Here is a 56,499-nt window from a genome sequence, read left to right as displayed (position 1 = left end):
CTTCGCGCCTTCGTGAAAATCCCCCACGAGTCAGAAATTCATCCGGCTGGTATGAAACGGCGCCGCCGAACGCCGCCGGGTCCGCCGCGGTCGGCGATCGCGTCACGTCTGCGCTTCGGCGGCGTTCCAGGCGGCGAGATCGGCGCGGGCGCGGGCGGCCATGGCGCGCTTCTTTTCCACCGTCTTCTCGGAGCCGCGCAGGCGGCGGCCGTCCTTGGTCTTCGGCGCCTCGATCGGCGGAAAGAGGCCGAAGTTGACGTTCATCGGCTGGAAGGCGCGCGGCCGGCCGCCGGCGGCTTCCTCGCCGCTCTCGGCGAGGTGGCCGCCGGTGATGTGGCCGAGCAGCGCGCCCATGGCGGTCGTCGTCGGCGGCGGCAGGGGGGCGCGGCCGAGACGGTCGGCGGCGGCGAAGCGCCCGGCGAGATGGCCGATGGCGGCGCTCTCGACATAACCCTCGCAGCCGGTGATCTGGCCGGCGAAGCGCAGCCGCGGCTCGGACTTCAGCCGCAGAGACGCATCGAGCAGCTTCGGCGAGTTCAGGTAGGTGTTGCGGTGGAGGCCGCCGAGCCGGGCGAACTCGGCGTTCTCGAGCCCGGGGATCATGCGGAACACCCGAACCTGCTCGCCGTGCTTCAGCTTGGTCTGGAAGCCGACGAGGTTCCACAGCGTGCCGAAGGCGTTGTCCTGGCGCAGTTGGACGATGGCGTGGGGCTTGACCGTCGGGTTGCGCGGGTCGGTGAGGCCGACCGGCTTCATCGGGCCGTGGCGGAGCGTCTCGCGGCCGCGCTCGGCCATCACCTCGACCGGCAGGCAACCGTCGAAATAGGGCGTCGTCGCCTCCCAGTCCTTGAAGGAGACCTTGTCGCCGGTGATGAGCGCGTCGACGAAGGCTTCGTATTCCTCGCGGTTCATCGGGCAGTTGAGGTAGTCGGCGCCGGTGCCGCCGGGGCCGGCCTTGTCGTAGCGCGACTGCATCCACGCCTTGCCCATGTCGATACTGTCGAAATGGACGATCGGGGCGATGGCGTCGAAGAAGGCCAGCTCCTTCTCGCCGGTGAGGGCGGCGACGGCCGCGGCGAGCGCCGGCGAGGTGAGGGGGCCGGTGGCGACGACGACGCTGTCCCAGGCGGCGTCGGGCAGGCCGGCGATCTCCTCGCGGCGGATCTCGATCAGCGGATGGCGCTCGAGCGCCTCGGTGATCGCGGCGGCGAAGGCCTCGCGATCGACGGCGAGCGCGCCGCCGGCCGGCACCTGATGGGCGTCGGCGGCGGCCATGACGATCGAGCCGCAGGCTCGCAACTCGGCATGGAGGACGCCGACCGCGTTGGTCTCGGCGTCGTCGGAGCGCAGCGAGTTGGAGCAGACGAGTTCGCCCAGCCGATCGGTCCGGTGCGCTTCGGTGCCACGCACCGGGCGCATCTCGTGGAGGACGACGGGGACGCCGCGGCCGGCGAGCGCCCAGGCGGCTTCCGAGCCGGCGAGGCCGCCGCCGACGACGTGGACGGGCGAGGGGGACTTGGAGGTGTCGATCATGCCGCTCCGGTTAGCATCCGCGGGCGCGGGAGCGAAGCGGATTTTCGCGTCCGCCCGCGCCGACCGCGGCCGTGGACGGCGGCGCGGATCGGTCCGTGCGGCCGTCTCGCCGCCCCACGGGCGAGGCGCGAACCGCGGCGGTTTTCCGCCGCCACTGGGCAGATATTGCCTGTGGAACGACTGTGGAGAAGCTATTTAATGGGAAGCCGTGATCGACCGATTCGCTCCAGTCCGAGAGGTATCCATGCGCGCGGCATTCCTGGCGATCCTGGTGGCCGGCTTCGGGCTCGCCGGGTGTAAGTCCGACGGCAAGGAGGAGAAGCCCAAGGTGGCGCTGACCTCCGAGGTCGATCCGATCGCGACCGGCTCGGTGCGCGGGGGCGGTCGGGACGATGTGCGCAGCGGCATTTCGGACGAGGCCAAGAGTTGGGCGCGGGAGCGCGGCATCGCCCTGCCGGCGAGCGACCATCTGCCCTACTGTCACGGCTTCGGCTGCGAGTTCAAGACGACCATTCCGTTCGGTGAGGCGGACATCGCCCATCTGAAGAAGATCTTCGACGGGCACAAGGCGTCGCCGGCGGACGAGCGCGTGGCGATCAATCTCGCCGATCAGTGGTGGGAGAAGAAGGCGGACAGCGTCATCGGCGCGCCGCCCGACCATCGCGGCTCCGAATTGAAGGACGCCCACAAGCCGGGGCAGACCGACTGCATCGACGAGGCGACCAACACCACGACGCTGCTCACCTGGCTCGAGGGGAACGGACTTCTGCGGCATCACCGCGTCCGGCGGCCGGAATCACGCGGCGCCTTCCTCTATGCCCACGCCACGGCGGTGATGACCGACAAGACCACCGACATCGACTGGGTCGCCGACAGCTGGATGCGCGACAGCGGCGATCGCATCGACATCATGCCGCTGGAGAAGTGGTTCTCGCTCGCCTACGTCGATCCGACCGACTGAACCCGGGCGGAAAGCGCGCGACGCCGCTACGGCGCTCCGTCGACGGGCCGCCATTCGGTCTCGGTCCGGGACCTCCCGCCTCTGGTGTGAATCGAAACGCCCGCCGGCGGGAGGAGCCGGCGGGCGTTCGAAAAACCGGGACGAACCGGGAGGAGGCTCGTCCGGGTCGCTCGGGCGCGGGGGAGGAGATACGCGCTCCGAGCCGCCATCCGCAGAGCGGATGGGCGAACGGCCGATCGGGGAGGGTATCCCCGGTCCGATCGACGGGTCCGTTTCAAGATCCGGTCGCGTCGGGAGGGATCACGCGGCCAGCGAAACGTTCGAACCGTTCCATGTCTCCAGATAGGACAAGTTCGCTGTCCTACACAGCAGCTCGACCGCATGTCGAGCATGCAAAAAGAAGCGGTCTGTGATCACGAGACTTCTCCGGACGCATGGCCGGCACCGATCCGTGGAGGCCGGTCCTGGCGTGGCGTCGCCCGGCGCCGACATCAGCCGATCGACTGCGGGCGGCGGGCCAACAGTTCGGCGAGGAAGCGGCCGGTGTGGCTGCGCGGCTCCTTCACCACGTCCTCGGGACGGCCGGCCGCGACGATCTCGCCGCCGCCGTCGCCGCCCTCGGGGCCGAGATCGAGGATCCAATCGGCGGTCTTGATCACCTCGAGATTGTGCTCGATCACCACCACGGTGTTGCCCTGGTCGACCAATTCGTGCAGCACCTCGAGCAGTTTGGCGACGTCGTGGAAGTGCAGGCCGGTGGTCGGCTCGTCGAGGATGTAGAGCGTCTTGCCGGTCGAGCGGCGGGCCAGTTCCTTCGACAGTTTGACGCGCTGCGCCTCGCCGCCGGACAGCGTCGTCGCCTGTTGGCCGATGTGGATGTAGCCGAGGCCGACCTGGGAGAGGGTGACGAGCTTGTCGCGGATCGCCGGCACGGCGGCGAAGAAGTCGACGCCCTCGTCCACCGTCATGTCGAGCACGTCGGCGATCGAGCGACCCTTGAACAGCACCTCGAGGGTCTCGCGATTGTAGCGTTTGCCCTTGCAGGTGTCGCAGGTGACGTAGACGTCGGGCAGGAAGTGCATCTCGATCTTGATGACGCCGTCGCCCTGACATGCCTCGCAGCGCCCGCCCTTGACGTTGAAGGAGAAGCGGCCCGGCTCGTAGCCGCGCGCCTTGGCCTCCGGCAGGCCGGCGAACCACTCGCGGATCGGGGTGAAGGCGCCGGTGTAGGTCGCGGGGTTGGATCGCGGCGTGCGGCCGATCGGCGACTGGTCGATGTCGATCACCTTGTCGATGAACTCGAGCCCTTCGATGCGCTCGTGCGGCGCCGGATTCTCCTTGGAATTGTTGAGCTTGCGCGACACGGCGCGGAACAGCGTGTCGATCAGGAAGGTCGACTTGCCGCCGCCGGAGACGCCGGTGACGCAGGTGAAGACGCCGAGCGGGATCTCGGCGGTGACGGACTTCAGATTGTTGCCGCGGGCGCCGACGACCTTCAACGCCCGGCCCTTGTCGATGCGCCGGCGCTTCTTCGGCACCGCCACGGCGAGGGCGCCGGAGAGATATTTCCCGGTGAGCGAATCCGGGTTCGCCATGACCTCGGCGGGAGTTCCTCGAGCGACGACGTGGCCGCCGTGGATGCCGGCGCCGGGGCCGACGTCGACGACGTAATCCGCCGTGAGGATGGCGTCCTCGTCATGTTCGACGACGATCACCGTGTTGCCGAGGTCGCGCAGGTGTTTCAGCGTGTCGAGGAGGCGGGCGTTGTCGCGCTGATGCAGGCCGATCGACGGTTCGTCGAGGACGTAGAGCACACCGGTGAGGCCCGAGCCGATCTGGCTCGCCAGGCGGATGCGCTGGCTCTCGCCGCCGGAGAGCGTGCCGGAGTTACGGGCGAGCGTCAGGTATTCGAGGCCGACGTCGTCGAGGAACTGCAAGCGCTCGCGGATCTCCTTGAGGATGCGCACCGCGATTTCGTTCTGCTTTCCCGTCAGGCGGTCGGGGAGCCCGCTGAACCACGGCAGCGCCTTGCGGATCGACATCTCGGCGACTTCGCCGATGTGGAGGGTGTCGATCTTCACCGCCAGCGCCTCGGGCTTGAGGCGATGGCCGGCGCAATCACGGCACGGCGTGGTGGCGAAATAGCGCTCGATCTCCTCGCGCGACCATTCGCTCTCGGTCTCGCGCCAGCGCCGCTCGAAGTTCGGGATCAGGCCCTCGAAGGTCTTGCGCGTCTTGTGATGCCGGAGACCGTCGTCGTAGGCGAATTCGATCGCGGTGCGGCCGGTGCCGTAGAGGATGGCGTCGCGCCCCTCCTGCGGAAGGTCCTTCCACGGCTTGGTCATCGAGAAGCCGTAGTGGGCGGCGAGCGCCTCGAGCGTCTGCATGTAGAAGGGCGAGGTCGACTTCGCCCAGGGCGCGACGGCGCCCTTCTTCAGCGACAGCGACGGATCGGGGACGACCAGCTCCGGGTCGATCTTCTGTTCCGAGCCGAGGCCGCCGCAGGTCGGACAGGCGCCGAAGGGGTTGTTGAAGGAGAAGAGCCGCGGCTCGATCTCGGCGATGGTGAAGCCGGAGACCGGGCAGGCGAATTTTTCCGAAAAGACGATGCGCTTCGGCGAGCCGTCGGCCTCCGTCTCGTCGGCGTATTCGATGAAGGCGATGCCGTCGGCGAGCTTCAGCGCGGTCTCGAAACTATCGGCGAGGCGGGTGCCGAGGTCGGGGCGGACGGCGATGCGGTCGACCACCACTTCGATGTCGTGCTTCAGCTTCTTGTCGAGCGCCGGGGCGTCGGCGATCTCGTAGAAGGTGCCGTCGACCTTGACGCGCTGGAAGCCCTTCTTCTGGAACTCCATGAGTTCCTTGCGATATTCGCCCTTTCGGCCGCGCACCACGGGGGCGAGCAGGAAGAGGCGGGTGCGCTCGGGCAGGGCCAGCACCTTGTCGACCATCAGGGAGACGGTCTGGCTCTCGATCGGCAGGCCGGTCGCCGGCGAATAGGGTACACCGATGCGGGCGAAGAGCAGGCGCATGTAGTCGTAGATCTCGGTCACCGTGCCGACGGTGGAGCGCGGGTTCTTCGACGTCGTCTTCTGCTCGATCGAGATCGCCGGCGAGAGGCCGTCGATCTGGTCGACGTCGGGCTTCTGCATCATCTCGAGGAACTGGCGGGCGTAGGCCGAGAGGCTCTCGACGTAGCGGCGCTGGCCCTCGGCGTAGATGGTGTCGAAGGCGAGCGACGATTTGCCCGAGCCGGAGAGGCCGGTCATGACGACGAGACTGTCGCGCGGCAGGTCGAGGTCGACGTTCTTGAGATTGTGCTCGCGCGCGCCGCGGATCGAGATCGTCTTCTGGGCGTGCTCGAACAGCCGCCGGGTGGCGATCGCCGCCGCTTCGCGTTCGGAGGCGGAGATCTTCGCCTCGCTCGACCGGTCCGTCATTTCGTCTCCGCGATCCTCGCGATCGGTCGCCGCGCTGGTGCGCTTCGGCCTCGCGTCGTTCCGCGCCGGGCTCCCGAATCCGGGCTTGCGCCGTCGTGGTTCATCGAATAGAACATAAGAGGAACAAAGGCAAGCGGTCCCGGCCGCCTTCGCGCCGGCGGCATGTTAGCTCGAGGAGCTTCGCGGTGGGCGCGGGGAAGCGTTGCGGGCCGGGGCTGTGGACAAGCCTGTGGAGAACGTCTCGCGGCGGCGTTTCGGACCGCCGGTCGCGTCGCCGCCGACGGAGGGAGGGTCTAGAGCTTGTGGGAAGATCGGCGATTCCGTGCCTCTCGGCCACGAGGGGTAGGGGCGTCGGGAGACAGGAAGGCGGCCGCCGGGTGGGGTGGCCGGATGACGGACCCGCCGGTGGGCGCGGTCGGGAGGACGACATGTCGGGCAGCGTGAACAAGGTCATTCTCGTCGGCAATCTCGGCGCCGATCCGGAGATCCGCCGGACCCAGGACGGCCGGCCGATCGTCAACCTGCGCATCGCCACCTCCGAGAGCTGGCGCGACCGCAACTCCGGCGAACGGCGCGAGAAGACCGAGTGGCACCGGGTGGTGATCTTCAACGAGGGTCTCGCCAAGGTCTGCGAGCAGTATCTGAAGAAGGGCATGAAGGTCTACATCGAGGGCGCGCTGCAGACCCGCGAGTGGGAGGACCAGCAGGGCCAGAAGCGCTATTCGACCGAGGTGGTGCTGCAGGGCTTCAACTCGACGCTGACCATGCTCGACAGCCCCGGCGGCGGCCGCGGCGGCGCCGGTGGTGGCGACGACTTCGGTGGTGGCGGCGACGACTTCGGTGGCGGCTACGGCCGGGGCGGCGGCGGCGGTCGCGGCGGCTACGGTGGTGGCGGCGGGTCGCAGGCGCGCTCGGGCGGCGGCGGGGGCGGGCAGCGCTCCGGCGGTTTCAACAATCCGCCGCCGTCCGCCGACATGGACGACGAGATCCCGTTCTGAGGGGGGACGGAGCGGTCGGACGAGAGGCGGCTCGAGACGTTCGGGGCCGCAGGGATCGGCAAACCGCGAGACGTGAGAGCCGCATCGGCCGTCGCGCCTCTCGGTGCCGCGGCGCCGTGCGCGGCGGGCGGGAGGCCGGCGTTCGTACCGCGTGTCACGTGGTCATGATCGCCTTGACGCCGTCGGCGACGAACTGGACGGCGAGGGCGGCGAGGAGCAGGCCGAGCAGGCGGCCGATGACGACGCGCCCGGTTTCGCCGATGCGCCGGTCGATCGGATCGGCCAGCAGGAAGACCATCAGGCTGATCGCCAGCACCGCGGCGACGAGGCCGAGGAAGCCGGCGAGATGCATCCAGGTCGGCGCCTTGGTGGCGGCGAGGATGGTGGCGGAGATGGCGCCGGGGCCGGCGAGCAGCGGGATCGCCAGCGGGAAGGCGGCGATGTCGCGGACGTGATCGACGCCGACGGCGCGATCGGCGTCCGACTTGTCGCGCGGCTCCTTCTGCGAGAACACCATCTGGAAGGCGGTGGAGAACAGCAGCAGGCCGCCGGCGATGCGGAAGGCGGCGAGCGAGATCCCCATCAGCGACAGAAGCTTGCCGCCGGCGAAGGCGAAGAACAGCAGGATCACCGCGGCGATCGAGGTGGCGCGCACCGCGATCCGGCGCCTGTCGGCGGCGCTCAACCCGGCGGTCAGGCCGATGAACAGCGGCGCCAGCCCGAGCGGGTCGACGGTGACGAAGAGCGTGACGAAGGCTTCCAGAAGATAGTCGAGCATGGCTCACCCGCGGTGTCCGCCGCCCACAGTGCCCGCTCCCGCGCCGGAATGCCAGTGCGCTGCGATGCGGGTGTGGGGAACGGCGCGGAACGAGGCGGCGCGATCCGGGCGCGAACCGCCCGACAGCGCGAAAAACCTCGGAAAATCTACCCGCTGATCGCCGTGGCGAGGGCATCGCGATTGGCTTTCGCGGGCGGAATCGTCTATTGAGACGGATCGCCCGAGGGCGCCCGAATCCGCGAAAGAGAGACCGCATTTGTCCGGCCGCGACGACACGACCCACGGCGGGGATCACCCCTCCGACATCAAGCCGATCTCCATCGCCGACGAGATGAAGCGCAGCTATCTCGATTACGCCATGAGTGTGATCGTCTCCCGCGCGCTTCCCGACGTGCGCGACGGCCTGAAGCCGGTGCACCGGCGCATCCTCTTCTCGATGCACGAGAACGGCTACGACTGGAACAAGGCCTATCGCAAGTCGGCCCGCGTCGTCGGCGACGTCATCGGTAAGTATCATCCGCACGGCGATCAGGCGGTCTACGACGCGCTCGTCCGCATGGCGCAGGACTTCTCGATGCGCCTCACCCTGGTCGACGGCCAGGGCAACTTCGGCTCGGTCGACGGCGATGCCGCGGCGGCGATGCGATATACCGAGGTGCGCCTCGCCAAGCCGGCTCACAAGCTGCTCGAGAACATCGACGAGGACACCGTCGACTTCCAGGCGAACTACGACAACACCGAGAAGGAACCCTCGGTGCTGCCGGCGCGCTTCCCCAATCTGCTCGCCAACGGCGCCGGCGGCATCGCCGTCGGCATGGCGACCAACATCCCGCCGCACAATCTCGGCGAAGTGATCGACGCCACCGTGGCGCTGATCGAACGGCCGGAGATGTCGGTCGAGGACCTGACCGAGATCGTGCCGGGGCCGGACTTCCCGACCGGGGCGATCATCCTCGGCCGCTCCGGCATCCGTTCGGCCTATGCCACCGGGCGCGGCTCGATCACCATGCGCGGGCGGGTCAAGACCGAGACCATCCGCGGCCGCGAGGCGATCGTCATCACCGAGATCCCGTATCAGGTGAACAAGGCGTCGATGGTCGAGCGCATCGGCGAACTGGTCCGCGAGAAGAAGGTCGAGGGCATCGCCGAGGTGCGCGACGAGTCCGATCGCGAGGGCTATCGCGTCGTCATCGAGCTGAAGCGCGACGCCATGAGCGACGTGGTGCTGAACCAGCTCTATCGCTTCACCCAGCTGCAATCGACCTTCGGCTGCAACATGGTCGCCCTCAACGGCGGCCGGCCGATGTTGATGAATCTGAAGGACATGCTCGTCGCCTTCGTCGCCTTCCGCGAGGAGGTGATCGGCCGGCGCACGCGCTTCCTGCTCGGCAAGGCGCGCGATCGCGCCCACGTGTTGGTCGGCCTCGCCATCGCGGTCGCCAACATCGACGAGGTCATCCGCCTGATCCGCGCCGCTCCCGATCCGGCGACGGCGCGTGCCCAGTTGATGGAGCGCGACTGGCCGGCGAAGGACATGGCGCCGCTGATCGCGCTGATCGCCGATCCGCGCCACGTGGTCGCCGAGGACGGCACCTATCGCCTGTCGGAAGAGCAGGCCCGCGCCATCCTCGATCTGCGTCTGCAGCGCCTGACCGCGCTCGGCCGCGACGAGATCGCCGAGGAGCTGAACAAGCTCGCCGCCGAGATCGCCGACTATCTCGAGATCCTCGCCTCGCGCGAGCGCATCCTCGGCATCGTCAAGGCGGAGCTGATGGAGGTCCGGGCCGAATTCGCGACGGCGCGCAAGACCGAGATCCTCGACGTCGAGGGCGACGTCGACGACGAGGACCTGATCGCCCGCGAGGACATGGTGGTCACCGTCACCCACGCCGGCTGGATCAAGCGGGTGCCGTTGTCGATGTATCGGGCACAGCGGCGCGGCGGCAAGGGCCGCTCGGGCATGGCGACCAAGGACGAGGATTTCGTCGTCCGTCTGTTCGTCGCCTCGACTCATGCGCCGATCCTGTTCTTCTCGTCGCGCGGTCAGGTCTACAAGACCAAGGTGTGGCGTCTGCAGCAGGCGACGCCGCAGGCGCGCGGCAAGGCGTTGGTCAACATGTTCCCGCTGGAGCCGGGCGAGCGCATCACCTCGATCCTGCCGCTGCCGGAGGACGAGGAGAGTTGGGGCGCTCTCGACGTGATGTTCGCGACGACCCGCGGCACCGTCCGGCGCAACAAGCTCTCCGACTTCGTCCAGGTGAATCGCAACGGCAAGATCGCCATGAAGCTCGACGAGGGCGAGGGCATCGTCGGCGTCGACACCTGCACCGAGGGCGACGATGTGTTGCTGACGACAGCCGGCGGGCAGTGCATCCGCTTCGCGGTGCCGGACGTGCGCGTCTTCAAGGGCCGCGACTCGATGGGCGTGCGCGGTATCACCCTGGCCGACGACGACACCGTCATCTCGATGGCGATCCTGCACCACTTCGAGGCCAAGCCCGACGAACGCACCCTCTATCTCAAGCAGGCGCGTCTGATGCGCGGCGAGACGGAAGCCGAGGCGGGGAGCGAGGCCGAGGAGGAGGTCGCGGGCGGCCAGCTCGACACGGCGCGTTACGCCGAGATGGGAGGCGCCGAGCAGTTCGTCCTCACCGTGTCGGAGAACGGCTACGGCAAGCGCACGTCGTCGTTCGAGTACCGGATCACCGGGCGCGGCGGTAAAGGCATCGTCGCCATGTCGACGGGGCCGCGCAACGGCCGCCTCGTCGCCTCCTTCCCGGTCGAGCACGCCGACCAGATCATGCTGGTCACCGACGGCGGTCAGCTGATCCGCTGCCCGGTCGACGGTATCCGCCTCGCCGGCCGCTCGACGCAGGGCGTCATCGTCTTCGACACGGCGGAGAGCGAGAAGGTCGTCTCGGTCGAGCGCATCCGTGAGGAAGAGGACGAGGAGGAGGCGGCCGAGGGCTGAGGCCGTCTTCGCCCACGATCACGTAGAACACGGAAACGCCGGCGCCCATCGCGTCGGCGTTTCGCGTTTCGTCGGGACGAGGCCGCGGCCGATCGGGGGAGGCGGCGCGGGTCGCCTGAAAAAGGGAGAGGGCGGCCGGTGAAGGCTCGCCCTCTCGAGGTGGCGGCCGGATGGCGGGCCGCTGACCGGTCTGCGGACGTCCGGGGGGAACGACGGCCCGCGAAGAAACGGAGGGCGTCGACGCTCGGGAGACGGAGCGTCGACGCCGGATGCGAACCGGAGGCCGCATCGAGAGGAAAGTCCGAGCGAGAGGGAGTCCCGGATCGGGAGAGATCCGGAACTCCCCACGACACCGATCGATGGCGGTCGATCGACGCCGTGTCCCGTTCGAACCGTGTGCAACCTACCCTTGGGGCATGTCGCCGGTTTTTCGTGGCGGCGAAATCGGGTTACGTCGATGTTTCGTCGCGACGGCGAGACGCAACAATTCGCCGTGGCGAGGCGTTCGAGGTTCGCGGTCGGGTGGGGCGGCTTGCGGCAGCCGGCGCGGAGCGCTAATGCGGAACGCGACGGAGGCGCGTCACCTGCGCCGACGAGCGATTCGAGAACGGCGTTCGGATGGGGGAGCGATGACGCGCACGGTGCTCTATTCGGGCTCTTTCGACCCGGTCACCAACGGCCATGTCGACGTCCTCGCCCAGTCGCTCGACATCGCCGATCGCGTCGTCGTCGCCATCGGCGTCCATCCGGCGAAGAAGCCGCTGTTCGACTTCGACGAGCGCGTGGCGATGATCCGCGAGGTCGTGACCGACCTCGGCGTCGACCAGTCGCGGGTCGAGGTCGTCGCCTTCTCCGATCTGGTGGTCGAAGCGGCGCGCCGCGCCGGGGCGGCAGCGATCGTGCGGGGCCTGCGCGACGGCACCGATCTCGATTACGAGATGCAGATGGCCGGCATGAACGGCGCGATGGCGCCGACGGTGCGCACCCTGTTCTTCCCGGCGTCGCCGGGGGTGCGCCACATCACCGCCACGCTGGTCCGGCAGATCGCGGCAATGGGCGGCGACGTCTCGAGCTTCGTGCCGGAGAAGGTCGCAGCCCGCCTGAAGGCTCGCTTCGCCGATCGCGGCTGATCGCCGGATCGTCCGATTTCACCCGAGGCGACGCCTCGACAACCACGGGAGACCGATCCCTTGCTGCGCAGAACGCTCCTCTCCGCCATCGCCGGCGCCACTTTCCTCGCCGCCGGGGCGGCCTTCGCCGCGGGTCCCGCCGCCAACGATCCGGAGAACACGCTGATCCTGACCTTGAAGGACGGCAAGGTGGTGATCCGCCTGCGTCCCGACATCGCGCCCAAGCACGTCGAGCGGCTGAAGACGCTGGCGCGCAAGGGCTTCTACGACGGGCTCAAGTTCCATCGGGTGATCGACGGCTTCATGGCCCAGACCGGCGATCCGCGCGGCAACGGCACCGGCGGCTCGGACCTGCCGAACCTGCCGGCGGAGTTCAATCCGATGCCGTTCGAGCGCGGCACCCTCGGCATGGCGCGGTCTCAGAGCCCCGATTCCGCCAACTCGCAGTTCTTCATCATGTTCACCAACGGCTCGTTCCTGAACGGCAAGTACACCGCCTTCGGCGAGGTCGTGTCCGGCATGGAGTTCGTCGACATGATCAAGAAGGGCGACAAGGCGACCAACGGCACGGTCGTCGATCCCGACAAGATCCTCAAGCTGCAGGTCGCCGCCGACGTCAAGTGACGCGGCGAACCGATCGCGGTGCGACGCGGGTCGAGTTCGCGCGCGATCACGAAAGACGATGGGCTCGGAACCGGCCGGTTCCGAGCCCATCTCCGTTCCGAGGATCGACGGGTCACGCCACCTTGTGATCGAAGGCGCCGTCGTCCTTCTCGCTGATCACCATGTTGCGGCCGCCGCGCTTGGCGGCATAGAGGCAGACGTCGGCGCGCTCGACGATCGACTGGGCGGTGTCGCCGCGACGCCATTCGGCGACGCCGATCGAGATGGTGATGCGGCCGAGGTTCTCGCCGGTCGAGCGCTTGACCAGTTCCTTGGAGAACACCGCCTCGCGGATGTGTTCGGCGACGACCACCGACTGGGCGATGTCGGTGCGCGGCAGCAGGACGGCGAACTCCTCGCCGCCGAAGCGGCAGGCGATGTCCTGGCCCTTGATGTTCTGCTTCAGCGCCAGCGCCACGAGGCGCAGCACCTGGTCGCCGGTCTGATGACCGAAGGTGTCGTTGAACTTCTTGAAATGGTCGATGTCGGTGAACAGCAGCGAGAACGGCACGTTGGTCTGCTGCGCTTCGGCCATGAGGCGGTCGAGCGATTGCTCGAAGTGTTTGCGGTTGGCCAGCGTCGTCAGGTCGTCGACCAGACTCTCGTAACGGATCGCCTCCAGGCTCTCCTGCAACTCGGCGATCTGGCGGCGCGACTCGGCGAGTTGGCCCTCGAGCTCGCGGTTGGTGCGCTCGGTCCGGTGGGTGACGTCGATGAGGCCCTGGACGATGGTCTCGACCGAACCGGTGTCCTTGGCGCCGGCCAGCGCGGTGCGCGCTTCGCCGAGCGAGGAGGAGTAGCTCGAGGTCGATTCCATCTGGGTCGCCAACATGCCGGCGACGCCCTTGATCTCTTCGGAGAGGCGCCCGCCGACCTCGTCGATGCGCTCACCGATACGAGTGGGGGCGATGAACTGGTCGTAGATGCGGTTGACCTCGACCGGCGTGATCTTGCCGCGCTGACGGATGATGTCGTTGATCGACTTGTTCAGCGCGTGGTTGAAGCCGGCAGCATAGGTGTACCAGAGCTCGTAGTTGCGTGGGTAGGCCGGGATCTCGTTCTTGCGCAGGTGTCCGACGGCATTCTCGCCGTAGACGATGGTGCGCTTGAAATCGTCCCGCTCGCTCATTGTCGCCATCCCTCGCATTCCGCCACTCCCCGAAGGCGAGAGGCTCGGCCGATCTCCCTTCGGCCTCTCCATCAAAGTGTCAGGAACGACTTAACCCATGGTAAAGGTTCGCGCGGTCGCCACGCTGCGAATACGGGTTTTTCGCGTGTTTTTGCCGGCCGCGCGTCACGGGCGGGCGTCATCGGCGACGGCGGACCGTCACCGAGAGAAGAGTCACGCTCGCACCGCGCGACCCACTCGGTACAAGCCACAATCGCTGGAGAACAGGTGATTCGCGTGATGGTGGTCGAGGCGCGGACGGGCCGGAGATCGCGTCGCCGGCCCGTCCGGCTCAGTCCTTGGCTCGCACCGGGCGGAGCAGGAACGCCGGGACGTGATCGCCGAGACCGACGACCGAGGGCTCGTCGCGATCCTCGTTGCGGCGGGAGCGCGGCGCCGGGCGATCGCCGGCGCGCACCGGGGCGTGATCGGCGGCGGCGGGACGGCCGCCGTGCGGGCGCTCCGGGCGGGTCCGTTCGCGGGTGGCGGAAGGGGCCTCCTCGCGCGTCCGCTCCCGCGGTTCGGCCGAGCCTTCGGCGCGGCGCGGACGGGCTTCGCGGGCCTCGGCGTCGCCCGACGAGCGACCACGGCCGCCACGGCGACGGTCGCCGCCGCGTTCCGAGCGCTCACCCCGTTCGGAACGTTCGCCGCGATGGGAGCGGGCGGGCCGGTCCTCGTGCGGCAGCTCGGAGACGTGCGGGCCGATCCAGGCGATCTTGTCGCCGGTCAGCTTCTCGATCGCGGCGAGATGCTTGATGTCGAGGTCGGTGACGATCGAGATCGCCGTGCCCGACCGTCCGGCGCGGCCGGTGCGGCCGATGCGGTGGACGTAGTCCTCGGCATGGACGGGGACGTCGTAGTTGAAGACGTGGGAGACATCCGGGATGTCGAGACCGCGGGCGGCGACGTCGGAGGCGACCAGCAGTGTCAGCTTGTTGCCGCGGAAGCCGTCGAGCATGGCCATGCGGGCGCGCTGGTCCATGTCGCCGTGGAGCGCACCGACCGAGAAGCCGTGCTTCTCCAGGCTGCGGTAGACCACCTGCACGTCGCGCTTGCGGTTGCAGAAGATGATGCCGTTCTTCAGCTCTTCGGCCGAGCGGATCAGACCGCGCAGCACGTCGCGCTTGTCGTGCGGCTCGCGGCCCGAGGCGATCAGGTTCTGCGTCACCGTCTTGGCGGTCGAGGCGGGCTTGGCCACCTCGATGCGGACCGGGTTGCGCAGGAACATGTCGGCGAGGCGCTGGATCTCCGGCGGCATGGTCGCCGAGAACATCAGCGTCTGGCGCGACGGCGGGATCAGCTTGCAGATCTTCTCGATGTCCGGGATGAAGCCCATGTCGAGCATGCGGTCGGCCTCGTCGATGACGAGGATCTCGACGCCGGACATCAACAGGCGGCCGCGACCGAAGAGGTCGAGCAGGCGGCCGGGGGTGGCGATCAGCACGTCGACGCCGCGATCGAGCTTCTTCAACTGGTCGTCGAATGAAACGCCGCCGATCAGCAGAGCGACGTTGAGCTTGTGGTTGACGCCGTACTTGTCGAAGTTCTCCTCGACCTGGGCGGCGAGTTCGCGCGTCGGCTCGAGGATCAGGGTGCGCGGCATGCGCGCCCGCGCCCGTCCGCTCTCGAGGCGGGTCAGCATGGGCAGCACGAAGGCGGCGGTCTTCCCGGTACCGGTCTGGGCGATGCCGCAGACGTCCTTCATCTCGAGGACGATCGGGATGGCCTTTTCCTGGATCGGCGTGGGGGTGGAGTAGCCGGCCGCAGCGACGGCCGCGAGGACTTTGTCGGACAGTCCGAGTTCGTTGAAGGTCATTCGTTCCCGTGGGTCGCGCGCCATCGCGGCCGGGCCTGCGACGTCCTCGATCGGGGGCGCCTCGACAGGGCGGGCTCGCTCGCGCGCAGAATCTTTTGTGCAATGCGAGATCTCGGGCGGCATATTGATCGAACATCTCCGAAAGTCAACGCCGAGCGCACGAAACGGACAGTTTCTGTCGAGATTTGCCGATGGATAGGCGCGACTATAGTGTCGCCGACGAGGTCGCGGCGGGGCTTCGACGGTTCCATCGTCGGTCGCCTCGGTTTCCCGCCTCGGGGGAAGGTCGTTCGGACGAGGTCGTGCACGATGACGAAGATACCGCTTCTGCTGGTTCCGGGCCTCGACTGCACGTCGGACTTGTGGGGTGCGCAGATCGCCGCCTTCGCCACCGACCGGTCGGTCGTCGTCGCCGATCACGGCCGTGCCGACACGATGGCGGCGATCGCGGCGCAGATCCTCGCCGAGGCGCCGCCGCGTTTCGCCCTCGCCGGCCTGTCGATGGGCGGATACGTCGCCATGGAGATCCTGAGGCGGGCGCCCGAGCGGGTGGATCGGCTGGCGCTCCTCGACACCCAGGCGCGTGCCGACGGCGACGAGGCGAAGGCGGCGCGTCTACAACAGATCGAGATCGCCGAGTCCGGCGGCTTCGATCGCATCGCCGACCTCCAGATCCCGCGACTTCTCTCGCCGGCGCATCAGTCGGAGCCCCGCCTCGTCGACATCGTCCGGCGCATGGCGGCGGACACCGGGGCCGAGGCCTTCGTCCGTCAGCAGAAGGCGATCCTCGGGCGGATCGACTGCCGGCCGTCGCTCGCCGCGATCGCCTGCCCGACGACGGTGATCGTCGGCGCCGAGGACGTCATCACGCCCGTGGATCTCGCTCGCGAGATGGTCGAGGCGATTCCCGGGGCGGTGCTCGAGGTGATCGCCGACAGCGGTCACCTGTCGACGCTCGAAGCGCCTGCCGCGGTGAACGCGGCGATGGCCCGCTGGCTCGGCCGCTGACCGGGGCGTCGGGACCTCGCGGCACCACCGACGGTGGCTCGGCCGCATATTAGGGGTTGTGTCTCCGGTCTCCGCTCACCATGATCGTCACGGGCCGATCAGGAGAGCGAACGGTGAGCCTACATGCCTTCGACGACGCCGACGACGCGGCGGATGCCGCCGGTCCCGAGATGGGGGAGGCGAGCCGCGCCGCGTGGCTCCGGCTGATCCGGTCGGAGAACGTCGGGCCGATCACCTTCCGCGAACTGATCAATCACTTCGGTTCGGCGCGGGCGGCGCTCGAGGCTCTGCCGGAACTGGCGCGCCGCGGCGGCGCGCGCGGCCGCATCCGCATCGCCTCGGAAGCGGAGGTCGAGCGTGAGTTGGCGGCGGCGCGGGCGGCGGGGGCCCGGTTCGTCGCCATGGGCGAGGCGGACTACCCGGCCCACCTCCTCACCATCGAAGGGCCGCCGCCGCTTCTCGCGGTGAAGGGCGGGCCGGGGGTGTGCCGGCGCCACGCGGTGGCGATCGTCGGGGCGCGCAACGCTTCGCTCGCCGGGCGCAAGATGGCGGCGCTGATGGCGCGCGGCATCGGCGAGGCGGGCTTCGTCACCGTGTCCGGTCTCGCTCGCGGCATCGACGCGGCGGCGCACGAGGCGAGCCTCGACACCGGCACCATCGCCGTCTTCGCCGGCGGGCTCGACCGGCTCTATCCGCCGGAGCACGAGGGGCTGGCCGCCCGTATCGTCGAGACCGGCGGGGCGCTCGTCTCCGAGATGCCGTTCGGTTGGGAACCGCGGGCGCGCGACTTCCCTCGCCGCAACCGTTTGATCTCGGGGATCGCTCTCGGCGTCGTGGTGATCGAGGCGGCGGCACGGTCGGGTTCGCTGCACACGGCGCGCTTCGCCGCCGAGCAGGGGCGCGAGGTCTTCGCGGTGCCGGGCAGCCCGCTCGATCCGCGAGCCGAGGGGACCAACGAGCTGATCCGCAACGGCGCGACGCTGGTGGCGAATGCCGCCCACGTGATCGAGGGCCTGACACCGATTCTCGGGCGTCGACCGGATCCGACGGTGCTCGCCACCTCCGGGTCCGACGATCTCGAACGGCCTCTCGACGTCGGCGACGACGCGCGGCGGCTGGTGCTGGAAGCGTTGGGACCGACGCCGGTGACGATCGACGAGATCCTGCGGGCGACCGGCGTGCGGGCCGGCGAGCTGCACCTGATCCTGATGGAACTGACGCTCGCCGGGCGGCTCGATCGTCAATCGGGTGGGCGCGTGGCGCTGGTGATGTGACGCGCGTCGGGATCGCGCGTCGTGGGCGATCCCGACGGTCGCATCAGGCGGGCGGCGCGGCGGCGGCTCGCGTCGGGCTCGCCGGTTCGCCGTCGGCGAGGGCCTCTTCGGGATGCGCCGCCTCATGGGCGCCGGGCGGCACTTCCGCCGGGTAGGGGCGCACCCGCATCTCCTCGATCGCCACCAGATCCGGCGGCGGCTCGGGTTTGACGATCAACCGGTCGATGGTCTCGATCAGCTGCGGCTCGCACAGCACCGCCATGCGCTCCTTCGGCCCGAGCCAGGCGAGCACTTCGGCGAAATTGGTCGCCTCGTGGATCTTGGCGGCGGCCATCACCGGATCGAGTTCGGGCTTGCCGCGAGCGCGGAGCGGCACCGGCAGGTGCATGCGGGCGTGGACGGCGCGGGCGTGCGGGGTCTCGACCACCGAGGTGAGGCCGTCTTCGACCTCCGGCAGTTCGGCTTCGGCGAGGTGCTGGGCGTCGTGGGCGGCGCCGACGATCGCCGGCGGGTCGGTCTCCTCGGGGATGAGGAGCAGGCGGATCTTCTTCAGCCCGAGGCCGGCGGCGAGCGAGCCCGAGGTCCAGGAGATCGGCACGGCGAGGACGAGGCCGATCAGCGTCGGCGCCATCCAGGCGAGGATGGCGGGCGAGATGACGTAGGCCGCGAGCGCCATGAAGACGCCGATGGTGGCGTGCTGCCAATGATGGCGGATGACCTCGGCGAGCGGGATGCCGCCATCGTCGCGGCGCTGGGTCTTCCAGCCACTGTCGCGGCCGAGCAGGATCTCGGCGACGTGGCGCGACTGGAGGAGCATCATGACAGGGGCGACGAGGGCCGAGATCAGCGTCTCCAGCACCATGCCGACGACGATGGCGAAGCCGCCGCCGCAGCGCTTGCGCAGGTCGGAACGCAGGATCGTCTCGATCACGCCGAGGAGCTTGGGCAGCAGCAGCACGCCCATGGTGACGACGAAGAGCTGCAACGCGCGTTCCGAGTCGAAGCGCGGCCACGCCGGATAGAGCGAGAATTCCTTGGAGAAGTACTCCGGCCGGATGAATTTCGCCTGCAAGGCGAGCGCCAGGCCGACCATCAGCAGCATCAGCCAGATCGGCGAGGCGAGGTAGCTCATGATGCCGGTGGCGAAGTGGATGCGCGACGGCCAGGCGAGGCCCTTGGTCGGCAGCACCTTCATGTGCTGGAGGTTGCCCTGGGCCCACCGGCGGTCGCGCATGGCGACGTCGAGAAGCGACGGCGGGCTCTCCTCGTAGGAGCCGCCGAGCCACGGCACCATGTAGACGCCCCAGCCGGAGCGGCGGATCAGCGCCGCCTCGACGAAGTCGTGGCTCATGATGTGGCCGCCGAAGGGCTTGCGGCCGGGCAGATCCGGTAGACCGCAGGCCTCGGCGAAGGCCTTCGTCCGGATGATGGCGTTGTGGCCCCAGTAGTTGCCGTCGCGGCCCGACCATGCCGCGAGGCCGCGGGCGATCACCGGGCCGTAGACCTTGCCGGCGAACTGCTGCAGGCGGGCGAAGAGGGTGTTGCGGTTGGCGATCACCGGCAGCGTCTGGATGATGCCGGCGCGCGGGTCCTCCTCCATCAGCAGGGCGAGGGTGACGATGGTCTCACCCTTCATCAGGCTGTCGGCGTCGAGCACCAGCATGTGGTCGTAGCGACCGCCCCAGCGGGTGACGAAGTCGGCGACGTTGCCGGCCTTGCGGGCGATGTTCTTGTGGCGGCGGCGATACCACACCGCCATGCGGTCGCCGAGGCGGCGGCGCAGGCGGTCGATCGCCAGTTCCTCCTCCACCCAACAGGTCTGGTCGGTGGTGTCGGAGCAGACGAAGATCTCGAAATTCGCACCCTCGCCGAGGGCGACGATGCTCTCGGCCATGGCCTCGAGGGCGCCGATGGTGCGCGCCGGGCTCTCGTTGTAGACGGGCATCAGGAGCGCCGTCTTCGAGCGCAGCGTCCGGTCGATGGTGCGGATGGCGCGGCCCTCGAAGAAGCCGGCGAAGAACCCGGCGATGCCGGAGGCGGCGGACAGCGCGATCCACGAGAAGGTGATGCCGAAGAAGACGATCAGCGGCCACTCGAGGCCGACGATGCCGCCGGCCGACACGACGCCCACCATCTCGCGGACGCCGTAGAAGGAGATGGCGAAGGCGAGGCCGAAGACGAAGAACCGGATCGCGCGCACCGACCATGTCGGCTTGCCGTCGACGACGGTCGGTCGCGGGCCGTCCCATCGATCGAGCCGTTGCACCGGCATGTCGAGCGGCATTTCCGGCGGAACCGGTCCGAGAAGATCGGGGGAGGCGAGGTCGACGTCGGTGGTCACGATGGTTCCCGAGATATCGGTGTTCGCGGCGCCGGTCACGCGGCGACCCAGCGATAGAGCCAAGTCTCGCTGATCGGCTTCTGGCCGTCGGTCAACTGTACCCTGAGTTCGCTCATCGGCGCATTCTTGGGGTCGAGATCGAAGGTGACGCGATAGCCGCCGGTCGCAGGATTGGGCCTCAGCACCGGCGAGACGATCCGGCCGGCGGAGGTGGTGGCGACGAGCTTGACGGCGCCGACCGGCGGCATCGGGCCGACGAAGTCGATCGCATAGCGCCGCCACGCGCCTTCCGCGCCCTGGCCTTCACGGCTCTCGGCCACCCGGCCGATATCGTTCGGGGCGAGGCCGGCGCCGGTCCAGCGCAGCCGATAGGCGGCGGAGAATTCCTGGCCGGCCGGGATCTTGGCCTTCGGCCGCCAATAGGCGGTGATGTTCTCGTGGATCTCGCTGTCGGACGGGATCTCGACCAGGACGACCGAGCCCTTGCCCCAGTCGCCGACCGGTTCGACCCAGGCGGAGGGGCAGAGATCCCAGCGCCGTTCGAGATCCTGATATTCGGCGAAGCTGCGCGCCCGTTGGGCGAGGCCGAAGCCGTGCGGGTTCTCGTCGCCGAAGGCGGAGATCTGCAGGGTGCGCGGGTTGGCGAGCGGCCGCCACAGACGTTCGCCGAGACCGGTGACGACGGCGAGGCCGTCGGAGAGATGCACCGCCGGGCGGATCTCGTCGCTGCGGCCGCGGCCGATCGGTCCGTAGAAGAACATCGAATTGAGGGCGCCGAGGCCGACGTGGCCGAGATCCTCGCGCGGAAACAGCGTCAGTTCGACGTCGATGTTGGTCTCGTCGCCGGAGCGGATGGTGAAGCGATAGGCGCCGGTCACCATCTTGCTGTCGAGGAGGGCGTAGAGCCGCACCGTCTGGGCGTTCTCTTCCGGCTTCTCGACGTAGAAGCGCGAGAAATAGGGGAACTCCTCGCCGTCGGGTTCGGCGGTGTTGATGGCGAGCCCGCGCGCCGTCAGGCCGTAGACCTGATCGCGAGCGATCGCCTTGAAGTAGGTCGCGCCCTGGAAGACCGCGAACTCCTGCCAGCGATCGGCATCACGCGGTCGGCGCAGCTTGAGGCCGGAGAAGGGCAGCACGACCCCGTCCTCGGGCGGGGCGACGTTCGAGCCCCAGTCGAAGCGATCGCGGTCGAAGGGGATGGGCAACGCCAGCCCCTCGTCGACGAGATGGATCTCGACCGGGGTGCGATAGACGAAGCCGGCGGGAAGCGGCTCGAGACGGAAGCCGCGCTTCTCGTCGCGCCAGATCAGGAGATCGGGCTTCCAGCGAATGTCGCGATACTGATCGTGAGCGATGTCGGCGAAGCGGGCGGGAACCGGCGTGCTCGGCGCCTTGCGCGGGGCTGCGGCCAGTCGGCGGGCCTCGTCCTTGAGCCAGGCGAAACCGAAGGGGGTTCCCACCGGGGTCTGGGGTGGCGGCGCCGGCGCCTGCGCCTGCGCGGGTGTGACGTTCGCTCCCAGGCCGAGGGCGGCGGCGAGGGAAAGCGACGAGGAGAGGAATGCGCGGCGGTCCATGGGCGAGTCCGTCGGCCGAAAGATGGCCGGAATTACGGCGAAGGGCCGCCTCCGACCGGCATCGATCCTCGCCGACGCGCAGCGGGTGGACGAAGCGCATCGCCGACCGGGACCGATGATCTCCGGAGGCGATCGGACCTTAGCTCATTTGCGAGACCGGTCAACGACTTCTCGCCGTCGCAGAGGGGGCGCGAAGGTTGGTCGCGGGGCGGCCGGACGCGGGGCGAAGACGCGTGTGCGCCGCCGTGGCGGTGGTGTCGCGGATCGCGGCCGGCGGCAGAGCGCCGGCCGCGACGTTCAGGCGCGGATGCGGGCGACGAAGCCGGCGACTTCCGAGCGCAGGCGCGTCGCGACGGCGCCGAGTTCGTCCGAGGCCGAGACCATCGAGCCGGCGGCGTCCGAAGTCTCGCGCGTCGAGCGGTCCACCGCGGTGATGTTGGCATGGACCCGATCGGTACCGGTCGCGGCATCGTCGATCGAGCGGGCGATCTCGCGGGTGGCGGCGGCCTGTTCGTCGATCGCCGAGATGATCGAGCGGGAGATCGCCGAGATCTCGTCGACGGTGGTGGTGATGTCGCGGATCGCGTCGACGGCGCTGCCGGTGACGTTCTGGACGGTGCCGATCTGCTGGGCGATCTCCTCGGTCGCCTTGGCGGTCTGCTGGGCGAGGTTCTTGACCTCCTGGGCAACCACCGCGAAACCGCGCCCGGCCTCGCCGGCGCGCGCCGCCTCGATGGTGGCGTTGAGGGCGAGCAGGTTGGTCTGCGAGGCGATGGCGTTGATCAGGTCGACGATCTCGCCGATTCGCAGCGTGGCGTCCGAAAGTTCGCGGACGATGACGTTGGTGCGCTCGGCCTGCTGCGCCGCGGTGGCGGAGACGGTGCCGGCCTGATGCATCCGGCGGCCGACCTCGTCGATGGCGCTCGACAGTTCCTCTGTCGCGGTGGCGACGGTGGAGACGTTGCCGGAGGCGGCGGCGACCGCGGTGGCGGCGGCGCCGGCGCTGCCGGCGGTGGTGTGGGCGATGGTGTCGACCCGGTGGGCGCCGGCGGCGATGGTCTCGGCGACGTGGCCGACGGTCTCGACGACGCCGGCGACGGTGGCGGCGAAATTGTCGGCGAGGGCGAGACGTTCGCTCCGGCGTTCGGCCTCCATGCGTTGTTCTTCCTGAGCGCGTTCGGCCTGGAGCGTCTCGCGCTCCTCGATGGCGACGCGGAAGACGTCGGTGGCGCGCGCCATGCGGCCGATCTCGGTGCGATTGCGGGTATGCGGTACGGCGATGCCGCGGCGGCCGGAGGTCAGTTGCTCCATCACGCCGGTGAGGGCGCCGATCGGACGGACGACGAAGCGCAGGAAGGCGAGGGCGGCGAGGACGAGGCCGAGCGTGGCCAGGGCCGCAGCGGCGGAGGTGATCGTCGCCGTTCCGGCGATGGTCGTCTTCACCGCCTCGACTTCTTCTGCGATGCGCAGGGTGGTGCCCTCGATGATGCCGTCGCGGGTCGCCAGCAGTGCTTCCATGGTCGCGTTCATGGCGTCGCTGCGTTCGTCGAATTCCGGCATCATCTTGTTGCCGGCGGACGGGCCGCCGGCGACGTAGGCTTCGGCCATCTCCTTGCCGACCCGATAGAAATCGGCGAAGGCGGCGGTCGTGGCGTCGAGCTTGTCGCGCATGTCGATGCGGCCGAGCTTCACGGCGATGGCGCGAGCCGCTTCGACATCCTCCTCGAACTTCTTCGCGAATTCGGCCGCCTTGTTGAAGCCGTCGTCGAGCCCGTTCTCGCCGCGGGTGGCGGAGACGTCCTGGAGGAACTGCTGGACCTGGATCACGTCGATCTGAATCGATTTGATGTTCGTGCCGAGCGGGATCACGTCGCCGGTCAGAAGATCGAAGTGTTGGGCGACGTTGTCGGAGCTCGACAGGCTCACGGATTTCGCCCGGGAGATCAGCCCGATCGTGGCGACGTTGAACAGCACCAGGAGGATCACTCCGGCCGCCGCCAGGGTTCGTAGTGAATAGGCCATCTCACGTCTCCACGGAATCTCAGCCAAAATCGTGCGGTCGAGAGGTCAACAAATCATAAACCAAAGCCGCAGAATCCGCGGAATTCCATACGATCGCGCGTCGTCGAATACCATCGCCGCCGAGTGTTCCTGCCGGGAGATCCGGACTTCGTCATTTCTGACGAGGCGAATATTGGCATGGGAAGGCATCGAGCCGAGCATCTCGACGAGGCGGGGCGACGACGCTCGGGCGCCGTGCATTCTTCGGCGAAGCAGGGCGGCGAGCGAGGGGCGGACCTTCGCGATCCGGGGGTGCGTTTCGCGCCGTCTCGGCTAGAGTGCGGCTCTTCCGCGGTTCCGTCGTCGCAGCGACGTCGGGCACCGCGTACCGCACCGAGGGAGCCCACCCGTGACTCATGCGCCGAATTCGCCGGAAGCCCGCGACATCGCCCATCATCTCCATGCCTATACCGACGCCCGGCGACATCAGGAGATCGGGCCGTTGGTGGTCGAGCGCGGCGACGGTGTCCACGTCGTCGACATCCACGGCAAGCGCTACATCGAGGCGATGGCCGGGCTGTGGAGCGTCGGCGTCGGCTTCTCGGAGGAGCGGCTGGTCACAGCTGCGGCCGAGCAGATGCGGCGGCTGCCGTTCTACCACACGTTCGGCCACAAATCGCACGGACCGGTGATCGACCTCGCCGAGAAGCTGGTCTCGATCGCACCGGTGCCGATGTCGAAGGTGTTCTTCACCAACTCGGGCTCGGAAGCCAACGACACGGTGATGAAGCTCCTGCGTTACCGCTCCAATTCGCTGGGCGAGCCGCAGCGCAAGAAGTTCATCTCGCGGATTCGCGGCTATCACGGCGTGACGCTGGCCTCGGCGAGCCTCACCGGGCTGCCGAACAACCACCGCTCCTTCGATCTGCCGATCGAGGGGGTGCTGCACACCTCGAGCCCGCACCACTGGCGCGAGGGATTGCCGGGCGAGAGCGAGGAGGCCTTCGCCACTCGGCTCGCCGCCGATCTCGAGGCGCTGATCCTCGCCGAGGGGCCGGAGACCATCGCCGCCTTCTTCGCCGAGCCGGTGATGGGCGCGGGCGGCGTCGTGGTGCCGCCGGCGACCTATTGGGAGAAGATCCAGGTGGTGCTCGACAAGTACGGCATCCTGCTGGTCGCCGACGAGGTGATCTGCGGCTTCGGGCGTACCGGAAACATGTGGGGCTCGACCACCTACGGCATGAAGCCGGACGTGGTGGTGTGCTCCAAGCAGCTCTCGTCGTCCTACCTGCCGATCTCGGCGCTGATGATCAACGAGCGGGTCTTCGAGCCGATCGCCGACGAATCCAACCGCATCGGCACCCTCGGTCACGGTTTCACCGCCGGCGGCCATCCGGTCGCCGCGGCGGTGGCGCTGGAGAACCTCGCCATCATCGAGGAGCGAGATCTGGTCGCCAACGTGCGCGCCGTCGGCGCCCACATGCAGAAGCGGCTCGGCCAGCTCGCCGATCATCCGCTGGTCGGCGAGGTGCGCAGCGTCGGGCTCATCGCCGCGGTCGAGGTGGTCACCGACAAGGCGGCGAAGAAGGCGCTCGATCCGGTCGGCAAGCTCGGGGCGATGGTCGCCGGCATCCTCCAGGAGAACGGCGTCATCAGCCGCGCCATGGGCGATGCGCTCGCCCTCTGCCCGCCGATGATCATCACCGAGCGCCAGATCGACACTCTCGTCGACGCCCTCCGGGCGAGCCTCGACGAGGCGGCGCGGCGGATCGCGGTGTGAGATGAGGAAAGGCCGCGACGCGGCGGGGCTCAGTCCCCGCGGGCGTCGCGGTAGACCTCGAGGATGCGGTCGGTGACCGGCCCCCAAGCGAAGTCGCCGGCGCGGCCGAGCGCGGCGGTGGCCATGGTGTGGTGGAGATCGTCGTCGGTGAGCAGCCGCGTCAGATGACCGGCCATGGCGGCGACGTCGCCGTATTCGACGAGATAGCCGGCGCCGCTGGCGCCGATCACGTCGGGGATACCGCCGACGCGGGTGGCGACGATCGGTAGTCCCACCGCCATCGCCTCGCACAGCGCGATGCCCTGGCTCTCCTCCTGGGAGTGGAGAGCGAAGACGCGGGCGCGGCGCAGCGCCGCGAGCACCTCGTCGCGCGACACGCCGATGTGGAACTCGACCCGATCGACGAGACCGAGGTCGGCGACGGTGCGCACGAGTTCGTCGTGATAGGCCGGGTCGGCGAGCGAGCCGACGACGAGGAGGCGAGCTTCGGGCACGGTGCGGACGACATCGGCGAAGGCGCGGAGGGCGAGATGGTGACCCTTGCGCGGATGAACGACGCCGAGCGAGATCACCACCGGGTCGGGCCGATCGTCGACGCGGGCGGCGGTCAGCTCCTCGGGAAAGATCCCCTGCGGGATGGCGAGCGGCTTCGCCCGCGACCGGCGGCGGATCTCGCGACCGACATAAGGCGTGTCGACGACGAGGTGGCGCGTCAGACGAAGTTGCAGGCGCTCGCAGCCGGCATAGAGCAGGAAACGGGCGACGGACTTGAGCCCGGGTTCGCGCTTCAGGGCCGCCCACATCTCCTTCTCGGTGATGCCGTGCATGGTCCAGACGGTCGGAATGCGGTGGAGGCGGGCGGCGATCAACACCACCGATTGGACGATCCCGGTGCCGTGGAGATGAAGCAGCGGAGCTTTCGGGCCGGAGAGCGCCTCGAGGATCACCGGGACACGGAGCACCGAGGAGACGAGAAGGCGCGCCGGCGTGTCGAGGAAGGTGACGTCGATGCCGGTGACGCGGTCGCGTCGGATGCCGGAGGTCGGGCGCACCGGCGTCGCCATGATGCGCAGGCTCGCGATCCCGGCGTGCTTCGCCAGCTCGCTCGCCAAGCCGAAGAGCGAGGCCTGAACGCCGCCTTCGATCCGCGCCGCGTCGGACGGGAAGGGGCCGATCATCACCACGTCGATGGGGGTCATCCGACCATACGCCGTCACATCGTTGCCCGTCCCCTCGTGTCGCCACGACACGATCCGGCAGGCGGAGCCCGCTCCACCGCGAAGATCGACGCCGTACCCCGCCCGGCGGTGCGACGATTTCGCGGGACGGATCGATCCTTAGCGCGCAGCGATGAACGGCGGCCTAACGCGTCACGGCACCACTCGGCCGGCGCGGCGCGACACGGTCTCGCCGTCGCGCAGGATCAGCGTCTCGCCGGGGACGAGGTCGCGCCATTCCTCGTCGCGGGTGAGGGGGCGGGTGGCGACCACGGTGACGACGTCGTTCGGGGTCGTCTCGGCGGCGAAGTCGACCTGGAGGTCGTCGTCGATCAGCGTCGCCTTGCCGAAGGGGGCGCGGCGGGTGATCACCGCGAGGCGCTTGCCGCAGTGGGCGTAGAGGGTACGGCCGTCGCTGAGCAGGCAGTTGAAGACGCCGAGCTCGGCGAGGCGGGCGAAGAGTTCGGGCAGCGCCGCGTCGAGCCGGGCGGGCGAGGGCAGGCACGGGAAGCGCGTTTCGAGGTCGCCGAGGATGCGGCAGAAGGCGTGCTCGCTGTCGGTGGCGCCGATCGGGCGGAAGCGGCCGAGGGGTAGGCGTTTGATGCCCTTCAGCTGACCGTTGTGGGCGAAGCTCCACGGCCGCCCCCACAGTTCGCGGGTGAAGGGGTGGGTGTTCTCCAGCGCCACCCGCCCGCGGTTGGCGCGGCGCACGTGGGCGACGACGACGCGGCTGCGGATCGGATAGGCGCGCAGCAGGCGGGCGATGTCGGACTTCGCCGAGGGCTCGGGATCGTGGAAGGAGCGGCAGCCGCGGTCCTCATAGAAGGTGATGCCCCAGCCGTCGCCGTGCGGACCGGTCTCGCCGCCGCGTCGCGCCAAGCCGGCGAAGGAGAAGCGGATGTCGGTGGGCACGTTGGCGCTCATGCCGAGGAGTTCGCACATGTCGGTCGAGGTCCGGGCGGTGAAACAATTCCGTCGCGGCGCAACGAGCTGCTGCGCCGCGCTTCAGTCAACTCGATCGAGGGCGGTCGGGACCAGCACCGAATTGCCGATTTTCACCGGCGAAGCGAAAAATCGCCCTCGGGACCTCCCGGTATCCGCTCTCGGCTCGGCGCGGGAGCGCGTCAGAGCCCTTCGACGCCGACCAGCCGCGCCGAACTGCAGGCGTCGCGGACGGCCTTCAGGCCCTGGTAGACCGGGCCGTGATAGAAGCCCTCCCAGGCGGCGAGCGTCGGGAATTCGAGCAGCACGATGCGCCGCGGTTCCCAATCGCCTTCGTAGACGCGGTGTTCGCCGCCGCGGGCGAGATATTTCGCGCCGGCCGCCTCCAGCGCCGGTTTCACACCGATCATGAATTCCTGATAGCGTGCCGGATCGTCGATCCGGACGTCGAAGATGACGTAGGCGCTCATCGGTCCCCCCTCACGAGCGCCGTCGGCGGGTCCGTCCCCGACCGACGGTGAACCCGACGGTAGTGAAGGGGCAGAGCTGCGACAAGGCCGTCCGCGTCGGTGTTTCGTCGTACTAGTATGCCGCCGCCGGAATCGACGTGACGGCTGGGAAGATGCGGAGAAACGGCGTGAGCACGATGTACGATCTCGCGGTGATCGGCGGTGGCATCAACGGCTGCGGCATCGCCCGCGACGCGGCCGGGCGCGGGCTGAAGGTTCACCTCAGCGAGATGAACGATCTCGCCTCGGGCACCTCGTCGTGGTCGACGAAGCTGATCCACGGGGGCCTACGCTACCTCGAGCACTACGAGTTCCGCCTCGTGCGCGAGAGCCTCGTCGAGCGCGAGATCGTCTGGCGCATGGCGCCGCACATCGTCGAGCCGCTGCGCTTCGTGCTGCCGCATCATCGCGGTCTGCGTCCCGCCTGGCTCCTGCGTCTCGGCCTCTTCCTCTACGACCACATCGGCGGACGGAAGCTCCTGCCGCCCACCCGCACCCTCGATCTGAGGCACGACGCCGCCGGTGGCCCGCTGAAGCCGGGCATGTTCAAGCGCGGCTTCGAATATTCCGACGCCCGTGTCGACGACGCCCGGCTCGTGGTTCTGACCGCCCGCGACGCCGCCGAGAGGGGGGCGACCATCGCCACACGGACGAAGGTGGTGGCGGCGGAGCGAGGAGCCGACCACTGGCGGGTGACGCTCGAAATGGCCGACGGGTCGCGCGAGGAGATCGCGGCGCGCATCCTGGTCAATGCCGCGGGTCCGTGGGTCGCGGACGTCGTCGGTCAGGTGCTCGGGTCGACGACGCCGGCGCGGGTGCGGCTGGTCAAGGGCTCGCACATCGTGGTGAAGCGGCTCTTCGATCACGACCGCGCCTACATCTTCCAGAACGCCGACGGGCGGGTGATCTTCGCCATCCCCTATCAGGGCGACTTCACGCTGATCGGCACCACCGACGTCGACTACCGCGGCGATCCGGCGGCGGTCGCGTGTTCGCAGGAGGAGATCGGCTATCTGATCCGGGCCGCGAGCGAGTATTTCGCGCGGACGATCCTGCACGAGGAGGTGGTGTGGACCTTCGCCGGCGTGCGGCCGCTCTACGACGACGGCGCCAGCGAGGCCAAGGCGGCGACGCGCGACTACGTCCTCGATCTCGATGCGACCGAGGGACGGGCGCCGGTGCTGTCGATCTACGGCGGCAAGCTCACCACCTATCGGATGTTGGCCGAGGCGGTGCTGAAGAAGCTCGGTCCGCTGTTGCCGGCGGGGACCGCAGCGATGGCCGGGTGGACGGCTCACGCGCCGCTGCCCGGCGGCGACTTCCCCGTCGAGGGTCGCGAAGCGCTGATCGCCGAGATGACGCGAGAGTATGCGTTCCTCGCACCGGATCTCGTCCGCCGGCTGGTGTGCGCCTACGGGACGCGGGCACGGCGGATCATCGGCGAGACGAAGACCGCGGCCGGATTGGGGCGCGACTTCGGCGCCGGCCTCACCGAGCGCGAGGTGTGCCACCTCATGGGCGAGGAATGGGCGGTGACGGCGGAGGACGTCGTGTGGCGGCGTTCGAAGCTCGGATTGCGGCTGAGCGAGGAGGCGATCGCCGAGATCGACGCGTTCATGGCCGAAGTGCGGGCGGCGTGAGGCGGCGTCGGCGGAGATCGAAACAGCGGACATGGAACGTATCGTCCACTCCTCCGAGAAGGGCATGCGGCTCGACCGCTTCCTGCGCATCCATGCGCCGCGGGCGCCGACGGCGGCCGTCCTGTTGAAACAGGGTCGGCTCACCGTCGATGGGCGCAAGGCGCGGGCGAGCGATGTTCTCGCCGCGGGGCAGGTGGTGCGGCTCGCCGAACCGGCGAAGCGGGCGGTGGTGGAGGCGGGACAGGCGGCCGGCCCGAGCCCGGTGGAGCGCGATCTCCTCGCCCGGATCACGCTCTTCGAGGACGATGATCTGATCGTCTTCGACAAGCCGTCGGGTCTCGCCGTGCACCGGGGGACGCGCACGACGGAGGATCTCGATTCGATCCTGGCGAAGCTGGTCGACGCCGAGGGCGAGCGGCCGCGGCTCGTCCACCGGCTCGACAAGGACACGTCCGGCCTGTTGGTGGCGGCGAAACACGGCCGCCTCGCCGAGAGCCTCGGCCGCGCCTTCGCCTCGCGGGCGGTGGAGAAGACCTATCTGGCGGTGGTGGAGGGCGTGCCCGAGCCACCGACGGGACGGATCGCGACGCCACTCGAGAAGGTCGCGACCGCCAAGGGTGGGCGCATGGTCGCCGCCGCGCCGGACGACCCGCGAGGACTTTCCGCGGCGACCGGCTGGGAGGTGGTCGAGACGGCGGCGGACGGGCGCTCGAGCCTCGTCGCCTTCCATCCGGAGAGCGGTCGGCAGCACCAGTTGCGCATCCATGCGAAGCTTCTCGGCCACCCGATCCTCGGCGATCGGCTCTACGGTGACGGCCGCACCGCGCCGCGGCTGATGCTGCACGCCCATCGGCTGGTGCTGCCGGATGGGCGCGGCGGGAAACGCGAGTTCGTCGCGCCGACGCCGGAAGGGTTCGCGCGGGGCGGGTGAAACCCCACGGCTGTCCGGTCCCGCGGCTGAAGGAATGCGCCAACCTTCTGATGAAACAAATGATCGAGGTGCTTTTCGGCGCCCCGGACACGGCTCGGAATCCTTCTCCCGCAAGGGGAGAAGGAAAGGCGCGCGTCGGCGCGCAAGACGAAACGGACAGCCGCGATGCGTTCCCCGGCATTCTTGCTCGCCCGCACAGGGCGCGGGACCCTCGTTCTTCCCGCGATCCTCCTCGCGGCCGGGCTTTCCGGTTGCCTTCGGCCCTTGCGTGGGCTCTGCTCACGCCATGGTCCTGGGTCTCAGCCACATCACCTTCGTCGTCCGCGATCTCGAGTCCGTGGAGGAGATCCTGACCACCGTGCTCGGCGCGCGGCGGGTCTACGACAGCGGCGCGAACACCTTCTCGCTGTCGCCGGAACGCTTCTTCCTGGTCGGCGGTGAGCCCGGCGACGCGGATGCGCCGGCGCCGATCTGGATCGCCATCATGCAGGGCGAGCGTCCGACGACGCGCAGCTACGACCACGTCGCCCTCCGCATCGCCGAGGCGGACCACGATCGCTCGCTCGCCGCGGTTCGCTCGCTCGGCCTCGACCTGCGCGAGGGGCGGCCACGGGTTCCCGGCGAGGGCCGCTCGATCTATTTCCACGACCACGACGGCCATCTCTTCGAACTGCACACCGGCACGCTCGGCGAACGGCTCGCCCGCTATGCCGCGGAGCCACCGAGCGCTTGACCGGGGTCCGTGGACGGCGTCTCATCGATCGAACCGAGACCGAGACACCATGGCGCCGAGCGACCGACCCGAGCCCCCCACGGATGCCGACGCCGCGCCGGCCGAGGCGATCCGCGTCGTCATCGCCGAGGATCAGCAACTGATCCGCCGCGCCTTCGCCACCATGTTCCAGATGGAGCCGGACATCGAGGTGGTGGGTCAGGCCGCCGACGGTGTCGAGGCGATCGATCTCGTCCGCCGCTACCGCCCCGACATCGTGCTGATGGACATCCAGATGCCGCGCCTCGGCGGCATCGCCGCCACCCGTCGCATCGTCGCCGAACATCCGGGTAGCCAGGTGGTGGCGCTCTCCACCTTCGACACCGACGATCTGGTGTTCGAGGCGATCTCCGCCGGGGCACAGGCCTATCTGTTGAAGGACACCTCCGAGAACGAGATCCTCGACACCATCCGCGCGGTGAAGCGGGGCGAATCGCGCCTGTCGCCGCTCGTCGCGCGGAAAGTCTTCGAGGAGTTCCGCCGCGCCCGGCCGCAGGTGCCGGTGGCGGGGGAGGGGGAGGCGGCCGACGAGCCGCTCACCGAACGCGAGGAGGAGATCCTCGCCCTCGTCGCCAAGGGCCGCTCGAACCGCGAGATCGCCGATGCTGTCCACCTCGCCGAGGGCACGGTGAAGAACTACGTCAGCCGCATCATGGAGAAGCTGCACGTCCAGACCCGCACCGAACTGGCGGTGAAGGCGCTGGGCCGGCCGCGGCGGTGAGAGGATTTCGGGCGACGGGACGAGTTTTCCCCCTCGGAACGACGGAACGCGACGGTTTCATCGGTCTTTTCGGAATTTCAATCGATTGTATAAAGTGACTTTCGTCATGTCGGAACATGACGAGCGCCCCGTGCGGCGTGCCCGGGCATGTCGGACATTGTTCGGCAACGAATGCGGAGACGCCGAAGACGGCGCCCGCGCGGCACATCGGAAAACGATGGCCGGGGTTCAGGGAGAGAACGACATGCGGCGCTCGATCGCCACCGTCTCGCTGTCGGGCACGCTGCCGGAAAAGCTCGAGGCGATCTCCATCGCCCGCTTCGACGGCGTCGAGATCTTCGAGAACGATCTGACCTTCTTCCCCGGCAATCCCCGGCAGGTGGCGGCGATGGCGGCCGACCTCGGCCTCGCCATCGAGCTGTTCCAACCTTTTCGCGATCTCGAAGGCGTCGACGACGCCACCTTCGCCCGCAATCTCGATCGGGCCGAACGCAAGTTCGACCTGATGGGCGATCTCGGTGCGCCCTTGATGCTGGTGTGCTCCAACGTCTCGCCCGACGCCATCGACGACGACGAACGCGCCGCGGCGCAGCTCCGGGCGCTGGCCGAGCGGGCGGCGAAGCGCGGCCTCAAGATCGGCTTCGAGGCGCTGTCCTGGGGCACCCGGATCAAGACCTTCGATCACGCTTGGCGGTTGGTCGAAAAGGCCGATCATCCCCACCTCGGCCTCATCGTCGACAGCTTCCACACCCTGGCGCTGCCCGACGACCGGAGCGGCCTGTCCGAGGTGCCGGGCGAACGCATCTTCTTCGTCCAGCTCGCCGACGCGCCGCGTCTCGGCATGTCGGCGCTGACCCTGTCGCGCCATTTCCGCTGCCTGCCGGGGCAGGGCGAGTTCGACGTGCCGGCCTTCCTGCGTGCGGTGATCGCCGCCGGCTACGCCGGGCCGATCAGCCTCGAGATCTTCAACGACGAACTGCGCCGCGCTGCGCCGCGCACCACCGCCCGCGACGCCATGCGCTCGCTGCTGTGGCTGGAGGAGAAGACCCGCGGTCTGCTCGCGGCGGACGCCGCCGCCGCGCCGGCCGGCGAGAAGAAGCGCATCCGCCGCCGGGTCGAACTCTTCGATCCGCCGCCGGCCGCCGATCTCGACGGCTTCGCCTTCGTAGAATTCGCCGTCGATCACGGTGCGCGCGCCGAACTCGAGGCGTGGCTGGCGCCCTTCGGCTTCGCCAAGCTCGGCCGCCATCGCTCCAAGGACGTCGATCTCTGGGGGCAGGGCGACATCCGCTTCGTCATCAACTCCGAGCGCGACAGCGTCGCTCAGGCCTACTACCTGATGCACGGCCCGTCGGTCTGCGCGCTGGCGCTCGAGACCGACGATCCGCACGCCGCACTGGCCCGCGCCGAGAGCTACGGCGCCGCTCGTTTCGAGGGCCGCATCGGTGCCGGTGAGATGACCATCCCGGCGATCCGCAACCACGACGGCAGCCTCGTCTATTTCACCGGCCGCGACGCCGGCGGCGGCTACGCCTTCGAGAGCGACTTCGTCCTCGAGGGCATCCCGCATCGGTCCCCCGTCGGGCTCGGCCGCATCGACCATGTCGCCGAGGCGCTGCCGGAGGACGATCTCGACAGCTGGGTGCTGTTCCATCGGGCCGTTCTCGGGCTGGAACCGGAGACCACCTGGCTGCTGCCGGACCCCTACGGTCTGGTGCGCTCGCGCGCCGTCTCCGATGCGTCGCGTCGCATCCGTATGCCGCTCAACATCTCGGAAGGTCGGCGCACCGCCACGGCGCGGTCGGTCTCGACCTATTCCGGTGCCGGCGTCCACCACATCGCCTTCGAGACCGCCGACATCTGGGCGGCGGCGCGGGCGCTGAAGGCGGCGGGTGCGCCGATCCTGTCGATCGCGCCCAACTATTACGCCGACGTCGCCGCCCGCTTCGGCCTCGACGACGCGCTGGTCGACGAGATGCAGCACCTCGGCATCCTCTACGATCGCACCGGCGAGGCGGAGTTCTTCCACCTCTACGGCACGCCGTTCCAGGACCGCTTCTTCTTCGAAGTGGTGAGCCGCAAGGGTGGCTACGATCTCTACGGCGCCGCCAACGCGCCCGCCCGCATGGCCGCACTCGCCGAGCTGCGCCGGCGCGGCGACATCGTCGAATATCTGTGAGGGCGGCTCGAGGGTCGACTTCACGCCATCGATCTCGACCCCGCCCGGGCCGGGATCCACACGAGAGACGGTCCAACGAACCGTCCGTCACCGGGAGGAAACCGAAATGAAAATCACCTTCGCCGCGGCTCTCTTCGCCACCGTCGCCTTCGTCGTCCCGGCCGCGGCCGAGGACAGCGTCAAGCTGATCGACGTCATCGAGCTCTCCGGCGCGGGCGCCACCGCCGGCACCAACTGGAAGAACGGCGTCGACCTCGCCGTCGCCGAGATCAACGCCAAGGGCGGCATCCTCGGCAAGAAGATCGACATCGCCCACTACGACACCCAGACCAACCCGGGCAACACCCGCGCCGCCGTGCAGCGCGCCATCGACGAGGGCACCTACGTCGTCCTCGGACCGGTGTTCTCCGGCCCGATCGGCGCCTCGATGCAGATCGCCCAGAAGGCCGGTGTGCCGCAGTTCGTCGGCGGCGAGGCGGCCTCACTGACCAAGCAGGGCAACCCCTATCTCTTCCGCTCGTCGCTCAATCAGGCCGACGCGATGCCCAAGCTCGCCAACTGGTTCCGCGACGACCTCAAGGCCAAGTCGGTGGCGATCGTCTGGGTCAACAACGACTTCGGCAAGGGCGGCCGCGACGCGATGATCCCCGAGCTGCAGAAGCGCGGCATCGCGGTGGCCGCCGACATCGCCACCGAATCCGGTCAGGCCGATTTCGCCGCCGACGCCATCAAGGTGAAGGGCTCGAACGCCGACGCGGTGTTCGTCTATCTCAACGAAGAAGAGAGCGCCCGCTTCCTGCGCGCCGCCAAGCAGCAGGGCATCGACAAGCCGCTGGTCGGCGAGACCACACTGCTCGGCGCCAAGGTGATCGAACTGGCCGGCGACGCCGCCAACGGCGTCAAGGGTCACGTCGGTCTGTCGGTCGATGCGCCGATCCCCGGCTTCAAGACCTTCTCCGACGCCTTTCAGGCCAAGTACAACTACAAGTCCGACCACAACGGCATCAAAGGCTACACCTCGGTGTGGGCGATCAAGACCGCCACCGAGAAGAACGGCTCCTTCGACCGTGAAGCCCTGATGAAGACCATGCACGGCTTCCGGATCTCGCCGAAGGATGTCCCCGGCATCCTCATCGAGACCAAGTGGAACGACGTCGGCGACGTCGACCGCGAGAGCTTCCTCGCCGAGGTCAAGGACGGCCGCCAAGTGATCACCAAGGTCCTGCCGATGATCAACCCCTGATCCGGCTCCGTGACCGGCATCCGCCGAACTCCCACGACGAATGCCGCACCTGACGGCGCGGGGGGGACATCGTCCTCCCGCCCGTCTCTTCCGAAGAGCGGATGTCCACCGCGACGCCCGACCGGTGGATGCGGCGGCATTTCCCGAACGGCGAGGGACGCGGCGCGGCCGGGCCACCGAACCCCGAGGTTCCCCGATGGATCAGTTCCTCCAGCTGCTGGTCGCCGGTCTCGCCACGGGCGCGATCTACGCGCTCGCGGCGATCGGCTTCACCCTGGTCTGGCAGACCTCGCAGACGATCAACTTCGCCCAAGGCGAGTTCGTCATGCTGCCGGCGATCCTGGCGCTCGCCGCCCGCGATCTGCTGCATCTGCCGTTCTGGGCGGCGGCGATGCTGGCGACGGCCGTGTTCCTCCTGCTCTTCGGCGTCGGCTTCAAGCGTTTCCTGGTCGACCCGATGCTGAAGCACGGGGTGCTGCCGCTCGCCATCGCCACCATGGCGCTGTCGATCCTGATGAAGGAAGGGGCGAAGGACGGCTACTCCGCGCAGGCGGCGCAGTTCCCGTCGATGGTGCCGGAGGGCACGTTCTCGCTCCTCGGCGCGGCGGTGTCGCTCCGCGACGTCGCCGTCTTCGTCGTGGCGATCGCCGCGATCGTGGCGCTGCAGCTCTTCGTCACCCGCACCCGGCTCGGCCGCACCATGCAAGCGACGGCGCAGAACCCGACGGTCGCCCGCATCCTCGGCGTCCGCGTCGAGCGGATGATCCTGTTGACCTTCCTGATCAACGCCGGGCTGGCGGTGTTCGCCTCGTACCTGATCTCGCCGATCTATCTGGCCAAGTTCTCCAACGGCGAGGTCATCGGCCTCTCCGCCTTCATCGCGGCGATCGTCGGCGGCTTCAATCAGGTGCGCGGCGCGCTCGCCGGCGGGTTCATCGTCGGCCTCGTCGACAATCTCGCCGCGGCCTACGTCTCGTCGGGCTACCGCACCGCCGTGCCGCTCGGCCTCCTCGTCGTCTTCATCCTGTTCAAGCCCGAGGGTCTTCTCGGCCGTCGCGAGGAGCGCACCGTATGATCCGCCGCCTCGACCCGAATCTCGTGGTGATCGCGATCGCCGCGCCGCTCCTGTGGTTCATCCCGGTCGGCTTCAAGGCCTACGGCCTCTACGTCGTGTCGCTGTGGCTGGTGATGGCGATCGCCGCCATGGGGCTGAACCTCACCCTCGGCTACGCCGGCCTGAAATCGCTCGCCCAGGCGGCCTTCGTCGGCATCGGCGCCTACACGACGGCGATCCTCACCAAGAACCACGGCGTGGCGTGGCCGGTCGCCTTTCTCGTCTCGGGGGCGCTGTCCTTCGGCGTCGGCGTCGTCCTCGGCTTTCCGGCGCTCAGGGTCAAGTTCCACCATCTCGCCTTCGTGACGCTGGCCTTCGCCATGTTCGTCTTCCTCGTCGCCCGCAACGAGGAATGGCTGACCGGCGGCGTCTACGGCTTCTCCAACATCCCGCGACCGGTGATCTTCGGGCTCGACCTGTCGCGCGCCCTGCCGTTCTACCGCTTCGTGCTGGTGGTGACGGTGGGGCTGTCGCTGGCCATGTGGTGGCTGTTGCGGTCGCCCTGGGGCCGCGCCTTCCAGGCGCTGCGCGAGAACTGGATGCGGGCGGCTTCGCTCGGCGTCGACATCCGCACCTACACGCTCCTCGCCTTCGCCATCGGTTCCGCCTGGGGCGGTTTCGCCGGGGCGCTCTATGCGCCGCTGGTCGAGTTCATCGATCCGGCGCCCTTCGCCATCTCCGCCTCCTTCGTCATGCTGCTGACGGTGGTGGTCGGCGGTTCGGGCTTCTTCCTCGGCCCGTTCGTCGGCGCTTTCCTCTCCTTCGTGCTGCCGGAACTCTTGCGCGCCACCGGCGGCTGGTACCTGCTGGTCTACGCCTCGGTGGTGCTGATCCTCTTGGTGTTCAGCCCGACCGGGATCCTCGGCCTCGTCGAGCGCGCTCGCGAACACGTGGCTCAACGCCGTGCTGCCGAGATGCGCGCCGCCGCCCGTCCGATGCTGGAGGGGAGTGAGGCCCGATGACCCGCGTTCTCGAAGTGAAGGGCATGCGGAAGTACTTCGGCGGCATCCGCGCCGTCGACGGTGTCGACTTCCACGTGAACAAGGGCGAGATCCTCGGCATCATCGGCCCCAACGGTTGCGGCAAGTCGACCCTGTTCAACTGCATCCTCGGCCAGCTCACGCCGACCGACGGCGAGGTGCTCTTGGAGGGGCGGCCGGTCACCGGCCTCTACCCGTCCGAGCTCGCCAAGCTCGGCGTCAGCCGCACCTTTCAGCTCCTCCAGGTCTTCCCGACCCTGTCGGTGCGCGAGAACCTCATCCTCGCCGGCCAGGAGCACCGGGGCACCAAGCTCTCCCGCCTCTTCGGCCGCGGCGATGCCGGGCTCACCGATGCGGCGAATCGGATGATCGCCTTCTTCGAGCTCGATCATCTCGCCGATCAGAAGGCCGGCGGCCTCTCCTACGGCCAGCAGAAGCTGCTCGACGCGGCGATGGCCTTCATGGCCGGGCCGAAGCTGGTGCTGCTCGACGAGCCGGCCGGCGGCGTCAACCCGACCATGCTGGCGGCGCTGAAGGAGCGGCTGGAGGCGATCAACCGCGAGCAGGGGGCGACCTTCGTCGTCATCGAACACAACATGGACTTCGTCATGAGCCTGTGCTCGCGCGTCGTCGTCATGGCCGAGGGCCGGGTGTTGGCGCAGGGAACACCGGCCGAAGTCCGTGCCGATCCGGCCGTCGTCGAAGCCTATCTGGGACACTGAGCCATGAGCGAAGAACCGATCCTGAGGGTCGAAGGTCTCGTCGCCGGCTACGGCAAGATGACCATCCTCAACGGCACCACCTTCGAAGTTCCGAAGGGCTCGATCACCACCGTGATCGGCCCGAACGGCGCGGGAAAGTCCACCGTCTTCAAGACGTTGTTCGGGCTTCTTCGCGCGCGGGAGGGGCGCGTCGCGTACGCCGGGCGCGACGTCACCAACCTCGAACCGCGCGCCCTGCTGGAGGCGGGGATCTGTTACGTGCCGCAGGGCCGCAACATCTTCCCGGAGCTGTCGGTGTTCCACAACATCGAGCTCGGCGGCATCGCCGCCGGGCGCGGCCTCACCGACATGCCGGCCCGGATCGACAAGGCGCTCGACCGCTTCCCGGCGCTGCGCGAGAAGCGCGACGTCCAGGCCGGGACGCTGTCGGGGGGACAACAGAAGCAGCTCGAGATCGCCCGCGGCCTGCTGCTCGACCCGAAGCTGATCCTCATCGACGAGCCGTCGATCGGCCTGTCGCCGCTGCTCGTCGAGGAGACCTTCCGCTTCCTCATCGAACAGCGCGACCAGGGCGTCTCGATCCTGATGATCGAGCAGAACGCCCGTTCGGCGCTGGCGATGTCCGATTGGGGACTGGTGCTCGAGCTCGGCCGGACGCGTATGTTCGACCGGGCCGACAAGATCCTGAACGACCCGCGCGTCGGCCAGCTCTTCCTCGGCGGTTCGCTCGCCGAGGCGGCGGCGTGACGACGACGAGCGACGTTCGGCAGGCGGGAGGGAGCGATCGATCGATGAACACCAGCGGATCCACCGAACCCGTCCGCATCCTCCTCGTCGGCGCCGGGCTGATCGGCCGCGTCCATGCGGCGCGTCTCGCCGCCGATCCCATGTGTCGGCTCGTCGGCATCGTCGATCCGGCCGTCGCCGGGGCGACCGTCGCCGCCGAATACGGCGCACCGCATTTCGCCGATCTCGAACGGGCGATCACCGACACCCGGCCGGAAGGGGTGATCCTCGCCACGCCCAATCAGCTGCACGAGGAGGGCACCCTCGCGGTCCTCGCTCATCGCCTGCCGCTGCTGGTCGAGAAGCCGGTGGCCGGCGATCTCGCCGCCGCCCGGCGGATGATCGCAGCGGCCCGGGACGTCGGGGTGCCGGTGCTCGTCGGCCATCACCGCCGCCACGGCTCGATCGTGCGCGGCGCGCAGGAGATCGTGGCGCGCGGCGACATCGGCACGCCGGTGGCGGTCTCCGGGCTCACCCTGTTCCTCAAACCCGACGACTATTTCGATGTCGCCTGGCGTCGTCGTGCCGGCGCCGGACCGATCCTGATCAACCTCGTCCACGATGTCGATCTGATCCGCGCCATCGTCGGCGAGATCACGCATGTCCAGGCGATCACCTCGAACGTCCGTCGCGGCTTCGAGGTCGAGGACACCGCCGCGGTGCTGGTTCGCTTCGCCGGCGGGGCACTCGGCACCTTCCTCCTCTCCGACACCGCCGCGGCGCCGTGGAGTTGGGAGATGACAGCGGGCGAGGCGCCGGTCTATCCGCGGCAGAGCGAGCACTGTTTCCACATCGCCGGCACCCGCGGGGCGCTGTCGCTGCCCGACCTGACGCTGTGGCGCTACGGCACGAAGGCGGGATGGTGGGAGCCGCTCGAGCGCTCGTCGCTCGCCCCCGAGCCGGTCGACCCGCTCGTCGAGCAGGTCGCCCATTTCCGCCGGGTGATCCGAGACGGCGAGACGCCGCGTTGCAGCCTCGTCGACGGCGCCCGCACCCTGGCGGTGATCGAGGCGATTGCGCGGGCGGCGCGCGACGGCGGCAGCGTCGAAGTCGAGGCGGTCGACTGATCGCGGCGTCGCGGGCGGGGACACCCCGCGGGGTCAGCCGCCGCCCTTCTGGAAGACCTTGTGGAACCGCGTCAGGAAGGCATCGGCCGCCGGGCGTTCGAAGCCTTCGAGGCGGATCTCGGCGTCGCAGATGGGGAAGCGCATCAGGGCGATGCGGCGCTCGCGTTCGGGACCCAGCGTGATCCGCCATGCCCTCCCGTCGGCGAGACGCGCCGCGGCGAAGCGCTCGCCGCGTTCCATCTCCGCCCCGCCGTCGAGATGCACCGCCAGCCGGTGCAGTTCGGCCGGCGTCAACGCCATCTCGTAGGTCACGACGAAGACCCCCGGTTCCGGGGAGGGAACCAGGGGCCAGTTGCCTTGCGGGGGATTGATGCGATCAGCCACCGGCGATCGGCGGCCAGATCGCCAGAACATCGCCGTCGACGAGGGCCTGCGTATCACGGGCCTCCGGAGGGACGAAGACACCGTTGAGGATGACGAGGGCGCAGAGCGCCACCGGCAGGTCGAGGGCGGCGATGATGGCACCCGGCGTGGTGGCGTCGGGTACCGACAGTCGGATCTCGTTGCGGCTCGCACCCTCGGGCAGGAAGCGCTCGAGCAGGGCGAAGAGCTTGAACGTGATCGTCACGGTCCGACCGGTCTCCGGCACCAACCCCCTCATCGGAAGAGAATGGATCATCGGGTCCTCCTCGGCCCCCCTTCGACCAGCCGTCCGGCGAGTTTCCCCGCCGTCGTCTTGTGATCTGGCGCGACGATGCGACGGATCAAGGGGTGATCTAGGTATTTTCTCGCATGTTTCTCGGCTTCGGGATTCGGCGGGTCCTTCGCGACGCCGAACCCCCTCGTCGAAGCCGCCCACCGTCGGGCGAGGCGGCATCGCTGCACCGCCGAAGAGGCTCGAACGGATCGTTCGAACCTCGGATCAGGCCGCCGACTGCCCGCAGGCGAGGTAGGCGTCCATGAACTTGTTCGGGTCGGTCATCAGGCGCGCCTTCCACTCCGCCGTCAACTTGACGCCGGTCTGGATGAGGCCGCGCAGGGCGCCGATGTGGTGGGTGCGGCCGACCACGGTGGCGCCGATCACTCGATCGCCCATGAACTCCAGCCGGATGTAGCGGAATTCGTCGGCGTCGACCTCCTCGACGTGCTCGCCGCCTTCCGCGCCCCACCACTGGCCGTAGGAGGTGGAGATCAGACCGAAGGTCTCGAGCACGTTCATCCTGAGGCCGCCGCGGGTGAGGGCAGCGCCGCCGGCCATGTTGGCGCCGGCGACCAGCGCCTGATCGGCGGCGTTGGGCTGGATGGCGTTGACCATGAACTCACCGGTGGAGAGATCGACCGACTCGGTGCAGTCGCCGGCGGCGTAGATGTCGGGGACCGTGGTCTGCATGCGGGCGTCGACGACGATGCCGCCGAGCTTGCCGATCTCGACGCCGGAGCCCTTCAGGTAGTCGATGGTCGGCACCACGCCGGTGGCGCAGATGACGAAGTCGAAGTCGCGCGACGCGCCGTCGCCGAAGGTGACGGTGAGACCGCCACTCGCCTTCGCCGCGACCGAGGCGACGCGGGTCGAACAGAGGATCTCGACGCCGGCCTTCTCGCTCCAGCCCTGGATGAGCCGGCTCGCCTCGGGCGTCATCATCCGCGGCACGACGCGGTCGCCCATCTCGACGACGGTGAGCTTGCCGCCGGTCTTGTTCACCGTGGTGGCGATCGCCTCCATGATGATCATGCCGATGAAGCCGGCGCCCATCTGCAGCACCTTGGCGCCGGGGCGCAGGCGGTCCTGGATCTTGCGGGCGTCGTCGAGCGTCCAACAGGAGACGACGTCGGGAAGGTCCATACCCGGGATCGGCGGGCGGACGGGGTGCGAGCCGGTGGCGATCAGCAGCCGGTCGTAGGGGAGGGCGTCGCCGTTCGACAGCGACACCCGACCCGCCGCCGCGTCGATCGAGGTGGCGCGCGCTTCGACGAGGGAGATGCCGGTCCGTTCCCAATGGTGCGGATCGTGGCGCAGCAGCGTGCCGCTCTCGGCGATCTTGCCCTCCAGCAGGTAGGGGATCGCCATGCGCGAATAGGGCCGCTCGTGTTCGTCGCCGACGATGACGATCTCGTCGGTCGGGTTCTTCTTGCGGATGGTTTCGGCGGCGACGACACCGGTCGGACCGTTGCCGATGATGACGTGTCTCATGAGGCGCTCCCGCAGGTCCGGTCTCGGACGAAGAGAGCCGCGCGGAGGTCTCGCCCCGCGCGGCCCGCGATGATGGGGCGTGGTCAGAGCCCGAGGCGCACGCGCGTCTCGTTGGTCGGCACGCCATCCTGCGTCCAGCCGCGCAGCTGGTAGTATTCCGGCAGCATCTTGTCGAGGCCGTTGACCAGACCCTTGGCCGGGCCGGTCTTGGCCGGTTCGGTCAGGAGGCGCTTGGGCAGGCTGTCGTCCTTCGAAGTGAAGCCGGCGGCGTTGTTGAACATGCGCTCCATGTTCCAGATGCGTTCGCCGACCTTCTCCAGGTTCTCCAGGCTCCAGTCGCCTTCACAGGCGGCCTGCAGCTGCGGTGCGACGTCCGCCAGCGTCCAGGCGAAGGAGGTGAAGATGCAGATGCCGGCCGAGTCGAAGGCGGCGGTGGCATCCTGGAAGGCCTTGACGAGGCCCGCCTTGCCTTCGGTCGCCAACGGGTCGGTCTTGATCGGGATGCCCAGCACTTCCGAGGCCACGGTGTAGCTGCGCAGGTGGCAGGCGCCGCGGTTGGAGGTGGCGTAGGTCAGGCCCATGCCCTGGATGCCGCGGCTGTCGTAGGCCGGGAATTCCTGGCCCTTGACCGACATCGACAGGTCCGGATGGCCGTACTTCTCGCAGAGCCGCTTCGAACCCATGGCGACTTCGCGGCCGAAGCCCTCGCCGAGCGCCACCTTCTCCGCCAGGAACGTCAGCGCCCGGGCCGAGCCGAACGGCGCCTCGATGCCGATCTGCTCCTTGGTGAGGACGCCCATCTGATAGAGCTCCATCACCGCGCCGACGGTGGCGCCGAAGGAGATCGGATCGAAGCCGTCCTCGTTGCAGATGAAGTTGGCGTAGGTCAGCGCCTCGAGGTCGTCGACGCCGTTGGCGGCGCCCAGCGCCCAGGCCGCTTCGTATTCGAGGCCGCCGGAGGCGCCCCAGTACTGCGGCTTGGTGACGACGGTGTAGTGCGTCTTGTCGAGCTGGGAGATGCGGCCGCAGGCGATGGTGCAGCCGAAGCAGGCCTGGTTGGTGACCAGATTGGCCTTGCCGTCGGTCGGACGCTTCTCGGCCATGGCTTCTGCCGAGATGTCCCGCGCGCCTTCGAACTGGATGTCGCGATGGTTGCGGGTCGGCAGCGCGCCGATCTCGTTGATGACGTTCATCAGCACCTGGGTGCCGTAGGCCGGCAGGCCCTGGCCGGTGACCGCGTTGTCGGCGAGCACCTTCTTGCCCGCCTTGGTGGCCTCCATGAAGGCCTTCGGGTCACGGATGGTGGCGACGCCCTTGGTGCCGCGCACCGCGATCGCCTTGAGGTTCTTCGAGGCCATCACGGTGCCGACGCCGGAGCGGCCGGCGGCGCGGTGCAGGTCGTTGACCACCGCGGCGTAGAGGCAGCCCTGCTCGGCGGCGCGGCCGCACGAGGAGACGCGCATCAGCGGGTCCTGATGCTTCTTCTTCAGGTGCTCCTCGGTGTGCCACACCGACGTGCCCCAGATCTCCGCGGCGTCGACGAGTTCGGCCGTGTCGTTCTCGATGTGGAGATAGACCGGCTTCGGCGACCTGCCCTCGAGGATGACCATGTCCCAGCCGGCCATCTTCAACTCGGCGCCGAAGTAGCCGCCCGAGTTGGAGCAGGCGATGGCGCCGGTGAGCGGGCCCTTGGTGATGACGGTGTAGCGGCCGCCGGTCGAAGCCATCGTGCCGGTGAGCGGCCCGGTGGCGAAGATCAGCTTGTTGGCGGGCGACAGCGGGTCGACCTTGGCGCCGACCTCCTCGACGAAATACTTCGTCCCGAGTCCGCGGGAGCCGAGATACTCGTGCGCCCAGTCCATGTTGAGGTCTTCGGGGGTGCAGGTGCCGGCGGTCAGGTCGACGCGCAGGATCTTGCGTTGCCAGGACATGTTCGATCCTCCTCGTCTCAGGCCGTCGCCGTCTGGGTGTCGAGCTTCTCGGCCCAGGCGCGCATGCGGTCGAGGCCGGTCCAGTTGGCGTCGACGAAGGTGATCGCACCGGTCGGGCATGCTTCGGCGCAGGCCGGCGAACCGGCGCACAGGTCGCACTTCTGCACCTTGCCGGTGTCGGCGACGTAGTTGATCGTCCCGAAGGGGCAGGCGATCGTGCACACCTTGCAGCCGACGCAGGTCGTCTCGTTGACCACCTTGGCGCCGGTCTTCTTGTCTTCCGAGATGGCGCCCACGGGACAAGCGTGCATGCACCAGGCTTCGTCGCACTGGGTGCAGGTGTAGGGCACCTTGCGGCCGGTCGAATGGAAGTCGAACACCTTGATGCGCGACTTCGAGGTGGCGAAGACACCGTGGTTCTCGAACGAACAGGCCATCTCGCACTGGAGGCAGCCGGTGCATTTCGAGGGGTCGATGTGCAGCGAATTCATCATGCCGAGCGCCCTCCCTTGGGTTGCGGGAGAGGGAGTCCGACGTACTCCGCCCCGTGGCGGCGTCCGCGTCTCCCCCCGATATGAAAATCTTTGTGGTCGTTCGAGCAAAACGATGCGAAATCGCAGCGAAAGCGTTATGCTTACAAGCGAACAACGCGTCGTTTCATCCGAACTACTTCGTAGTTGGAACGATTCATAACAGTGGCAGGCGGTTTTGCAATCCGCGGCCGGGGGGATTTTTTCGATCGCTCGAGAGCGTGGCGGCGATGGGAAACGCTTCGTTTCGCCGTGGACTCGAATAAGATCGACCGAAATCGGCTTCCGAACGGGTGGACCGTCGGGGGCGGGAAAATCGCATTCGCCCGGGGAGAGCCGCCGCCATGATCGCCATCCGTCTGTTCCTCAAGCTCGACCCGGAGACGCGCATCGGCCACGGCAAGGTGTCGCTGCTCGAGGCGATCGCCGAGACCGGCTCGATCTCGGCGGCAGGGCGCGCCACCGGCATGACCTACCGGCGCGCCTGGGAGCTGATCGACCACCTCAACAAGGCCTTCGGCCGGCCGCTGGTCGAGGGCCACACCGGCGGCGCCGGGGGAGGGGGCGCGGCGCTCACCGATCTCGGCCGCGAGGTGGTCGAGCGCTATCGGGCGCTGCTCCTCGCCACCGAAGAGGCGGCCGCGCCGCACGTCGCCGCCCTCGAGGCGCTGATGGCGGCGCCGGAAGCGCAGGACGGGTTGGACGACGGTTGTTGAGGGGGACGTCTCCGGAGCACGTCATGGGCATCATCCGCCCGTCACCCCCGGCGAGCCCGAAGGGCGAGGGAAGGGGGGCCATCGATCGTGCCGCCCCCGATCGTGCCGCCCCCGATCGTGCCGGATGAATCCGTTGCCTCTCCGATGGATCCCCTTTCCCTCCGCACTCTCCGAGTGCTCCAGCCGGGGATGACGGGACGAGTGCCGGCCGAAAACGCCGTCCCTTCGGATGCGCACAGAATCTCCGCCCTCGGCCGTGCGAGACTTGCCCTTCACGCCGGCTCGAAGCCGATCCTCCGCAACTCCGCCCGTACGCTCTCCTCGGCCAGCGCCTTCAGGAAAGCCTTCACCGCCGGGCGTTCGATGCGATTCTTCGGGATGGCGAAGTCGTAGTGCTCGTCGCCGTACGGGATGAAGGCGAGGCCGTAGGGTTCGGCCACCGCCCGGATCGCCATGCCCCAGTCGGCCCGCCCCTGGGCGACCGCGGCGGCGACGGCGCCGTGCGAGCGCGGTTGGTTGAAGTAGCCCTCGGGACGTCGACCGGCCAGCAGACCGTCGAGCAGGATGCGGGTGCCGGCGCCCTGGTTGCGGTTGACCATCAGGCAGTCGGGTGCGCTCGCCGCCGTTTCGATCGCTTGGGTCACCGTCTTGCCCTCGAAGCGGGGATCGCCGGGCCGGTGGACGATGCCCTGGACGCGCCGCCAGCCTTCGACGAGATCGATGTCGTCGCCGAGATAGGGGCGGTTCCACGCGCCGGTCTCGGCGTGGAGGAGGTGGGTCGGGGCGATGTCGCATTCGCCGCGCTTGGCCGCCTGGATGCCGCCGAGCGAGCCGAGGGCGAGGACGCGCACCACCCAGCCCTCGGCCGCCAGCCGATCGATGATCGGCTCGAGCCCGACGCAGTGCGATCCGGCGATCACCAGATCGGGGATGCGCACGTCGGGAGAGAACAGGGTGACCTCGCTCAGCGTGCCCGCCGGCATCTGATCGGCGAGGGCGTCGACCATGACGAAGCCGTCGGCCTGGGCGAAGGCGGAGATCGAGCCGGAACCCTTGAATACCGGATGGGCGATGCGTTCGCCTTCGGGGCCCTCGCCGAGCGACACCATGACGAATTCGGTGCGGCCGCGATCCGACGGCACGCGCACCGGCACGGTGGCGTCGAGCTTGGCCTCGGCGCGGGCGGGAAGCCCGGCGAGACGGCGCAGCGACGGCACCACGAATTCGTGGAAGGTGAACATCGCCGAGGTCGGGAAGCCCGGCAGCACCACCACCGCCTTGCCCTCGCACACCGCCAGACACAACGGCTTGCCCGGCTTCAGCGCCACGCCGTGGGCGACGATGCCGGGCGAGCCCAGTTCGCCGACGAGGCGGGCGGTGTAGTCACCGGCGCCCTTGGAGGTGCCGCCGGAAAGGATGACCATGTCGCAGGTGGCGAGCGCTTCGTGGAGCGCGGCGCGCAGCTTTTCCTCGTCGTCGGGGATCGCCCCGTAGGCGACGGCCTCGCCGCCGTTCTCGGCGACCGCCGCGGCGACGATCGGCCCGTTCGAATCGTAGATGGCGGCGGGACGCAGCGCCTCGCCCGGCTGGACCAGTTCGTCGCCGGTCGAGATCACCGCCACCTTCGGTCGGCGGAAGACGGCGAGCGAACCGATGCCGCAGGCGGCCATCATGCCGATCTCGCGCGAGCCGACGGTCGATCCGCGGCGCAGCAGCACCTCGCCGCGGGCGAGGTCCGAGCCGGCGTAGGCGAGATTCTGGCCGCTCGCCACGGCGCGGCGGACGACGACGGCACCGTCGGCGCCCGGTTCGGTCCACTCCACCGGCACCACCGCGTCGGCGCCGCGCGGGATCGGCCCGCCGGTGGCGATCACCGTCGCCATGCCGGCCGCGACCGCGTGCTTCGGTGCGGTGCCGCAGGCGATGGTCTCGCCGGTGAGGCGAAGCGTCACCGGAGCGACTTCGGAGGCGGAGGCCACGTCGGCGGCGCGCACCGCGAAGCCGTCCATGGTCGAGCGATCGAACGGCGGCACGTCGATCGCCGGCACGACGTTCTCGGCCACCACGCGGCCGAGGCCGGCGGCCAGAGGCACCGTCTCGACCCCGACCGGTTCGGCCGCGAGCGCCGCCTCGAACCGGGCGAGCGCCTCGTCACGGCCGAGAACGGTGAGAAACTGGTCCTGTTTCATGGGGTACTCCGAAGCGGGGGAAAGGTGAGGGCGCGGGCCGTGAGGAGAGTGCCTTCGGCCTGTCCTTCGCTCTGCGGCGGCAGTTCGACGAAGGCGTCGGCGGCGGCGATCGCCGACCACGACAGGCCGCCGGTGGCGAGCGGTCGCCACGCGGAGCCGTCACGGGCGAGGAGCGCGATCTCGCTCATCCCCACCTGCGACACGATCTTGCGGGTGAGCGGCCGGGTCTCGGTCGGCGGAGGTTCGCGCGCCGCGGCGAGGGCGGTGAGGAGCGGCTCGATCAGGGTGAGGCGCGCGGCGAAGATCGCCTCCGGGCGATGCGGCAGCACCAGGGCGGGGCGGTCGGCGATCGTCCCCCAGGCGAGCGATTCGAGCCCGGCGAGCGCCGCGCCGTGGCCGAGACGCCGGCCCGTACCGTCGAGGAGGGCGAGCGCCGCGTCTTCGGGGCCGATCTCGGCGTTTCCGACCAAGAGGACGAGGTCGGCCGCGCCGATCGGTGCATCGACGGTTCCGATCGTGGTTTCGGCATCCGCCTCGACCATCGCCGCGACGAGCCGCGCCGATCGCGATGCCTCCGGCGCGTCGGCGTGGCGGACCGCGACGCGCGGACGGCGAATCGACAGGGTCGCGTGGCCGATCGCGTCGGCGAGGAGGGCGAGATGCGGTGCGATGCGCGTCCCCGCCGTCACCAGGCGCGTTCCGGCAGCGAAATCCTCGCCGGCGCGGCGCAGGTTCTCGCCCGGCGCCACCGCCTGCTGCACCGAGGCGAGGCCGAAGTCGTGGGTGACGGCGTCGGCGGGCACCACCGCGTCGCAGCCGTCGGGAATCGGGGCGCCGGCGGCGACCGGAACCAGCCGCGCGGGGTTCGCCGGCGCATAGGGCGAGGCACCGACGGTCTCGATCGAGGCGACGGCATGGCCGGCGATCAGCGCCACCGCCGTCGTCGGCACCGCCGTCGCGGCGACGACGTCCTCGGCCGCGATCGCGCCGATCGTCTCGGCCGACGGCACCGATCGCGGCGCCACCGGACCGGCGAATCTCATGATGTCGTCGCGGAGCCGGGAGAGTGGCGTGAGGGCGGCGGGCGTCGCGTCGCGGCTCATCCTGGATCGAATCCCCGTTTCCTCCGTCGATCCCGTTGCGTGCCGGGCCGATCCGTCGTGTTCGTGGCGCCATAATGGCGGGTCGGCCGTCGCTCGGCCAGAGGGAATCGGTCGGCGCGGGAGGCCTGTGGACGGTCGGGCGCGACCTCGCGAGCGGGCGATGCGATGCACGGCGAAGCGGCCGGACCGACTTCGCTCGGCGACCGTCTTGACCGCGATCAAGGGGTTCGCGCCGTCGTCGCCTATCTTCGCGGGTCGACGCGCGCGGGCGCGAGGAGGCGAAAAAGGCGATGCGGCGAGACGAGGTTCCCGAGCAGGCGCCGGCCGGGCTCGGACACAATGCCGGCGGGGCGACGATCGCCATCGAGGTGCGGCTGTTCAACAGCCTCACTCGGCATGCCGGGCCGGAGGGGCCGGTGCGGCGCATGGAACTCGAGGCGGGCGCCACCGTCGGCGACGTCGTCGACCGATTGCGCCTGCCGCCGGCCGACGTCTTCCTGGTGTTGCGCAACGGTCGCGACATCTCGCCCGGCGTCTACGGCGGCGGCCTGATCAACCGCGAGGCGACGCTCGACGAAGGCGACGTTCTCGCCTTCTCCGGGCCGGTTCCCTACTCGTTCGGCTACGGTTCGCCGGTGGTGTGAGCGGTTTCCGGCCTCGCGCGCACGCGCGCGCGAAATCTCAATGTCGGAGCGGTGTCGGCGATCCGGCGGAGGTCGGGCCGAGACGGGGAGGAGGATCGAGGAGGAGAGGGCGGAACGGTCGAACGGCGAGAGCCGCGCGAGGCGCGGTTCCACTCGTTTCGACGATGTCGTGGATTCTTCGATGTCCGGAATTCTTCCGAGGAAGAAATGGCGGGAGTGACGGGGCTCGAACCCGCGACCTCCGGCGTGACAGGCCGGCACTCTAACCGACTGAGCTACACCCCCGCTGGACCGCTTCGGGGGCGTGCCCCGTCGGCGATGGAGGGTCGTTTAAGGTGCCCGGCTTCCGGTGTCAAGCACCTCTTGCCGGCGAAGATTCCGGCGTCGTCGGCAGCCGGTGGAAAAGCCGGTTTCGCCGCGCTTTCTCCGATCCTCGCCGATCGCGGCCGGCGAACCGCCGGTGCACCGGGGTGAGGTGGATGGAACTTTGGTCGAGGTCGACCTATTGTGTAATACCAGAATGCGCCAAATCGGCTGAACCCGGGAAAGCCTTTCGCCGCCCTCTTTTCGCGAGCCGCGGCGAGGCGGATCGGAGCGGCCGTCGACGAGGGTCTCGCATCCTGTGATCCCGGGGTCGCGGCCGCACGCGCGGGCCCGAGCGAAGAAATGGGCGAATCGCCGAAACCGCGGGGAAAGCGCGAAATTCCGCGGCGGTGCGCTTTGTTGCGCCGCGGTAGGGTGTGGGATGCGGGGTCTTCCGATCGTCCCCCCACACTCGACCAAAAGAGCGGGTGAAGGCGCTTGCGTCGCGGGGGTGGCTGAGCTAAGCGTGCCGTCGTGACGACGGGTCGCAGCCGCGAATTCGTCGTATCCTCGCCGTGACGGCGCCGTGTTCCCAGAATCGGCGCGAGGAACCCGGCGAGAGCAGTCCGATCCACGATCTCGGATCGCGGATCGCTTCCCGGATCGGGGGAGAGGAACGGGATCGCCATGCAAGCCCTGCTCAGCGAATACCTGCCGATCGTCGTCTTTCTCGCGCTGGCCTGCGTCATCGGCCTGGCTCTCATGATCGCGCCCTTCCTGGTCGCCTACAAGAAGCCGGATCCCGAGAAGCTGTCGGCCTACGAATGCGGATTCAACGCCTTCGACGACGCGCGCATGAAGTTCGACGTCCGCTTCTATCTGGTGTCGATCCTCTTCATCATCTTCGATCTCGAAGTGGCCTTCCTGTTCCCGTGGGCGGTGGCCTTCGGCGGTCTCGGCTGGTTCGGCTTCTGGTCGATGATGATCTTCCTCGGCGTCCTCACCATCGGCTTCGTCTACGAGTGGAAGAAGGGGGCCCTGGAATGGGACTGATCCAACCGTCTTCGCCGCTGGTCGCTCCCGCTCCCAAGGGGATCATCGATCCGAACACCGGTAAGCCGGTGGGTGCGGAGGATCCCTTCTTCCTGAAGATCGACGACGAGCTCGCCGACAAGGGTTTCATCGTCACCGCGACGGACGACCTCATCAACTGGGCGCGCACCGGCTCGCTGATGTGGATGACCTTCGGTCTGGCCTGTTGCGCGGTCGAGATGATCCAGATGGCGATGCCGCGCTACGACTGCGAGCGCTTCGGCTTCGCTCCGCGCGCCTCACCGCGCCAGTCCGACGTGATGATCGTCGCCGGCACCTTGACCAACAAGATGGCCCCGGCGATGCGCAAGGTCTACGACCAGATGCCGGAGCCGCGCTACGTCATCTCGATGGGCTCCTGCGCCAACGGCGGCGGCTACTATCACTATTCCTACTCGGTGGTGCGCGGCTGCGATCGCATCGTGCCGGTCGACGTCTACGTGCCGGGCTGCCCGCCCACCGCGGAGGCGCTGCTCTACGGCGTGCTGCTGCTGCAGAAGAAGATCCGCCGTACCGGCACCATCGAACGCTGAAGTCTCGTGGCGGTGCCGCGAGGCGCCGGAAAGGTCGAGGAAGCATGGCTCAATCGCTCAAGTCTCTCGGCGAGACCATCGCGGCCAAGCTCGGCGACAGGATCGCCGGCTGGTCGGTCGGCGTCGACATGGTGGTGCTTCAGGCGACGCCGGAGACCGTCCTCGACGTGCTGAAGACGCTCCGCGACGATCCGGACCTGAAGTTCGTCGCCTTCACCGACATCTGCGGGGTCGACCGGCCGGCGCGCGAGAAGCGCTTCGACGTCGTCTATCACCTGTTGTCGCCGACGAAGAACACCCGCGTCCGCATCAAGCTCGAGACCGACGAAGTGACCCCGGTTCCCTCGGCGACGGCCCTCTTCCAGGGTGCCGACTGGTTCGAGCGCGAGACCTACGACCTCTACGGCATCCTCTTCACCGGGCACCACGACCTGCGTCGCATCCTCACGGACTACGGCTTCGACGGTCATCCGCTGCGCAAGGACTTCCCGATGTCGGGCTACGTCGAGGTTCGCTACGACGAGACCGAGAAGCGGGTGGTCTACGAGCCGGTGAAGCTCACGCAGGAATACCGCAACTTCGACTTCCTCAGCCCCTGGGAAGGACCCGACTACGTCCTGCCCGGCGACGAGAAGGCCGGATAGCGGCAGGGGAGGGGGAATGACACAGCCGAGCATCGGACCGATCGTCCTGCTTCTGCTGTTCGTCGTTCTCCTGATCCCGATCGTGACCACCGCGATGCAGGTGGGCTCCACGGTCTGGGAGCGAACATGGGGTCGCAACTGGCGCTGGTTGGCGCTGGTGGTGACCGGATCGGTGATCGGGTGGCTGATCGCCAGGTTCGGAATTCTCCCCTGACCGGGAGAACCACGATGGATCGAGGGACCGCGCGATGGGCGCCGAAGCGACGGTACGCAACTTCAACATCAACTTCGGGCCGCAGCACCCGTCCGCGCACGGCGTGCTGCGTCTGGTGCTGGAGCTCGACGGCGAAGTCGTCACCCGCGCCGACCCGCACATCGGTCTGCTTCACCGCGGCACCGAGAAGCTGATCGAGAACAAGACCTACGCCCAGGCCACCCCGTATTTCGACCGGCTCGACTACTGCGCCCCGATGAACCAGGAGCACGCCTTCGTGCTCGCCGCCGAGCGGCTCATCGGCCTCACCGTGCCGAAGCGCGGTCAGCTCGTCCGCGTGCTCTACTGCGAGATCGGCCGTCTTCTCTCCCATCTTCTCAACGTCACCTCTCAGGCGCTCGACGTCGGCGCGCTGACCCCGCCGCTGTGGGGCTACGAGGAGCGCGAGAAGCTGATGATCTTCTACGAGCGCGCCTCCGGCGCTCGTATGCACGCCAACTACTTCCGCGTCGGCGGCGTCCACCAGGACCTGCCGGAGAAGCTGGTCGAGGACATCGGCAAGTTCTGCGACAACTTCGACAAGGTGGTCGACGATCTCGAAGGCCTCCTGACCGAGAACCGCATCTTCAAGCAGCGCAACGTCGACATCGGCGTCGTCAGTCTCGAGGACGCGCTCAACTGGGGCTTCACCGGCGTCATGCTGCGCGGCTCGGGCGCCAAGTGGGACCTGCGCAAGTCGCAGCCCTACGAGTGCTACGACGAGATGGATTTCGACATCGCCATCGGCAAGAACGGCGACTGCTACGACCGCTATCTCATCCGCATGTTCGAGATGCGCCAGTCGAACCGCATCATGAAGCAGTGCGTCGAGCGGCTGCTCGGCAAGGAGCGCGTCGGGCCGGTGTCGGCCGAGACGCACAAGGTGGTGCCGCCCAAGCGCGGCGACATGAAGCGCTCGATGGAAGCGCTGATCCACCACTTCAAGCTCTTCACCGAAGGCTTCCATGTTCCGGAAGGCGAGATCTATGCCGCCGTCGAGGCGCCGAAGGGCGAATTCGGCGTCTATCTCGTCTCCGACGGCTCCAACAAGCCCTATCGCTGCAAGATCCGGGCGCCCGGCTTCGCGCATCTCCAGGCGATGGACTTCCTCAACCGCGGTCACATGCTCGCCGACGTGGCGGCGATCCTGGGATCGCTCGACATCGTCTTCGGCGACGTCGACCGGTGAGGCCGGAATGAACCGGCGGAGTGAAGAACCCCGTCGAACGAATACACGTACGATCGACCGTCCGAGGATTTCATGAGCGTCCGCAGGCTCGCCGCCACCGAGGTCCAACCGGCCTCCTTCGCCTTCAGCCCCGAGAACGAGGCCTGGGCCGCGACGGTCATCGCCAAGTTTCCGGCCGGCAAGCAGGCCTCCGCCGTGATCCCGTTCCTGATGCGGGCGCAGGAGCAGGAGGGTTGGGTCTCCAAGGCGGCGATCGAGACGATCGCCGACCGGCTCGGCATGAAGCACATCCGGGTGCTGGAGGTGGCGACCTTCTACACTCAGTTCCAGCTGGCGCCGGTGGGGTCGGTCGCGCACATCCAGGTGTGCGGTACGACGCCCTGCATGCTGCGCGGCTCCGACGGCATCATCGAGGTCTGCAAGACCCGCATCGCCCATCACGCCCACGAGCTCTCCGCCGACGGCAGGTTCTCGTGGGAAGAGGTCGAGTGCCTGGGTGCCTGCGTCAACGCCCCGATGGTGGCGGTGGCCAGCGACACTTACGAGGACCTGACGATCGACACGTTCAACGCGGTGCTCGATGCCTTCGAGCGCGGCGAGACGCCTGCACCCGGCCCGCAGAACGGCCGCAACGGCGCCATGGCCGAGGGCGGCCAGACGTCGCTGACCGATCCGGGGCTCTACGACGGTTCGTACCGCGTCAACATCGTGACGCAGGGCAAGTGACGAGGACGCCGTCCGGCGACGGACGGCGGAACGATCCGGCGGCGACGTCGGGTGGTGTTCGAGAGGCGACTGGGAAGAGACCGATGCTCCACGACAAGGACCGCATCTTCACCAACATCTACGGTCTTCAGGACAAGAGCCTGAAGGGCGCGATGTCGCGTGGCCTCTGGGACGGCACCAAGCAGATCCTGGAAATGGGTCGCGATTGGATCATCGACCAGATGAAGGCCTCGGGCCTGCGCGGCCGCGGCGGCGCCGGCTTCCCGACCGGCCTCAAGTGGTCGTTCATGCCCAAGGTCTCCGACGGCCGGCCGCACTATCTGGTGGTCAACGCCGACGAGTCCGAACCGGGCACCTGCAAGGATCGCGAGATCCTGCGCAACGACCCGCACCACCTGATCGAGGGCTGCCTCCTGGCCTCCTTCGCGATGGGGGCGAACGTCGCCTACATCTACGTGCGCGGCGAGTTCATCCGCGAGCGCGAGGCGCTGCAGGCGGCGATCGACGAGTGCTACGCGGCGAAGCTGATCGGCAAGGACAACGTCCACGGCTATCCCTTCGACCTCTACGTCCATCATGGCGCCGGCGCCTACATCTGCGGCGAAGAGACGGCGCTGCTCGAGTCTCTCGAGGGCAAGAAGGGCCAGCCGCGTCTGAAGCCGCCGTTCCCGGCCAACGTCGGCCTCTACGGTTGCCCGACGACGGTCAACAACGTCGAATCGATCGCGGTGGCGCCGACCATCCTGCGCCGCGGCGGTGCCTGGTTCGCCGGCTTCGGCCGCCCGAACAACACCGGCACCAAGCTCTTCTGCGTCTCCGGCCACGTCAATCGGCCGGCGACCTTCGAAGAGGAGATGGGCGTTCCCTTCAAGGAACTCATCGACAAGCACTGCGGCGGCATCCGCGGCGGCTGGGACAACCTGCTGTGCGTCATCCCGGGCGGCTCCTCGGTGCCGCTGGTGCCGGCCGCGGACATCCTCGACGCGCCGATGGACTTCGACGGCCTCAAGGGCGTCGGTTCGTCGCTCGGCACCGCGGCGGTCATCGTCATGGACAAGTCGACCGACGTCATCCGGGCGATCGCGCGGTTGTCCTACTTCTATCGCCACGAGAGCTGCGGCCAGTGCACGCCGTGCCGCGAGGGCACCGGCTGGATGTGGCGCGTCATGGAACGTCTGGTGAAGGGCGAGGCCGAGATGTCGGAGATCGACATGCTCCTCCAGGTCACCAAGCAGGTCGAGGGACACACCATCTGCGCGCTCGGCGACGCCGCAGCGTGGCCGATCCAGGGACTGATCAAGCATTTCCGCCCCCTGATCGAAGAGCGCATCGCTTCCAAGAAGTCGATGCGCGTGGCGGCGGAGTGAGGAACGGGCATGGCCAAGATCAAGATCGACGGCAACGAGATCGACGTCGCAGCGGAAGCGACGCTGCTGCAGGCCTGTGAAGCGGCCGGCGCGGAAGTGCCGCGCTTCTGCTTCCACGAGCGCCTGTCGGTCGCCGGCAATTGCCGCATGTGTCTGGTCGAGGTGAAGGGCGGTCCGCCGAAGCCGCAGGCCTCCTGCGCCATGTCGGTCAAGGACCTGCGCCCGGGCCCGAACGGCGAGCCGCCGGAGGTCTACACCAACACGCCGATGGTCAAGCGCGCCCGCGAAGGCGTGATGGAGTTCCTGCTGATCAACCATCCGCTCGACTGCCCGATCTGCGATCAGGGCGGCGAGTGCGATCTCCAGGATCAGGCGATGGCCTACGGCATCGACGCCGGCCGGTTCCACGAGAACAAGCGCGCCGTCGAGGACAAGTACATCGGCCCGCTGGTCAAGACGGTGATGACGCGCTGCATCCAGTGCACGCGCTGTGTCCGCTTCACCGCGGAAGTCGCCGGCGCCGGCGATCTCGGCCTCATCTCGCGCGGCGAGGACGTCGAGATCACCACCTATCTCGGCGCCGCCATGGCCTCCGAGCTGCAGGGCAACGTCGTCGACCTCTGCCCGGTCGGCGCGTTGACCTCGCGCCCCTACGAGTTCACCGCCCGTCCGTGGGAGCTGACCAAGACCGAGTCGATCGACGTCATGGACGCCGTCGGCTGCAACATCCGCGTCGACGTCAAGGGCCGCGAAGTCGTCCGCATCCTGCCGCGCCTCAACGAGGACGTGAACGAGGAGTGGATCTCCGACAAGACCCGCCACGTCGTCG

Annotated in this window: 47 protein-coding genes and 1 tRNA gene; 29 read left to right on the top strand and 19 right to left on the bottom strand. The window is 68.7% G+C overall.

Annotated features, from left to right (window positions below):
- Positions 1–102: 102 nt before the first annotated feature.
- Complete coding sequence (trmFO, locus tag V7Q42_RS14340) at positions 103–1,533, bottom strand: methylenetetrahydrofolate--tRNA-(uracil(54)-C(5))-methyltransferase (FADH(2)-oxidizing) TrmFO (RefSeq protein ID WP_333824772.1); 1,431 nt, start codon at positions 1,531–1,533, stop codon at positions 103–105.
- Positions 1,534–1,777: 244 nt separating this feature from the next.
- Between trmFO and V7Q42_RS14335 the strand changes: the two genes are divergently transcribed.
- Positions 1,778–2,494 (top strand): hypothetical protein, encoded by a 717-nt coding sequence (locus tag V7Q42_RS14335; protein WP_333824771.1) that lies wholly within the window; start codon positions 1,778–1,780, stop codon positions 2,492–2,494.
- 491 nt (positions 2,495–2,985) lie between these two features.
- Here the strand turns inward: V7Q42_RS14335 and uvrA are convergent, their stop codons facing one another.
- Positions 2,986–5,862, bottom strand: a complete 2,877-nt coding sequence (uvrA, locus tag V7Q42_RS14330; protein ID WP_333824776.1) for an excinuclease ABC subunit UvrA — start codon at positions 5,860–5,862, stop codon at positions 2,986–2,988.
- A 500-nt stretch (positions 5,863–6,362) separates the two neighbouring features.
- Between uvrA and V7Q42_RS14325 the strand changes: the two genes are divergently transcribed.
- A complete protein-coding gene (locus V7Q42_RS14325) occupies positions 6,363–6,932 on the top strand; it encodes a single-stranded DNA-binding protein (RefSeq protein ID WP_333824770.1) in 570 nt (189 codons plus the stop codon).
- A 154-nt stretch (positions 6,933–7,086) separates the two neighbouring features.
- Here the strand turns inward: V7Q42_RS14325 and V7Q42_RS14320 are convergent, their stop codons facing one another.
- Positions 7,087–7,710, bottom strand: coding sequence for a MarC family protein (locus V7Q42_RS14320; protein ID WP_333824769.1), 624 nt, complete (start codon positions 7,708–7,710; stop codon positions 7,087–7,089).
- Positions 7,711–7,966: 256 nt separating this feature from the next.
- Here V7Q42_RS14320 and gyrA point away from each other — a divergent pair, with 256 nt between their 5' ends.
- The 3 genes from gyrA (at position 7,967) to V7Q42_RS14305 (ending at position 12,435) form a co-directional block, all read left to right on the top strand.
- On the top strand, positions 7,967–10,681 hold the full coding sequence (gene gyrA / locus V7Q42_RS14315) for a DNA gyrase subunit A (RefSeq protein ID WP_333824768.1): 2,715 nt from the start codon (positions 7,967–7,969) through the stop codon (positions 10,679–10,681).
- 629 nt (positions 10,682–11,310) lie between these two features.
- Positions 11,311–11,811 (top strand): pantetheine-phosphate adenylyltransferase, encoded by a 501-nt coding sequence (gene coaD, locus V7Q42_RS14310; protein WP_333824767.1) that lies wholly within the window; start codon positions 11,311–11,313, stop codon positions 11,809–11,811.
- Positions 11,812–11,874: 63 nt separating this feature from the next.
- Positions 11,875–12,435, top strand: a complete 561-nt coding sequence (locus tag V7Q42_RS14305; RefSeq protein ID WP_442958205.1) for a peptidylprolyl isomerase — start codon at positions 11,875–11,877, stop codon at positions 12,433–12,435.
- A 112-nt stretch (positions 12,436–12,547) separates the two neighbouring features.
- Here V7Q42_RS14305 and V7Q42_RS14300 read toward each other — a convergent pair whose 3' ends face one another.
- Both V7Q42_RS14300 and V7Q42_RS14295 read right to left on the bottom strand, forming a co-directional pair.
- Positions 12,548–13,603 carry a GGDEF domain-containing protein gene (locus V7Q42_RS14300; RefSeq protein ID WP_333824766.1) on the bottom strand — a complete coding sequence of 352 codons (1,056 nt, stop codon included), beginning with the start codon at positions 13,601–13,603 and terminating at the stop codon, positions 12,548–12,550.
- 331 nt (positions 13,604–13,934) lie between these two features.
- Entirely contained in the window at positions 13,935–15,458 is a 1,524-nt protein-coding gene (locus tag V7Q42_RS14295) for a DEAD/DEAH box helicase (RefSeq protein ID WP_333824765.1), read from the bottom strand.
- Between the two features lie 309 nt (positions 15,459–15,767).
- Here V7Q42_RS14295 and V7Q42_RS14290 point away from each other — a divergent pair, with 309 nt between their 5' ends.
- Together V7Q42_RS14290 and dprA are read left to right on the top strand one after the other, a co-directional pair.
- Positions 15,768–16,466 carry an alpha/beta fold hydrolase gene (locus V7Q42_RS14290; protein WP_333824764.1) on the top strand — a complete coding sequence of 233 codons (699 nt, stop codon included), beginning with the start codon at positions 15,768–15,770 and terminating at the stop codon, positions 16,464–16,466.
- 170 nt (positions 16,467–16,636) lie between these two features.
- Entirely contained in the window at positions 16,637–17,740 is a 1,104-nt protein-coding gene (dprA, locus tag V7Q42_RS14285; protein ID WP_333824774.1) for a DNA-processing protein DprA, read from the top strand.
- A 43-nt stretch (positions 17,741–17,783) separates the two neighbouring features.
- Here the strand turns inward: dprA and mdoH are convergent, their stop codons facing one another.
- The 3 genes from mdoH to V7Q42_RS14270 form a co-directional block, all read right to left on the bottom strand.
- A complete protein-coding gene (gene mdoH / locus V7Q42_RS14280) occupies positions 17,784–20,081 on the bottom strand; it encodes a glucans biosynthesis glucosyltransferase MdoH (RefSeq protein WP_333824763.1) in 2,298 nt (765 codons plus the stop codon).
- 35 nt (positions 20,082–20,116) lie between these two features.
- Complete coding sequence (locus tag V7Q42_RS14275; RefSeq protein ID WP_333824762.1) at positions 20,117–21,655, bottom strand: glucan biosynthesis protein; 1,539 nt, start codon at positions 21,653–21,655, stop codon at positions 20,117–20,119.
- Between the two features lie 297 nt (positions 21,656–21,952).
- Positions 21,953–23,677, bottom strand: a complete 1,725-nt coding sequence (locus tag V7Q42_RS14270) for a methyl-accepting chemotaxis protein (RefSeq protein ID WP_333824761.1) — start codon at positions 23,675–23,677, stop codon at positions 21,953–21,955.
- 388 nt (positions 23,678–24,065) lie between these two features.
- On the opposite strand from V7Q42_RS14270, the gene V7Q42_RS14265 reads away from it, so the two are divergent.
- Positions 24,066–25,436: an aspartate aminotransferase family protein gene (locus V7Q42_RS14265; protein ID WP_333824760.1), complete on the top strand. Its 1,371-nt coding sequence runs from the start codon at positions 24,066–24,068 to the stop codon at positions 25,434–25,436.
- Between the two features lie 29 nt (positions 25,437–25,465).
- Here the strand turns inward: V7Q42_RS14265 and V7Q42_RS14260 are convergent, their stop codons facing one another.
- The 3 genes from V7Q42_RS14260 to V7Q42_RS14250 all read right to left on the bottom strand — a co-directional run bounded on the left by V7Q42_RS14260 (position 25,466) and on the right by V7Q42_RS14250 (position 28,065).
- Positions 25,466–26,635 carry a glycosyltransferase family 4 protein gene (locus V7Q42_RS14260; protein WP_333824759.1) on the bottom strand — a complete coding sequence of 390 codons (1,170 nt, stop codon included), beginning with the start codon at positions 26,633–26,635 and terminating at the stop codon, positions 25,466–25,468.
- Positions 26,636–26,806: 171 nt separating this feature from the next.
- Positions 26,807–27,595 carry a class II glutamine amidotransferase gene (locus tag V7Q42_RS14255; RefSeq protein WP_333824758.1) on the bottom strand — a complete coding sequence of 263 codons (789 nt, stop codon included), beginning with the start codon at positions 27,593–27,595 and terminating at the stop codon, positions 26,807–26,809.
- 182 nt (positions 27,596–27,777) lie between these two features.
- Positions 27,778–28,065, bottom strand: a complete 288-nt coding sequence (locus V7Q42_RS14250) for a DUF1330 domain-containing protein (protein WP_333824757.1) — start codon at positions 28,063–28,065, stop codon at positions 27,778–27,780.
- A 176-nt stretch (positions 28,066–28,241) separates the two neighbouring features.
- On the opposite strand from V7Q42_RS14250, the gene glpD reads away from it, so the two are divergent.
- From glpD to V7Q42_RS14195, 11 genes are all read left to right on the top strand, one after another.
- Complete coding sequence (gene glpD, locus V7Q42_RS14245) at positions 28,242–29,744, top strand: glycerol-3-phosphate dehydrogenase (RefSeq protein WP_333824773.1); 1,503 nt, start codon at positions 28,242–28,244, stop codon at positions 29,742–29,744.
- A 31-nt stretch (positions 29,745–29,775) separates the two neighbouring features.
- Positions 29,776–30,675 (top strand): RluA family pseudouridine synthase, encoded by a 900-nt coding sequence (locus V7Q42_RS14240; protein WP_333824756.1) that lies wholly within the window; start codon positions 29,776–29,778, stop codon positions 30,673–30,675.
- Between the two features lie 286 nt (positions 30,676–30,961).
- On the top strand, positions 30,962–31,408 hold the full coding sequence (gene fosX, locus V7Q42_RS14235; protein ID WP_333824755.1) for a FosX/FosE/FosI family fosfomycin resistance hydrolase: 447 nt from the start codon (positions 30,962–30,964) through the stop codon (positions 31,406–31,408).
- A gap of 49 nt (positions 31,409–31,457) precedes the next feature.
- Positions 31,458–32,168, top strand: coding sequence for a response regulator transcription factor (locus V7Q42_RS14230; RefSeq protein WP_333824754.1), 711 nt, complete (start codon positions 31,458–31,460; stop codon positions 32,166–32,168).
- A gap of 244 nt (positions 32,169–32,412) precedes the next feature.
- Positions 32,413–34,347, top strand: a complete 1,935-nt coding sequence (locus V7Q42_RS14225) for a bifunctional sugar phosphate isomerase/epimerase/4-hydroxyphenylpyruvate dioxygenase family protein (protein WP_333824753.1) — start codon at positions 32,413–32,415, stop codon at positions 34,345–34,347.
- A gap of 106 nt (positions 34,348–34,453) precedes the next feature.
- On the top strand, positions 34,454–35,590 hold the full coding sequence (locus V7Q42_RS14220; RefSeq protein ID WP_333824752.1) for an ABC transporter substrate-binding protein: 1,137 nt from the start codon (positions 34,454–34,456) through the stop codon (positions 35,588–35,590).
- A gap of 196 nt (positions 35,591–35,786) precedes the next feature.
- Complete coding sequence (locus tag V7Q42_RS14215) at positions 35,787–36,665, top strand: branched-chain amino acid ABC transporter permease (protein WP_333824751.1); 879 nt, start codon at positions 35,787–35,789, stop codon at positions 36,663–36,665.
- Complete coding sequence (locus V7Q42_RS14210; protein ID WP_333824750.1) at positions 36,662–37,666, top strand: branched-chain amino acid ABC transporter permease; 1,005 nt, start codon at positions 36,662–36,664, stop codon at positions 37,664–37,666. Before V7Q42_RS14215 ends, V7Q42_RS14210 begins: the two co-directional genes overlap by 4 nt.
- The gene (locus tag V7Q42_RS14205; protein ID WP_333824749.1) at positions 37,663–38,406 is read left to right on the top strand and encodes an ABC transporter ATP-binding protein; all 744 of its coding nucleotides are present in this window, start codon (positions 37,663–37,665) and stop codon (positions 38,404–38,406) included. Before V7Q42_RS14210 ends, V7Q42_RS14205 begins: the two co-directional genes overlap by 4 nt.
- Positions 38,407–38,409: 3 nt before the next feature.
- Positions 38,410–39,153, top strand: coding sequence for an ABC transporter ATP-binding protein (locus V7Q42_RS14200; RefSeq protein ID WP_333824748.1), 744 nt, complete (start codon positions 38,410–38,412; stop codon positions 39,151–39,153).
- Positions 39,154–39,197: 44 nt separating this feature from the next.
- Positions 39,198–40,259: a Gfo/Idh/MocA family protein gene (locus V7Q42_RS14195; protein WP_333824747.1), complete on the top strand. Its 1,062-nt coding sequence runs from the start codon at positions 39,198–39,200 to the stop codon at positions 40,257–40,259.
- 33 nt (positions 40,260–40,292) lie between these two features.
- On the opposite strand, the gene V7Q42_RS14190 is transcribed toward V7Q42_RS14195, so the two are convergent.
- From V7Q42_RS14190 to V7Q42_RS14170, 5 genes are all read right to left on the bottom strand, one after another.
- Entirely contained in the window at positions 40,293–40,571 is a 279-nt protein-coding gene (locus tag V7Q42_RS14190; protein WP_333824746.1) for a hypothetical protein, read from the bottom strand.
- A 64-nt stretch (positions 40,572–40,635) separates the two neighbouring features.
- Positions 40,636–40,938: a sulfur carrier protein ThiS gene (gene thiS, locus V7Q42_RS14185; protein ID WP_333824745.1), complete on the bottom strand. Its 303-nt coding sequence runs from the start codon at positions 40,936–40,938 to the stop codon at positions 40,636–40,638.
- A 243-nt stretch (positions 40,939–41,181) separates the two neighbouring features.
- A complete protein-coding gene (locus V7Q42_RS14180; protein ID WP_333824744.1) occupies positions 41,182–42,450 on the bottom strand; it encodes an NAD(P)/FAD-dependent oxidoreductase in 1,269 nt (422 codons plus the stop codon).
- Positions 42,451–42,533: 83 nt separating this feature from the next.
- Positions 42,534–44,381 carry an aldehyde ferredoxin oxidoreductase family protein gene (locus tag V7Q42_RS14175; RefSeq protein WP_333824743.1) on the bottom strand — a complete coding sequence of 616 codons (1,848 nt, stop codon included), beginning with the start codon at positions 44,379–44,381 and terminating at the stop codon, positions 42,534–42,536.
- Positions 44,382–44,398: 17 nt separating this feature from the next.
- Positions 44,399–44,875: a 4Fe-4S dicluster domain-containing protein gene (locus tag V7Q42_RS14170; protein WP_333824742.1), complete on the bottom strand. Its 477-nt coding sequence runs from the start codon at positions 44,873–44,875 to the stop codon at positions 44,399–44,401.
- Positions 44,876–45,255: 380 nt separating this feature from the next.
- Between V7Q42_RS14170 and V7Q42_RS14165 the strand changes: the two genes are divergently transcribed.
- Entirely contained in the window at positions 45,256–45,627 is a 372-nt protein-coding gene (locus tag V7Q42_RS14165) for a winged helix-turn-helix domain-containing protein (RefSeq protein ID WP_333824741.1), read from the top strand.
- 272 nt (positions 45,628–45,899) lie between these two features.
- Here the strand turns inward: V7Q42_RS14165 and V7Q42_RS14160 are convergent, their stop codons facing one another.
- Entirely contained in the window at positions 45,900–47,816 is a 1,917-nt protein-coding gene (locus V7Q42_RS14160) for a molybdopterin biosynthesis protein (RefSeq protein WP_333824740.1), read from the bottom strand.
- Positions 47,813–48,859, bottom strand: a complete 1,047-nt coding sequence (locus V7Q42_RS14155; protein ID WP_333824739.1) for a hypothetical protein — start codon at positions 48,857–48,859, stop codon at positions 47,813–47,815. The genes V7Q42_RS14160 and V7Q42_RS14155 overlap by 4 nt, the downstream gene beginning before the upstream one ends.
- 350 nt (positions 48,860–49,209) lie before the next feature.
- Between V7Q42_RS14155 and V7Q42_RS14150 the strand changes: the two genes are divergently transcribed.
- Positions 49,210–49,563: a MoaD/ThiS family protein gene (locus tag V7Q42_RS14150; RefSeq protein ID WP_333824738.1), complete on the top strand. Its 354-nt coding sequence runs from the start codon at positions 49,210–49,212 to the stop codon at positions 49,561–49,563.
- Positions 49,564–49,771: 208 nt separating this feature from the next.
- Here the strand turns inward: V7Q42_RS14150 and V7Q42_RS14145 are convergent.
- Positions 49,772–49,848: transfer RNA gene (locus V7Q42_RS14145), tRNA-Asp, on the bottom strand.
- Positions 49,849–50,553: 705 nt separating this feature from the next.
- On the opposite strand from V7Q42_RS14145, the gene V7Q42_RS14140 reads away from it, so the two are divergent.
- The 8 genes from V7Q42_RS14140 to V7Q42_RS14105 all read left to right on the top strand — a co-directional run.
- Positions 50,554–50,919 carry an NADH-quinone oxidoreductase subunit A gene (locus tag V7Q42_RS14140; RefSeq protein WP_333824737.1) on the top strand — a complete coding sequence of 122 codons (366 nt, stop codon included), beginning with the start codon at positions 50,554–50,556 and terminating at the stop codon, positions 50,917–50,919.
- Positions 50,910–51,491 (top strand): NuoB/complex I 20 kDa subunit family protein, encoded by a 582-nt coding sequence (locus V7Q42_RS14135; RefSeq protein WP_333824736.1) that lies wholly within the window; start codon positions 50,910–50,912, stop codon positions 51,489–51,491. The genes V7Q42_RS14140 and V7Q42_RS14135 overlap by 10 nt, the downstream gene beginning before the upstream one ends.
- 44 nt (positions 51,492–51,535) lie before the next feature.
- Entirely contained in the window at positions 51,536–52,135 is a 600-nt protein-coding gene (locus V7Q42_RS14130) for an NADH-quinone oxidoreductase subunit C (RefSeq protein ID WP_333824735.1), read from the top strand.
- A gap of 16 nt (positions 52,136–52,151) precedes the next feature.
- Positions 52,152–52,349 carry a hypothetical protein gene (locus V7Q42_RS14125; RefSeq protein ID WP_333824734.1) on the top strand — a complete coding sequence of 66 codons (198 nt, stop codon included), beginning with the start codon at positions 52,152–52,154 and terminating at the stop codon, positions 52,347–52,349.
- Positions 52,350–52,383: 34 nt separating this feature from the next.
- Positions 52,384–53,577 (top strand): NADH-quinone oxidoreductase subunit D, encoded by a 1,194-nt coding sequence (locus V7Q42_RS14120; RefSeq protein ID WP_333824733.1) that lies wholly within the window; start codon positions 52,384–52,386, stop codon positions 53,575–53,577.
- A 72-nt stretch (positions 53,578–53,649) separates the two neighbouring features.
- Positions 53,650–54,303, top strand: coding sequence for an NADH-quinone oxidoreductase subunit NuoE (nuoE, locus tag V7Q42_RS14115; RefSeq protein ID WP_333824732.1), 654 nt, complete (start codon positions 53,650–53,652; stop codon positions 54,301–54,303).
- An 83-nt stretch (positions 54,304–54,386) separates the two neighbouring features.
- Positions 54,387–55,670, top strand: a complete 1,284-nt coding sequence (gene nuoF, locus V7Q42_RS14110) for an NADH-quinone oxidoreductase subunit NuoF (RefSeq protein WP_333824731.1) — start codon at positions 54,387–54,389, stop codon at positions 55,668–55,670.
- 9 nt (positions 55,671–55,679) lie between these two features.
- Positions 55,680–56,499 (top strand): 2Fe-2S iron-sulfur cluster-binding protein (locus tag V7Q42_RS14105; RefSeq protein ID WP_333824730.1); only part of this gene is annotated, 820 nt, incomplete at its 3' end.

This window comes from Pinisolibacter sp. (assembly GCF_036782435.1).
Taxonomy (GTDB): domain Bacteria; phylum Pseudomonadota; class Alphaproteobacteria; order Rhizobiales; family Ancalomicrobiaceae; genus CALBKH01.
Note: the sequence above shows the minus strand (reverse complement) of the source record. Positions and strands in the feature narration are given on the sequence as shown.

Excerpts from the sequence above, each read along its gene's own strand:
- V7Q42_RS14140 (WP_333824737.1), top strand. The coding sequence starts at position 50,554 with ATGCAAGCCCTGCTCAGCGAATACCTGCCGATCGTCGTCTTTCTCGCG.
- V7Q42_RS14300 (WP_333824766.1), bottom strand. The coding sequence starts at position 13,603 with ATGAGCGAGCGGGACGATTTCAAGCGCACCATCGTCTACGGCGAGAAT.
- V7Q42_RS14150 (WP_333824738.1), top strand. The coding sequence starts at position 49,210 with ATGCGGCGAGACGAGGTTCCCGAGCAGGCGCCGGCCGGGCTCGGACAC.
- coaD (WP_333824767.1), top strand. The coding sequence starts at position 11,311 with ATGACGCGCACGGTGCTCTATTCGGGCTCTTTCGACCCGGTCACCAAC.
- trmFO (WP_333824772.1), bottom strand. The coding sequence starts at position 1,533 with ATGATCGACACCTCCAAGTCCCCCTCGCCCGTCCACGTCGTCGGCGGC.
- V7Q42_RS14230 (WP_333824754.1), top strand. The coding sequence starts at position 31,458 with ATGGCGCCGAGCGACCGACCCGAGCCCCCCACGGATGCCGACGCCGCG.
- V7Q42_RS14225 (WP_333824753.1), top strand. The coding sequence starts at position 32,413 with ATGCGGCGCTCGATCGCCACCGTCTCGCTGTCGGGCACGCTGCCGGAA.
- V7Q42_RS14270 (WP_333824761.1), bottom strand. The coding sequence starts at position 23,677 with ATGGCCTATTCACTACGAACCCTGGCGGCGGCCGGAGTGATCCTCCTG.
- V7Q42_RS14260 (WP_333824759.1), bottom strand. The coding sequence starts at position 26,635 with ATGACCCCCATCGACGTGGTGATGATCGGCCCCTTCCCGTCCGACGCG.
- thiS (WP_333824745.1), bottom strand. The coding sequence starts at position 40,938 with ATGATCCATTCTCTTCCGATGAGGGGGTTGGTGCCGGAGACCGGTCGG.
- V7Q42_RS14165 (WP_333824741.1), top strand. The coding sequence starts at position 45,256 with ATGATCGCCATCCGTCTGTTCCTCAAGCTCGACCCGGAGACGCGCATC.
- fosX (WP_333824755.1), top strand. The coding sequence starts at position 30,962 with ATGGTCCTGGGTCTCAGCCACATCACCTTCGTCGTCCGCGATCTCGAG.
- V7Q42_RS14220 (WP_333824752.1), top strand. The coding sequence starts at position 34,454 with ATGAAAATCACCTTCGCCGCGGCTCTCTTCGCCACCGTCGCCTTCGTC.
- V7Q42_RS14275 (WP_333824762.1), bottom strand. The coding sequence starts at position 21,655 with ATGGACCGCCGCGCATTCCTCTCCTCGTCGCTTTCCCTCGCCGCCGCC.
- V7Q42_RS14155 (WP_333824739.1), bottom strand. The coding sequence starts at position 48,859 with ATGAGATTCGCCGGTCCGGTGGCGCCGCGATCGGTGCCGTCGGCCGAG.
- V7Q42_RS14320 (WP_333824769.1), bottom strand. The coding sequence starts at position 7,710 with ATGCTCGACTATCTTCTGGAAGCCTTCGTCACGCTCTTCGTCACCGTC.
- nuoE (WP_333824732.1), top strand. The coding sequence starts at position 53,650 with ATGAGCGTCCGCAGGCTCGCCGCCACCGAGGTCCAACCGGCCTCCTTC.
- V7Q42_RS14325 (WP_333824770.1), top strand. The coding sequence starts at position 6,363 with ATGTCGGGCAGCGTGAACAAGGTCATTCTCGTCGGCAATCTCGGCGCC.
- V7Q42_RS14175 (WP_333824743.1), bottom strand. The coding sequence starts at position 44,381 with ATGTCCTGGCAACGCAAGATCCTGCGCGTCGACCTGACCGCCGGCACC.
- V7Q42_RS14160 (WP_333824740.1), bottom strand. The coding sequence starts at position 47,816 with ATGAAACAGGACCAGTTTCTCACCGTTCTCGGCCGTGACGAGGCGCTC.
- glpD (WP_333824773.1), top strand. The coding sequence starts at position 28,242 with ATGTACGATCTCGCGGTGATCGGCGGTGGCATCAACGGCTGCGGCATC.
- V7Q42_RS14135 (WP_333824736.1), top strand. The coding sequence starts at position 50,910 with ATGGGACTGATCCAACCGTCTTCGCCGCTGGTCGCTCCCGCTCCCAAG.
- V7Q42_RS14120 (WP_333824733.1), top strand. The coding sequence starts at position 52,384 with ATGGGCGCCGAAGCGACGGTACGCAACTTCAACATCAACTTCGGGCCG.
- nuoF (WP_333824731.1), top strand. The coding sequence starts at position 54,387 with ATGCTCCACGACAAGGACCGCATCTTCACCAACATCTACGGTCTTCAG.
- V7Q42_RS14240 (WP_333824756.1), top strand. The coding sequence starts at position 29,776 with ATGGAACGTATCGTCCACTCCTCCGAGAAGGGCATGCGGCTCGACCGC.
- V7Q42_RS14250 (WP_333824757.1), bottom strand. The coding sequence starts at position 28,065 with ATGAGCGCCTACGTCATCTTCGACGTCCGGATCGACGATCCGGCACGC.
- V7Q42_RS14130 (WP_333824735.1), top strand. The coding sequence starts at position 51,536 with ATGGCTCAATCGCTCAAGTCTCTCGGCGAGACCATCGCGGCCAAGCTC.
- V7Q42_RS14205 (WP_333824749.1), top strand. The coding sequence starts at position 37,663 with ATGACCCGCGTTCTCGAAGTGAAGGGCATGCGGAAGTACTTCGGCGGC.
- V7Q42_RS14170 (WP_333824742.1), bottom strand. The coding sequence starts at position 44,875 with ATGATGAATTCGCTGCACATCGACCCCTCGAAATGCACCGGCTGCCTC.
- dprA (WP_333824774.1), top strand. The coding sequence starts at position 16,637 with ATGGGGGAGGCGAGCCGCGCCGCGTGGCTCCGGCTGATCCGGTCGGAG.
- V7Q42_RS14290 (WP_333824764.1), top strand. The coding sequence starts at position 15,768 with ATGACGAAGATACCGCTTCTGCTGGTTCCGGGCCTCGACTGCACGTCG.
- V7Q42_RS14180 (WP_333824744.1), bottom strand. The coding sequence starts at position 42,450 with ATGAGACACGTCATCATCGGCAACGGTCCGACCGGTGTCGTCGCCGCC.
- V7Q42_RS14335 (WP_333824771.1), top strand. The coding sequence starts at position 1,778 with ATGCGCGCGGCATTCCTGGCGATCCTGGTGGCCGGCTTCGGGCTCGCC.
- V7Q42_RS14255 (WP_333824758.1), bottom strand. The coding sequence starts at position 27,595 with ATGTGCGAACTCCTCGGCATGAGCGCCAACGTGCCCACCGACATCCGC.
- V7Q42_RS14210 (WP_333824750.1), top strand. The coding sequence starts at position 36,662 with ATGATCCGCCGCCTCGACCCGAATCTCGTGGTGATCGCGATCGCCGCG.
- V7Q42_RS14295 (WP_333824765.1), bottom strand. The coding sequence starts at position 15,458 with ATGACCTTCAACGAACTCGGACTGTCCGACAAAGTCCTCGCGGCCGTC.
- V7Q42_RS14215 (WP_333824751.1), top strand. The coding sequence starts at position 35,787 with ATGGATCAGTTCCTCCAGCTGCTGGTCGCCGGTCTCGCCACGGGCGCG.
- V7Q42_RS14195 (WP_333824747.1), top strand. The coding sequence starts at position 39,198 with ATGAACACCAGCGGATCCACCGAACCCGTCCGCATCCTCCTCGTCGGC.
- V7Q42_RS14200 (WP_333824748.1), top strand. The coding sequence starts at position 38,410 with ATGAGCGAAGAACCGATCCTGAGGGTCGAAGGTCTCGTCGCCGGCTAC.
- V7Q42_RS14125 (WP_333824734.1), top strand. The coding sequence starts at position 52,152 with ATGACACAGCCGAGCATCGGACCGATCGTCCTGCTTCTGCTGTTCGTC.